58 protein-coding genes and 2 tRNA genes (2 of these 60 only partly in view) are annotated in these 54839 nt (G+C 66.9%); 28 read left to right on the top strand and 32 right to left on the bottom strand.

What is annotated here, in order from left to right; all coding sequences use genetic code 11:
* The 3 genes in view from glp to R9B84_RS05540 are tightly spaced (at most 38 nt apart) and all read left to right on the top strand, a layout consistent with a single transcriptional unit that may run on beyond the window.
* On the top strand, positions 1-590 hold the 3' end of the coding sequence (glp, locus tag R9B84_RS05550; protein ID WP_423759507.1) for a gephyrin-like molybdotransferase Glp. It extends 709 nt beyond the left edge of the window; the window shows 590 of its 1299 coding nt (coding positions 710-1299); its start codon lies beyond the left edge, outside the window; it ends in the stop codon at positions 588-590.
* A 38-nt stretch (positions 591-628) separates the two neighbouring features.
* Positions 629-904, top strand: coding sequence for a hypothetical protein (locus R9B84_RS05545; protein WP_006476519.1), 276 nt, complete (start codon positions 629-631; stop codon positions 902-904).
* Positions 901-1386, top strand: a complete 486-nt coding sequence (locus R9B84_RS05540) for a GNAT family N-acetyltransferase (RefSeq protein ID WP_423759506.1) — start codon at positions 901-903, stop codon at positions 1384-1386. Before R9B84_RS05545 ends, R9B84_RS05540 begins: the two co-directional genes overlap by 4 nt.
* Before the next feature lie 78 nt (positions 1387-1464).
* On the opposite strand, the gene rmuC is transcribed toward R9B84_RS05540, so the two are convergent.
* From rmuC to pncB, 5 genes are all read right to left on the bottom strand, one after another.
* The gene (gene rmuC / locus R9B84_RS05535; RefSeq protein ID WP_423759505.1) at positions 1465-2943 is read right to left on the bottom strand and encodes a DNA recombination protein RmuC; all 1479 of its coding nucleotides are present in this window, start codon (positions 2941-2943) and stop codon (positions 1465-1467) included.
* Positions 2940-3929: a 2-hydroxyacid dehydrogenase gene (locus R9B84_RS05530; protein ID WP_423759504.1), complete on the bottom strand. Its 990-nt coding sequence runs from the start codon at positions 3927-3929 to the stop codon at positions 2940-2942. Before R9B84_RS05530 ends, rmuC begins: the two co-directional genes overlap by 4 nt.
* A gap of 81 nt (positions 3930-4010) precedes the next feature.
* Positions 4011-5441 carry a sodium:proton antiporter gene (locus tag R9B84_RS05525; protein WP_423759503.1) on the bottom strand — a complete coding sequence of 477 codons (1431 nt, stop codon included), beginning with the start codon at positions 5439-5441 and terminating at the stop codon, positions 4011-4013.
* A 43-nt stretch (positions 5442-5484) separates the two neighbouring features.
* On the bottom strand, positions 5485-6147 hold the full coding sequence (locus R9B84_RS05520; RefSeq protein ID WP_423759502.1) for a LutC/YkgG family protein: 663 nt from the start codon (positions 6145-6147) through the stop codon (positions 5485-5487).
* 88 nt (positions 6148-6235) lie between these two features.
* Positions 6236-7435, bottom strand: coding sequence for a nicotinate phosphoribosyltransferase (pncB, locus tag R9B84_RS05515; protein ID WP_423759501.1), 1200 nt, complete (start codon positions 7433-7435; stop codon positions 6236-6238).
* Positions 7436-7748: 313 nt separating this feature from the next.
* On the opposite strand from pncB, the gene fdxA reads away from it, so the two are divergent.
* From fdxA to R9B84_RS05475, 8 genes are all read left to right on the top strand, one after another.
* Positions 7749-8072: a ferredoxin FdxA gene (gene fdxA / locus R9B84_RS05510; protein WP_034183076.1), complete on the top strand. Its 324-nt coding sequence runs from the start codon at positions 7749-7751 to the stop codon at positions 8070-8072.
* A gap of 95 nt (positions 8073-8167) precedes the next feature.
* Positions 8168-8243 (top strand) — tRNA-Asn (locus tag R9B84_RS05505).
* Between the two features lie 71 nt (positions 8244-8314).
* Positions 8315-8390: transfer RNA gene (locus R9B84_RS05500), tRNA-Asn, on the top strand.
* Positions 8391-8510: 120 nt separating this feature from the next.
* Positions 8511-8996 carry a CreA family protein gene (locus R9B84_RS05495; RefSeq protein WP_423759500.1) on the top strand — a complete coding sequence of 162 codons (486 nt, stop codon included), beginning with the start codon at positions 8511-8513 and terminating at the stop codon, positions 8994-8996.
* Positions 8997-9058: 62 nt separating this feature from the next.
* Entirely contained in the window at positions 9059-9958 is a 900-nt protein-coding gene (locus R9B84_RS05490) for an AraC family transcriptional regulator (RefSeq protein WP_423759499.1), read from the top strand.
* A 131-nt stretch (positions 9959-10089) separates the two neighbouring features.
* The gene (locus R9B84_RS05485; protein WP_262541754.1) at positions 10090-10857 is read left to right on the top strand and encodes an AzlC family ABC transporter permease; all 768 of its coding nucleotides are present in this window, start codon (positions 10090-10092) and stop codon (positions 10855-10857) included.
* The gene (locus tag R9B84_RS05480; RefSeq protein WP_423759498.1) at positions 10854-11192 is read left to right on the top strand and encodes an AzlD domain-containing protein; all 339 of its coding nucleotides are present in this window, start codon (positions 10854-10856) and stop codon (positions 11190-11192) included. The genes R9B84_RS05485 and R9B84_RS05480 overlap by 4 nt, the downstream gene beginning before the upstream one ends.
* Positions 11193-11353: 161 nt before the next feature.
* Positions 11354-12136, top strand: a complete 783-nt coding sequence (locus tag R9B84_RS05475; RefSeq protein WP_423759497.1) for a DUF4088 family protein — start codon at positions 11354-11356, stop codon at positions 12134-12136.
* Between the two features lie 131 nt (positions 12137-12267).
* Here R9B84_RS05475 and R9B84_RS05470 read toward each other — a convergent pair whose 3' ends face one another.
* Positions 12268-12669 (bottom strand): hypothetical protein, encoded by a 402-nt coding sequence (locus R9B84_RS05470; protein WP_423759496.1) that lies wholly within the window; start codon positions 12667-12669, stop codon positions 12268-12270.
* Between the two features lie 270 nt (positions 12670-12939).
* On the opposite strand from R9B84_RS05470, the gene R9B84_RS05465 reads away from it, so the two are divergent.
* The 3 genes from R9B84_RS05465 (at position 12940) to fumC (ending at position 16250) form a co-directional block, all read left to right on the top strand.
* Positions 12940-13158, top strand: a complete 219-nt coding sequence (locus R9B84_RS05465) for an RNA-binding S4 domain-containing protein (RefSeq protein ID WP_006486208.1) — start codon at positions 12940-12942, stop codon at positions 13156-13158.
* A 158-nt stretch (positions 13159-13316) separates the two neighbouring features.
* The gene (gene norM, locus R9B84_RS05460; protein WP_423759495.1) at positions 13317-14705 is read left to right on the top strand and encodes a multidrug efflux MATE transporter NorM; all 1389 of its coding nucleotides are present in this window, start codon (positions 13317-13319) and stop codon (positions 14703-14705) included.
* 150 nt (positions 14706-14855) lie between these two features.
* Positions 14856-16250, top strand: coding sequence for a class II fumarate hydratase (fumC, locus tag R9B84_RS05455; RefSeq protein WP_423759494.1), 1395 nt, complete (start codon positions 14856-14858; stop codon positions 16248-16250).
* 44 nt (positions 16251-16294) lie between these two features.
* Here the strand turns inward: fumC and R9B84_RS05450 are convergent, their stop codons facing one another.
* Positions 16295-16807 (bottom strand): acyl-CoA thioesterase, encoded by a 513-nt coding sequence (locus R9B84_RS05450; RefSeq protein ID WP_423759493.1) that lies wholly within the window; start codon positions 16805-16807, stop codon positions 16295-16297.
* Positions 16808-16937: 130 nt separating this feature from the next.
* Complete coding sequence (locus R9B84_RS05445) at positions 16938-17078, bottom strand: hypothetical protein (protein WP_208457657.1); 141 nt, start codon at positions 17076-17078, stop codon at positions 16938-16940.
* Positions 17079-17279: 201 nt separating this feature from the next.
* Between R9B84_RS05445 and R9B84_RS05440 the strand changes: the two genes are divergently transcribed.
* Both R9B84_RS05440 and R9B84_RS05435 read left to right on the top strand, forming a co-directional pair.
* Positions 17280-17987 carry an ArsR/SmtB family transcription factor gene (locus R9B84_RS05440; RefSeq protein WP_423759492.1) on the top strand — a complete coding sequence of 236 codons (708 nt, stop codon included), beginning with the start codon at positions 17280-17282 and terminating at the stop codon, positions 17985-17987.
* Between the two features lie 162 nt (positions 17988-18149).
* Positions 18150-20711: a DUF6600 domain-containing protein gene (locus R9B84_RS05435; protein WP_423759491.1), complete on the top strand. Its 2562-nt coding sequence runs from the start codon at positions 18150-18152 to the stop codon at positions 20709-20711.
* A 104-nt stretch (positions 20712-20815) separates the two neighbouring features.
* On the opposite strand, the gene R9B84_RS05430 is transcribed toward R9B84_RS05435, so the two are convergent.
* Positions 20816-21787 (bottom strand): thymidylate synthase, encoded by a 972-nt coding sequence (locus R9B84_RS05430; protein WP_423759490.1) that lies wholly within the window; start codon positions 21785-21787, stop codon positions 20816-20818.
* Between the two features lie 41 nt (positions 21788-21828).
* The gene (locus R9B84_RS05425; protein WP_423759489.1) at positions 21829-23226 is read right to left on the bottom strand and encodes a sigma 54-interacting transcriptional regulator; all 1398 of its coding nucleotides are present in this window, start codon (positions 23224-23226) and stop codon (positions 21829-21831) included.
* A 533-nt stretch (positions 23227-23759) separates the two neighbouring features.
* Between R9B84_RS05425 and R9B84_RS05420 the strand changes: the two genes are divergently transcribed.
* Complete coding sequence (locus R9B84_RS05420; protein WP_423759488.1) at positions 23760-24062, top strand: hypothetical protein; 303 nt, start codon at positions 23760-23762, stop codon at positions 24060-24062.
* Positions 24063-24290: 228 nt separating this feature from the next.
* Entirely contained in the window at positions 24291-24791 is a 501-nt protein-coding gene (locus R9B84_RS05415; protein ID WP_423759487.1) for a dihydrofolate reductase, read from the top strand.
* A gap of 83 nt (positions 24792-24874) precedes the next feature.
* On the opposite strand, the gene pmbA is transcribed toward R9B84_RS05415, so the two are convergent.
* The gene (pmbA, locus tag R9B84_RS05410) at positions 24875-26245 is read right to left on the bottom strand and encodes a metalloprotease PmbA (RefSeq protein ID WP_096472775.1); all 1371 of its coding nucleotides are present in this window, start codon (positions 26243-26245) and stop codon (positions 24875-24877) included.
* A 127-nt stretch (positions 26246-26372) separates the two neighbouring features.
* Between pmbA and yjgA the strand changes: the two genes are divergently transcribed.
* Entirely contained in the window at positions 26373-26978 is a 606-nt protein-coding gene (yjgA, locus tag R9B84_RS05405) for a ribosome biogenesis factor YjgA (RefSeq protein WP_423759486.1), read from the top strand.
* A complete protein-coding gene (gene mog / locus R9B84_RS05400) occupies positions 26959-27570 on the top strand; it encodes a molybdopterin adenylyltransferase (protein ID WP_423759485.1) in 612 nt (203 codons plus the stop codon). Before yjgA ends, mog begins: the two co-directional genes overlap by 20 nt.
* A gap of 34 nt (positions 27571-27604) precedes the next feature.
* Here mog and orn read toward each other — a convergent pair whose 3' ends face one another.
* Positions 27605-28225, bottom strand: coding sequence for an oligoribonuclease (gene orn, locus R9B84_RS05395; RefSeq protein WP_423759484.1), 621 nt, complete (start codon positions 28223-28225; stop codon positions 27605-27607).
* A 117-nt stretch (positions 28226-28342) separates the two neighbouring features.
* Here orn and R9B84_RS05390 point away from each other — a divergent pair, with 117 nt between their 5' ends.
* The 3 genes from R9B84_RS05390 (at position 28343) to R9B84_RS05380 (ending at position 30920) form a co-directional block, all read left to right on the top strand.
* Complete coding sequence (locus R9B84_RS05390; RefSeq protein WP_423759483.1) at positions 28343-29602, top strand: M48 family metallopeptidase; 1260 nt, start codon at positions 28343-28345, stop codon at positions 29600-29602.
* Positions 29599-30540: a ribosome small subunit-dependent GTPase A gene (gene rsgA / locus R9B84_RS05385; RefSeq protein ID WP_423759482.1), complete on the top strand. Its 942-nt coding sequence runs from the start codon at positions 29599-29601 to the stop codon at positions 30538-30540. The genes R9B84_RS05390 and rsgA overlap by 4 nt, the downstream gene beginning before the upstream one ends.
* Before the next feature lie 62 nt (positions 30541-30602).
* On the top strand, positions 30603-30920 hold the full coding sequence (locus tag R9B84_RS05380; RefSeq protein ID WP_047900141.1) for a putative signal transducing protein: 318 nt from the start codon (positions 30603-30605) through the stop codon (positions 30918-30920).
* A 63-nt stretch (positions 30921-30983) separates the two neighbouring features.
* On the opposite strand, the gene R9B84_RS05375 is transcribed toward R9B84_RS05380, so the two are convergent.
* From R9B84_RS05375 to rpsP, 6 genes are all read right to left on the bottom strand, one after another.
* Entirely contained in the window at positions 30984-31922 is a 939-nt protein-coding gene (locus tag R9B84_RS05375; protein WP_096472769.1) for a CobD/CbiB family protein, read from the bottom strand.
* Positions 31923-32042: 120 nt separating this feature from the next.
* Positions 32043-32729 carry a CoA pyrophosphatase gene (locus R9B84_RS05370; RefSeq protein WP_423759481.1) on the bottom strand — a complete coding sequence of 229 codons (687 nt, stop codon included), beginning with the start codon at positions 32727-32729 and terminating at the stop codon, positions 32043-32045.
* An 87-nt stretch (positions 32730-32816) separates the two neighbouring features.
* Entirely contained in the window at positions 32817-33209 is a 393-nt protein-coding gene (gene rplS / locus R9B84_RS05365; protein WP_048249607.1) for a 50S ribosomal protein L19, read from the bottom strand.
* A 132-nt stretch (positions 33210-33341) separates the two neighbouring features.
* Positions 33342-34136, bottom strand: a complete 795-nt coding sequence (trmD, locus tag R9B84_RS05360) for a tRNA (guanosine(37)-N1)-methyltransferase TrmD (RefSeq protein WP_034183054.1) — start codon at positions 34134-34136, stop codon at positions 33342-33344.
* 1 nt (position 34137) lies between these two features.
* Entirely contained in the window at positions 34138-34815 is a 678-nt protein-coding gene (rimM, locus tag R9B84_RS05355; RefSeq protein ID WP_423759480.1) for a ribosome maturation factor RimM, read from the bottom strand.
* A 42-nt stretch (positions 34816-34857) separates the two neighbouring features.
* The gene (gene rpsP, locus R9B84_RS05350) at positions 34858-35112 is read right to left on the bottom strand and encodes a 30S ribosomal protein S16 (protein ID WP_006476550.1); all 255 of its coding nucleotides are present in this window, start codon (positions 35110-35112) and stop codon (positions 34858-34860) included.
* 152 nt (positions 35113-35264) lie between these two features.
* Here rpsP and R9B84_RS05345 point away from each other — a divergent pair, with 152 nt between their 5' ends.
* Together R9B84_RS05345 and R9B84_RS05340 are read left to right on the top strand one after the other, a co-directional pair.
* Entirely contained in the window at positions 35265-36404 is a 1140-nt protein-coding gene (locus R9B84_RS05345; protein WP_423759479.1) for a PQQ-dependent sugar dehydrogenase, read from the top strand.
* Positions 36405-36513: 109 nt separating this feature from the next.
* On the top strand, positions 36514-36981 hold the full coding sequence (locus tag R9B84_RS05340; RefSeq protein ID WP_034183440.1) for an NINE protein: 468 nt from the start codon (positions 36514-36516) through the stop codon (positions 36979-36981).
* A 43-nt stretch (positions 36982-37024) separates the two neighbouring features.
* Here R9B84_RS05340 and R9B84_RS05335 read toward each other — a convergent pair whose 3' ends face one another.
* Together R9B84_RS05335 and R9B84_RS05330 are read right to left on the bottom strand one after the other, a co-directional pair.
* Positions 37025-38203: a PA0069 family radical SAM protein gene (locus R9B84_RS05335; RefSeq protein ID WP_423759478.1), complete on the bottom strand. Its 1179-nt coding sequence runs from the start codon at positions 38201-38203 to the stop codon at positions 37025-37027.
* Between the two features lie 90 nt (positions 38204-38293).
* Positions 38294-38782, bottom strand: a complete 489-nt coding sequence (locus R9B84_RS05330; RefSeq protein WP_012492860.1) for an Lrp/AsnC ligand binding domain-containing protein — start codon at positions 38780-38782, stop codon at positions 38294-38296.
* Between the two features lie 145 nt (positions 38783-38927).
* Between R9B84_RS05330 and R9B84_RS05325 the strand changes: the two genes are divergently transcribed.
* Positions 38928-40214: a D-amino acid dehydrogenase gene (locus R9B84_RS05325; protein ID WP_423759477.1), complete on the top strand. Its 1287-nt coding sequence runs from the start codon at positions 38928-38930 to the stop codon at positions 40212-40214.
* Between the two features lie 94 nt (positions 40215-40308).
* On the opposite strand, the gene R9B84_RS05320 is transcribed toward R9B84_RS05325, so the two are convergent.
* The 6 genes from R9B84_RS05320 to R9B84_RS05295 all read right to left on the bottom strand — a co-directional run bounded on the left by R9B84_RS05320 (position 40309) and on the right by R9B84_RS05295 (position 46628).
* Positions 40309-42099, bottom strand: coding sequence for an acyl-CoA dehydrogenase (locus tag R9B84_RS05320; RefSeq protein ID WP_423759476.1), 1791 nt, complete (start codon positions 42097-42099; stop codon positions 40309-40311).
* 96 nt (positions 42100-42195) lie between these two features.
* Positions 42196-43131 (bottom strand): electron transfer flavoprotein subunit alpha/FixB family protein, encoded by a 936-nt coding sequence (locus tag R9B84_RS05315; RefSeq protein ID WP_423759475.1) that lies wholly within the window; start codon positions 43129-43131, stop codon positions 42196-42198.
* 16 nt (positions 43132-43147) lie between these two features.
* The gene (locus tag R9B84_RS05310) at positions 43148-43897 is read right to left on the bottom strand and encodes an electron transfer flavoprotein subunit beta/FixA family protein (protein WP_423759474.1); all 750 of its coding nucleotides are present in this window, start codon (positions 43895-43897) and stop codon (positions 43148-43150) included.
* Between the two features lie 228 nt (positions 43898-44125).
* Complete coding sequence (locus R9B84_RS05305; RefSeq protein ID WP_423759473.1) at positions 44126-44920, bottom strand: MetQ/NlpA family ABC transporter substrate-binding protein; 795 nt, start codon at positions 44918-44920, stop codon at positions 44126-44128.
* 30 nt (positions 44921-44950) lie between these two features.
* Positions 44951-45604: a methionine ABC transporter permease gene (locus R9B84_RS05300; protein ID WP_006486982.1), complete on the bottom strand. Its 654-nt coding sequence runs from the start codon at positions 45602-45604 to the stop codon at positions 44951-44953.
* Positions 45594-46628, bottom strand: coding sequence for a methionine ABC transporter ATP-binding protein (locus tag R9B84_RS05295; protein WP_423759472.1), 1035 nt, complete (start codon positions 46626-46628; stop codon positions 45594-45596). The genes R9B84_RS05300 and R9B84_RS05295 overlap by 11 nt, the downstream gene beginning before the upstream one ends.
* 218 nt (positions 46629-46846) lie before the next feature.
* Here R9B84_RS05295 and R9B84_RS05290 point away from each other — a divergent pair, with 218 nt between their 5' ends.
* Complete coding sequence (locus R9B84_RS05290; protein ID WP_423759471.1) at positions 46847-47767, top strand: lysophospholipase; 921 nt, start codon at positions 46847-46849, stop codon at positions 47765-47767.
* A 31-nt stretch (positions 47768-47798) separates the two neighbouring features.
* Here R9B84_RS05290 and R9B84_RS05285 read toward each other — a convergent pair whose 3' ends face one another.
* Entirely contained in the window at positions 47799-48722 is a 924-nt protein-coding gene (locus R9B84_RS05285) for a histone deacetylase family protein (RefSeq protein WP_423759470.1), read from the bottom strand.
* Positions 48723-48765: 43 nt separating this feature from the next.
* Here R9B84_RS05285 and mltB point away from each other — a divergent pair, with 43 nt between their 5' ends.
* Positions 48766-50109: a lytic murein transglycosylase B gene (gene mltB / locus R9B84_RS05280; RefSeq protein ID WP_423759469.1), complete on the top strand. Its 1344-nt coding sequence runs from the start codon at positions 48766-48768 to the stop codon at positions 50107-50109.
* Between the two features lie 67 nt (positions 50110-50176).
* Here mltB and cysM read toward each other — a convergent pair whose 3' ends face one another.
* The 5 genes from cysM to R9B84_RS05255 form a co-directional block, all read right to left on the bottom strand.
* Positions 50177-51079, bottom strand: coding sequence for a cysteine synthase CysM (gene cysM, locus R9B84_RS05275; RefSeq protein WP_423759468.1), 903 nt, complete (start codon positions 51077-51079; stop codon positions 50177-50179).
* A 214-nt stretch (positions 51080-51293) separates the two neighbouring features.
* Complete coding sequence (locus tag R9B84_RS05270) at positions 51294-51671, bottom strand: ComEA family DNA-binding protein (protein WP_423759467.1); 378 nt, start codon at positions 51669-51671, stop codon at positions 51294-51296.
* Between the two features lie 73 nt (positions 51672-51744).
* Positions 51745-52737, bottom strand: coding sequence for an ADP-glyceromanno-heptose 6-epimerase (gene rfaD, locus R9B84_RS05265; RefSeq protein ID WP_034183439.1), 993 nt, complete (start codon positions 52735-52737; stop codon positions 51745-51747).
* Positions 52738-52800: 63 nt separating this feature from the next.
* Positions 52801-53751 carry a D-glycero-beta-D-manno-heptose-7-phosphate kinase gene (gene rfaE1, locus R9B84_RS05260; RefSeq protein WP_053059933.1) on the bottom strand — a complete coding sequence of 317 codons (951 nt, stop codon included), beginning with the start codon at positions 53749-53751 and terminating at the stop codon, positions 52801-52803.
* Positions 53752-53758: 7 nt separating this feature from the next.
* Positions 53759-54839 carry the 3' portion of a UDP-glucose dehydrogenase family protein gene (locus R9B84_RS05255; RefSeq protein WP_423759466.1) on the bottom strand. The gene runs 320 nt beyond the window's last position, so 1081 of the gene's 1401 nt are visible here — the last part of the coding sequence; its start codon lies off the right edge, out of view — the gene reads right to left on this strand; the stop codon is at positions 53759-53761.

Here is a 54839-nt window from a genome sequence, read left to right as displayed (position 1 = left end):
CGATCGATCTCGGGATCGTCCGAGACGACCCGGCCGCACTCGAAGCTGCGCTGCGCGACGCCGTCGCCGCGCAGGCCGACGCGGTAATCACGTCCGGCGGCGTATCGGTCGGCGAAGCCGACTTCACGCGCGGCGTGATGGCGCGGCTCGGCGACGTCACGTTCGCGAGCCTCGCGCTGCGGCCCGGCCGGCCGCTCGCGTGCGGTACGCTTGCGCGCTCGACCGGCGGCGCTGGTCACGCGCTGTTCTTCGGGCTGCCCGGCAATCCGGTCGCGTCCGCCGTCACGTTCTACGCGATCGTGCGCCCCGCGCTGCTGACGCTGGCCGGTGCGCAGACGCCGCCGCCGGCGATGTACACGGCGCTCAGCACGCATGCGCTGAAAACGCGTCCCGGCCGCACCGAGTACCTGCGCGGCATCGCGACGCGCGCCGCCGACGGTCGCTGGCACGTCGCGCCGGCCGGTTCGCAGAGTTCCGCGTCGCTGAGCGGCCTCGCCGCCGCCAACTGTTTCATCGTTCTGGGCCACGATACCGCGGCAGTCGACGCGGGCAGCCCGGTCGACATCCTGCCGCTCGACGGCCTGATCTGAATTCCACTATCGGTATATCTCTACGGGGCAATCCGCACATGAAGAAACAAATTTCGTCGATCGCCGCGGGGCAGACCGCAAAGGCGCTGATCCTCGTCTACCTGACGTTCAGCGTGCCGATCGTGCTGCTCGGCATTCTCGTTGCGTACATCCGCTACGGGATGGTCGAACTGAGCACGATCCTGAGCGCGCTGCTGCTGAACGCCATCCTCGGCTTCGTGCTGCTGTGGATCGCATGCCACGCATACAACTGGGTCGCGTCGCGCTTCGGCGGCATCGAGATCGTGTTGTCCGATCCGCCGGAGGAAGCGTGAGCGACACGCCGCTGATCCGCGCGGCCGAAACGCGCGACGTCGGCGCGATCCTCGCGCTGATGCGCGAGCTGGCCGAGTTCGAGAAGCTCACGCACCTGTTCGTCGCGACCGAAGCCGATCTCGCCGATGCACTGTTCGGCGAACGGCCTGCAGCCGAGGCGCTCGTCGCCGAGCGCAACGGCGCGATCGTCGCGTATGCGCTGTTCTTCCACAACTATTCGACGTTCCTCGGCCGTCGCGGCCTCTATCTCGAGGATCTGTACGTGCAGCCGTCGCAGCGCGGCACCGGCCTCGGCACCGCGATGCTGCGTCACCTCGCGGCGCTGGCTGTCGAGCGTCGTTGCGGGCGTTTCGAATGGTCGGTCCTCGACTGGAACCAGCCCGCGATCGATTTCTACGAAAAGATGGGCGCAACCGTGCTGCCCGAATGGCGCATCGTCCGCGTGACGGGCGACGCGCTGGACATGCTCGCCGGACAGTGAGCGCGAGCCGGCGATCGCTTCATAAAAAACGGGCGCCGCGGCGCCCGTTTTCGTTCCGGCCGGAATCGGCAACGCGGGTCACGCGTCGTCCGCATCTGCGCCATCGGACCCTTCCGCGCCGAGCAGCCCGGCCGCCGTGTCGCCCGGCAGCGCCTCGACCTGCTTCAGCTTGCGACTCATCACGCGCGTACGCTGCTCGGCGGACTCGATCGAGCGCGTGACCGTTTCGAGCTGCGCCTTCGTGCGCGCGAGCACGTCGCCGAACTTGCCGAACTCCGTCTTCACTGCGCCGAGCACCTGCCACACCTCGCTCGACCGCTGCTCGATCGCAAGCGTACGGAACCCCATCTGCAGACTGTTCAACAATGCGGTGAGCGTCGTCGGCCCCGCCACCGTCACGCGATAGTCGCGCTGCAGCAGGTCGGTCAGCCCCGGGCGGCGCAGGATCTCTGCATAAAGCCCCTCGGTCGGCAGGAACAGCAGCGCGAAATCGGTCGTATGCGGCGGTGCGACGTACTTCTCGGCAATCGTGCGCGCCTCCAGCCGCACGCGCGCTTCGAGCGCGCGGGCCGCTTCCTCGACCGCCGCCGCATCGGCGCGCTCCTGCGCGTCGATCAGCCGCTCGTAGTCTTCGCGCGGGAATTTCGCGTCGATCGGCAACCACACCGGCGGTGCGTCGCGCGTGCCCGCATCGCGGCCCGGCAGCCGGATCGCAAATTCGACGCGCTCGGTGCTCTTCGGCACCGTCGCGACGTTCTTCGCGTACTGGTCGGGCGTCAGCATCTGTTCGAGCAGCGCCTCGAGCTGCACTTCGCCCCAGGTGCCGCGCGTCTTCACGTTGGTCAGCACCTTTTTCAGATCGCCGACGCCCGCCGCGAGCGTCTGCATCTCGCCGAGCCCGCGATGGACCTGTTCGAGCCGGTCCGACACGAGCTTGAACGATTCGCCGAGCCGCTGCTCGAGCGTTGCATGCAGTTTCTCGTCCACGGTGCGGCGCATCTCCTCGAGCTTCGCCGCATTGTTCGTCTCGATTTCCTTCAGCCGCTGTTCGAGCGTCGCGCGCACCTCGCCGATCCGGCGATCGTTCGCCTCGGTCAGTTGCGTGAGCTGCCGGTTCAACGTGTCGCCGAACAGCCTGAGCGCGGCCGTCTGCTCCTCGCGCGCCTGCTGCGCCTGGCGCTGCACGCTCTCGCGCATCGCGTCGAACTGCTGCGCATTGCCGGCGACGAGCTTGCCGAGCTGCTGTGCGAAACCCTCGATCTGGTTGTTCTGCACGGTCGCCACGCTCGTCAGTTGCGCGGCGAGCGTCTGCTGAAGCCGCGAGAAGCTGCCGGCCAGCTCGGTGCGCGAACCGCGCGCGTTCTCGACGATCTCGCCGCGCAATTCGCGCTCGAGCCGCTCGACCGCGCGCGCCTGCGCATGCGCGGCATCCTCGATCTGGTCGCCGAGCACCGCCGCATCGTCGTGACGGCCGCCGCCGCGCACGATCGCGACGATCGCAACCGCGAGCGCAACGGCCAGTACGACGACCGCCGCAAGCAACAACGTCGTCGTCATGCGCGCGGCTTCCCGATCACGTCAGGGTTGATCGGATTCGGCGGCTGCCCGGCGCGCGGGCCCTCGCCGAGCGCGGCGATCAGGTTGTCGGCGGCGAGGTTCGCCATCGCGCGGCGCGTCTTTTCGGTCGCGCTCGCGATATGCGGCGTCAGCACGACGTTCGGGACCTCAAGCAACGCCGGATGCACGGTTGGCTCGCCCTCGTACACGTCGAGGCCGGCCGCGGCGATCGCTCCGTCGCGCAGCGCGGCGGCCAGCGCCGCGTCGTCGACGATCCCGCCACGCGCGATGTTGGTCAGCGTCGCGGTGGGTTTCATCTTCGCGAGTTCGGCCGCGCCGATCGTGTGATGGTTCTCCTTCGTGTACGGCAGCACGAGTACGACATGATCGGCACGCGCGAGCAGCGCATCCTTCGACACGTATTCGGCGTTCAGCTCGGCCTCGATCTCGGGCGCGACCCGCGACCGGTTGTGATAGATCACCTGCATCCCGAAGCCGCGCGCGCGGCGCGCGAGCGCCTGGCCGATGCGGCCCATCCCGATGATGCCGAGCGTCGAGCCGTAAATGTCGGTGCCGAGGAAACCGTCGTATGCCCACTTCTGCCAGTGGCCGGCGCGCAGCCAGTGCTCCGATTCGGCAATCCGGCGCGCGGCGGCCATCATCAGCGCCCAGCCGAAATCGGCGGTCGACTCGTTCAGCACGTCGGGCGTGTTGGTGCCGAGCACGTTCGCCGCGTTGAACGCGGCCATGTCGAAGTTGTTGTAGCCGACCGCCATGTTCGACACGACGCGCAGGCGCGGCGCCGCCGCGAGCGCCGCCGCACCGACCGGGTCGCCGGCCGTCAGCGCGCCGTCCTTGTCGGCCAGTCGCGCGGCGAGCGCATCGGGAGCGAGCGCGTCGCCGTTGTTCCAGTCGACTTCGAAATACTGCTTGAGCCGTTCGATCACGTCCGGAAAGATCGGACGCGCGACCAGGACTTTCTGCATCGCCATCTCCGTATGTTGCAGGCCGATCGCGGCGCGCATCGCGCCGCCGGGATCGCCCGCGCTTGGTTGAAAGTTGTCAGGTTACGCCGGGAAGAAGATCAGCGACGTCAGCAGGAACACCGGCACCAGGATGACAAGCGCCCAGCCGAGGTACGCGAAGAAGCTCGGCATCTTCACGCCGCGCGACTCCGCGATCGCCTTCACCATGAAGTTCGGCGCGTTGCCGATATAGCTGTTCGCGCCCATGAACACCGCACCCGCGGAAATCGCGGCGAGCGTCGACGCGCCCGTCGTCATCAGCGTCTGCGCATCGCCGCCCGCGAGGTTGAAGAACACCAGGTAGGTCGGCGCATTGTCGAGGAACGACGACAGCAGGCCCGTCGCCCAGAAGTACATCGCATCGATCGGCTTGCCATCCGGCCCCGTGACGAGATGGACGATCTGCGCGAACGCACCGTCCGCGCCTGCACGCAGGATCACGATCACCGGCGCGATCGTCACGAAGATCCCGGCGAACAGCTTCGCGACTTCCTCGATCGGCGCCCAGTTGAACGCGTTGCCTTCGCGCGCCGAACGCGGTGTCAGCGCGAGCGACGCGAGCGTCACGACCACGAGCGCGACGTCGCGCGCGAGATTCTGCAGCGCGACGTGCGTGCCCCACACGTCGAACGCGATGCCCGGCTTCCAGATGCCGCTCATCAGCACGAGCGCGACCACGGCCGCGAGCAGCACGAAGTTGATCTTGCCGTCGATCGACAGCGCCGCACCGTCGGGCGTCGGATCGAGCGCGGCCGGCCGCTCCTCGCCCCCCTTCCGGTAGAAATACGTGTCGAGCACGAAGAACAGCGCCAGCAGCACGACGCAGATGAACAGCATCGGCAGCGCGAGATGGGTCGTCGTCCAGAAGAAGCTCACGCCGTTCAGGAAACCGAGGAACAGCGGCGGATCGCCGAGCGGCGACAGCGAGCCACCCGCGTTCGCGACGAGGAAGATGAAGAAAATCACGACGTGCACGACATGCTTGCGGTTGTCGTTCGCGCGCAGCAGCGGCCGGATCAGCAGCATCGCGGCGCCCGTCGTGCCCATCACGCTCGCGAGCAGCGTGCCGAGCGCGAGGATCGCGGTATTCAGCTTCGGCGATCCGTGCAGGTTGCCGTTCACGCAGATGCCGCCTGCCACCGTATAGAGCGCGGTGAGCAGCACGATGAACGGAATGTATTCCTCGAGCAGCGCATGCACGAGCGTGCCGAACGCGGTGCCCGCGCCGAATGCGAACGCGAACGGAATCAGGAACACGACTGCCCACCCGGCTGCAATCTTGCCGAAGTGGTGATGCCAGAACACGGGGGCGACGAGCGGAAACAGTGCGATGGACAGCAGGATCCCGGCAAACGGGATGCCCCAGAGGGCAGACAGCGTGGCACCGTCGAGCGTGGCGGCCGATGCAAGCGCGGGAACGGCGCCAAGCGCGACTCCCGACGCCATGCCCGCCCAGGCGGCATGTCGTTTCATGCAGAACTTCCTTGTTCGAGTGAGTGTGGATGCGGCGGGCGCGTCATGCGCCGCGTACGACGATCGCGTGCACGCGGTACGGGCCGTGCGCGCCCAGTACGATGGTCTGCTCGATGTCGCCCGTGCGCGACGGGCCCGACACGAAATTGACCGCGCGCGGCAATTCGCCGCGCTCCGCACGGATCAGCGCGAACGCGTCTTCATGACCGGCGACGATCCGCGACGCGGGCACGATCGCGATGTGCGTCTCCGGCAGCAGGCCGGCCGACGCGTAGGTATCGGGCCCGGACAGCAGCACCAGCGAACCCGTTTCGGCGGTCGCGCAAAAGCAGCCCGTGACGCCGACGAGATCGCCGTCGCGCGGCTTGCGGCACTCGACCGACAGGCCAGCGCCGGCCCAGTCGAGATCGGCCAGCGTGCGCCATGCGACGGCCTGCGTCGGCAGGCCGTGGGCGGAAAGATAGCGGGCAGCGGCGGCCGGTGCATCGGCGAGCGTCGCGACTTCGTCGACCGTGGTCGACAGGCGTGCCGCCTCGTCGGCGAATGCGGCGACGAGATCGGCCGGCGCCGGCGGGCGCGGGCCCTGCGGATGACGGGCGAGATAATCGGTGACGCCGTCGCGCTCCGCTGCATCGGGCTCGGCCGCGCGCCCTTGCGCTGCGCGAATGCGCGCGAGGATCTGGCGACGGGCAGCAGAAGTGTCCATGAACGGTCCTCGTGACGTTGGCGTGCAATACCGTCGGATTATACCGGCCGCCCCTGCTGCCACGCACCTTCGACCGAACAGCCGACGCTCACTTCGACGCGTCTTCCTCGACCGGCTGCGCGATGCCGAACACCTGGCGCAGGTAGGCGAGATACGCCTTGTCGTCGCACATGCTCTTGCCCGGCGAATCCGACAGCTTCGCGACCGGCTGGCCGTTGCAGCGCACCATCTTGATCACGATCTGCAGCGGCACGTAACCGAGATCGTTGGTGAGATTCGTGCCGACGCCGAACGCGAGCTTGCAGCGGCCGCGGAACCGTTCGTACAACTGCATGACCTTCGGGATGTCGAGCGCGTCCGAGAACACGAGCACCTTCGTGCGCGGATCGCACCGGTTCGCCTCGTAGTGGCGCAGCATGCGCTCGCCCCAGTCGAACGGATCGCCCGAATCGTGGCGCGCGCCGTCGAACAGCTTGCAGAAGTACATATCGAAGTCGTTCAGGAACGCATCCATCCCGTAGACGTCCGACAGCGCGATCCCGAGGTCGCCGCGGTATTCCTTCGCCCACATCTCGAAGCCGTAGATCTGCGAGTCGCGCAGCCGCGGGCCGAGCGCCTGGCACGCCTGCAGGTATTCGTGAGCCATCGTGCCGAGCGGCGTGATGTCGTGCTTCATCGCGTACAGCACGTTGCTCGTGCCCGCGAACTGCGGGCCGAGGCCGTCGCGCAGCGTGAGCGCGACTTCCTCGTGCCAGACCTTCGAGAAGCGCCGGCGCGTGCCGTAGTCGGCGATCTTGCAGTCGGCGAACTCGGGCTTCGCGCCGAGCAGCTTGATCTTGTCGCGCAGCCGCTCGCGGCCTTCGCGATAGTCGGGCTCGCGCTGCGTGTTGCGGAAATAGACTTCGTTGACGATCGCGAGCACCGGGATCTCGAACAGGATCGTATGCAGCCACGGCCCCTCGATCACGATGTCGATCTCGCCGCTGCCCTTCGGCGAAGGCGTGATCGAGATGTACTTCTCGTTCAGGTGGAACAGCGCGAGGAAGTCGACGAAATCGCTCTTGATGAAGCGCATCCGCCGCAGGTAGTCGAGTTCGACGTCGGAAAAACGCAGCGAGCACAGGCCGCGCACCTCGTCGCGGATCTCGTCGATGTACGGCACGAGATCGACGCCTTGTGTACGACACTTGAAACGGTATTCGACGTTTGCGGCCGGGAAGTGATGCAGGACGACCTGCATCATCGTGAACTTGTAGAGATCCGTGTCGAGCAGCGAAGTGATGATCATGATTGCGGCACCGCCAATATCGTGACAGGGCCCCGACGCACAGCGCGCCGCCCGGTCTGTCGGCCATGTTACCCGAATGCGGGCCCGACCATCGTGAAACCGCCTGCCGCCCTGCCCCGTCGCGCCGGCGCCCCGTATACAGGTGCCCCTTTGCGTGCCCCTCGGCGGGCCCCCTGGGCAGGTGCCCATAAACTAATCACGAAACGATATAAGCCGGAAAGCCGACCACGCCATACGGGTTTTGCGCTTCAGTTACAATGCCGCTTTTGGCGCAAACGCCACCCCATATATACCGCCAAGCAGGAGCGTTTTAATGACTCACGTTGTGACCGAAGGCTGCATCAAGTGCAAATACACGGACTGCGTGGATGTGTGCCCGGTGGATTGCTTCCGTGAAGGTCCCAACTTTCTCGCCATCGATCCGGACGAGTGCATCGACTGCGCCGTGTGCGTCGCCGAGTGCCCGACCAATGCGATCTATGCCGAAGAAGACGTTCCGGGCGACCAGCAGCAGTTCACCGAACTGAACGCCGAGCTGGCAAAGGGCTGGCCGTCGATCACGAAGACCAAGCCGGCACCGGCCGACGCGGACGAATGGAAGGACGTGCAGGACAAGCTGCACCTGCTCGAGCGCTGATCGCGCGGCGGCCGCAGAATTTTTTGTGCGCCGCGCCCCAAAGGGGTTGACGGGTTAGCCGACACTCCATATAATCTCGTTTCTCTGCTGTTTGTTCCCCGATAGCTCAGTCGGTAGAGCGCCGGACTGTTAATCCGTAGGTCCCTGGTTCGAGCCCAGGTCGGGGAGCCAAAAACGCAAAGGCCCGTTGAAAGTGGACGGGCTTTTTGCTGGTAGCCAAACACGCAGATGTACCGATTTATTCCCCGATAGCTCAGTCGGTAGAGCGCCGGACTGTTAATCCGTAGGTCCCTGGTTCGAGCCCAGGTCGGGGAGCCAGACAGCGAAAGGCCCGTCATTCGACGGGCCTTTTGTTTTTCCGGCCACCCTTTCGCGTTTTCATCGCCCGGCCCCGCGCATGCTAGAGTCTCTGTCCCGCATTCGCATCCGGTTCCGTCGATGAAGCACCGCCTCCTCCGCGCCACACCCGTCGCCCTCCTGCTCTCCGTTTTCGCCGCCGCGCCGCTCGCGCACGCGGAGGAAGTCGGCAGCGTCAACACCCATTTCCGCGTAACGGGCTCCGACCGCGTCGTCGTCGAGGCGTACGACGATCCGGTCGTGAACGGCGTGACCTGCTACGTGTCCCGCGCACGCACGGGCGGCATCAAGGGCTCGCTCGGCGTCGCCGAGGATCCGAGCGAAGCGTCGATCGCATGCCGGCAGGTCGGCACGATCAGTTTCAAGGAACCGCTCAAGCAGCAGACCGACGTGTTCAGCGAGCGCATGTCGTTCATCTTCAAGACGCTGCACGTCGTGCGCGTAGTCGACAAGAAGCGCAATACGCTGGTCTACCTGACCTACAGCGACCGCATCGTCAGCGGCAGCCCGAAGAACGCCGTCACCGCGGTGCCGATGCCGGCCGGCACGACGATTCCGGTCAAGTAAAGCCCGCACCCGCCGGGCGCGCGAGCGATACACTGTCGGTTCGACCGATCCCTCGCCCGATCATGTCCGCCACCCGCCTCCCAGACGCCGCACGCTACTGGCGCACACCGCTGCTGCCGGACGCGGATCTCGTCACGGCCACCTATCGCGACCACACGTTCGCGCCCCACTGGCACGACGCGTACACGATTCCCGTGATTCTCGAAGGCGCGGAACGCTTCACCTATCGCGGCAGCGGCTACGTCGCCGAAACGGGCACCGTGCCCGTGATCAATCCCGGCGAAGTGCATACGGGCTCGCGCGCGGCCGACGAAGGCTGGTGCTATCGCGTCAGCTACCTGCCGGTCGAATTCATCCGCGAACTCACCAGTGCGATCGCCGGCCGCCCGCAGGACGCACCGTGGTTTGCCCCCGACGTGATTCGCGACGCCGACCTCGCGGCCCGGCTCGCACTGGCACACCGGATGATGGAAGCCGGCAGCGAGCGCGCACTGTCCTCGCATGCGCGCGGGCAGCCGACCGGCGATCCGGCGGCCGGCGCACCGCGCATCTACGATCCGCTCGCCGCCGAAACGGCGATGCTCGACGCGCTGTCGACGCTGATCGTGCGTCATGCCGACGCGCTGCCGCGACCGGCGCCGCTCGCGGCGGACGAACCGCGTGTCGACGCGATGCGCGAGCGGCTCGCCGCCGATCTCACGTGCACGGTGACGCTCGACGAAGTCGCGCAAGCAGCCGGCCTGTCGTCATTCCACGCGGCGCGCCTGTTCACCCGTACGACCGGCATGCCGCCGCATGCATGGCGCAACCAGTTGCGATTGCAGCGCGCGCTGGCGCCGCTGCGCGCGGGCGTGCCCGTCGCCGACGTCGCCGCGGCCAGCGGCTTCGTCGACCAGAGCCACTTCACGCGGCATTTCAAACGAATGTTCGGCGTGCCGCCCGGGCGCTGGCAGGCGAGCTGACACGCGGTTTCCCGGTCACGGTTCCGGCCATCGCTTGCCGCCCTGCGGGCAAGCGCCCATGCATTCGCCCCGCCCCGGCGACCGCAAGAACATACAAGCCCGCAAACCACCGGCCCGCTATCCTCCAGATCATGGAGGAGCACGCTTTGAACCCGACACCCGCATCGCCCCCTCGCCGCCCGCTCAACGAATGGCTCGACGGCGCGCGCGACACGATCCCGATGATGATCGGCGCGGCGCCGTTCGGCGTGATTTTCGGCACGCTCGTCGGCGGCGGCCCGCTCGCCGCGTGGCACGGCGCGCTGATGTCGCTCGCCGTGTTCGCGGGCTCGGCACAGTTCATCGCGCTCGGCCTGATCGCGGGCAGCGCGAGCTTTGTGGTCGTACTCGCGACGACGCTGATCGTGAACCTGCGCCACCTGCTGTACAGCGCGACGCTCGCGCCCTATGTCGCGCACCTGCCGCTGCGCTGGCGCGCCACGCTCGGCGCGCTGATGACCGACGAGGTGTTCGCGGTCGCCTATGCGCACTACCGGCACTTCCCGCCCGGTGCAATCGGCCCCCACTACTTCTTCGGCTCCGGGCTCGCGATGTACCTGAACTGGCAAGTCTGGACGCTCGCGGGCATCGGCTTCGGCGCGGCGTTCCCGGGCCTGCAGTCGCTCGGCCTCGATTTCGCGATGGCGGCGACCTTCATCGCGATCGTCGTCCCGCAGCTCGGCACGCTGCGCTATTTCGCGGCGGCCGCGACGGCCGGCACGCTCGCGTACTTCTGGCAGGGCTGGCCGTACAAGCTCGGGCTGCTCGGCGCGGTCGCCGCCGGCGTCGCGATCGGCGTCGCGCTCACGCTGCTGCACGAGCGCGCGCGCGCCGGCTCGCGTACGGAGGCCGCATCGTGAGCTACGCACTGCTGATCCTCGGGATGGCCGTCATCACGTACGCGATCCGCACGACGCTGTTCCTGTTCGGCGAACGGCTGACCTTCCCGCCCCTGGTGCGAACCGCGCTCGGCTTCGTGCCAGTCACTGTGCTGACCGCGATCATCGTGCCGATGACCGTGTCGCCGCATGGCGGCACGGCCGAGCTGACCTGGCACAATCCGCAGCTCGTCGGCGCGCTCGCCGCCGTGCTCGTGTCGGCGGCGACCCGCCGCCCGCTCGTGACGATCGCGGCAGGGCTCGCGGTGTTCTTTTTCTGGCAAGGGATCGTGCTGCCACACTGGCTGCCCGCCTGAGCGGACGCTCCGCCACGCGCGCTCAAGTTTCCGCCCGGCGCGCCGATATAGAGGATGAAGACCCGCCACCGGCCTCGGCGCGCACCGGTCAGTCGACGCTGCGCCCGCACCGGTGCGCCGTGCCGGCCGTCGGCTTGCGCGGGCCGCCATCGAGACGATTCATGGGCCAGATCACCCTTTCCCTCAAAGACGACACGCTCGAGTCCCTGCGCAAGGACTACGACGCGTTCGTCCGCGTGTCGCTGAAACTCGACCCGCAGTTCGCAACGCCGTCGTTCGAGGATTTCCTGCGCGCGAAGCTGCTCGACAACATGATGCCGCTGACCGAGCACGCGGTGCAGCGGATGCTGCAGGGCGGCCAGTACGCGTGGGCAAAGCGCACGCTCGACAAGGAATTTCCGGACGTCGTCGCGATCCTGATGCGGCAGGCCGGCGAATTCGGCTTCGGCTTTGCATCGCGCTCCGAATGGACGCCCGACGAACTCGCGAAGGCGTGCCGCGACTGGGCGAAGGCGATCGTTGCCGAAGCGCAGGCCGACCCGTCGCTGATCGACCCGCTCGCGTCGCAGATCAAGGGTGCGGCCCAGGACATCCAGGCGCTCGAGGAACTGATGCAGACGCCCGCGTGGCGGCTCGCGGAATCGCTGCGGCAACGAATCTACGAGGCCAAGCTCGCATGCGAGATGAGCGTCGGCAGCACCGCGCGCGACAAGCTCGGCGAACTGCGCGGGCTGCTGCGGCTCGGGCTCGCACACGGCTCGTTCCAGAAGCAGGAAGCGCAGCAGATCATGGAATACCTGCGGCTGCTGAAACCGGAGATCTTCGTCGAAGAGCCGTACGACGTCTTCGCGCGGCTCGCCGTGTGGCTGCGCGGCGTGTTCACGCCGGCCGCGGCGCGCCCCGCACAGGGCCAGGGACAAGGCCAGGGACAGCGCCGGCCGTGACCGCGCGCCTGACCTGCTGACAGCATGAACCCATGAAAACGGCCCGGTTCGCACGAAGCGAACCGGGCCGCCGGACGGCCACCGTCACGACACGCCGTCCGGGGCGAGCGTCGCGCGGCGCCGGGCACCGCTTACTGCGTGGTGCCCTGGGCCGATGCACCGCCCTCCACGCCGACCGATGCGCCGCCTTCGGTCGCTTCGCCGGCCTTCGCCTTGGCCGAGCCGACATGGCTCTTGGCCGACTTCGCGGCGTGCTTCGTGTGCTTCTTGGCCGAGTGGACGGCCGACGACGCCGTATCCTTCGCGCCGTCGGCTGCCGCGCCGACCGCATCGGTTGCTCCGCCGACCGCATTGCCGGACGCATTCGCGCCGGCGCTGCCCTGCACGCCCGCGCCGACACCCGCCGCCGGGGTCTGCGCCTGCACGCCGGTACCTGCCGCGCCCTGCACCGCCGTGCCCGTCTGGGCAAACGCGGCCGAAGTGGCGAACGCCGTCAGCGCGGCACCGATCAGCATCGTACGAATCTTGGACATGACCATCCTCCTCAAGAAGTTGTGGGCGCGGACCGCAGCGATGCGGTCCGTCGCGTCCCCCGCCGCAACACGCAGCAGGTACGACAAAAGACCCGCGGCCCGCACGTCCGGTTCTCGAATCTCTCAGACTGTTACCCACCGTTTCATTTGCTGACGAATCGCTCACAGTCCTTAACAACTGCATGCCGCGACCGCCCGCGCTCGCGCGCCGGCCCGCGGTGCCGTATGATGCGGGGCGATTCCTCCCGCGCATTGCGCACCTTCTTCGTCATGCCCAATCTGGATTTCACGCTGACCGGCGAATACGTCGAGCTGCACAACCTTCTCAAGATCACCGGCCTCGCGGACAGCGGCGGCACCGCGAAGCTGATCGTCGCGTCCGGCGCAGTGAAAGTCGACGGCGCGGTCGAGCTTCGCAAGACCTGCAAGATCCGCGCGGGCCAAGTCGTGCTGCTCGGCGACACGCGCATCGCGGTGCGCGAGGCCTAGCGCCTGTTCGCGCTAATAACGGGCCCTGGACCGTTCCCCTGTCCGCGACATGGCCATCGGCGCTCGCGTTCGACACCGTACGAATAAAGCCGTAAGCTAGCTGTCTCTCAAAATAAATACAGACAGCGCGGGCCCGAACCCGCGCGAGCGCCCATTCCATGTCGCATTCCGGTCTCACGCGGACGGCCGCCGCACCGCCGTCCCTGTCCAGTCACGCCGCCGATACTGCACGCCTCGCCGCACCGCTCGCGATCGCGCAACTTTCACAGATGGCGATGAGCGTCACCGACACGGTGCTGCTCGGCTCGCTCGGCCCCGATTCGCTCGCGGCCGGCGGTCTCGGCGCGAACTTCTTCTTCGTCATCGTCACGATTCTGCAAGGCGTGCTGTCGTCGGTCAGCGTGAGCGTCGCGCATGCGCGCGGCGCCCAGGCCGAGGACCGCGTGCCGCACATCTACTGGACGGGCTTCGCGCTGTCCGTGCTGCTCGCGATTCCGGCGATCGTCGCGCTGTCGCTGGCCGAACCGATCCTGCTGATGTTCCACGAGCCGCCGCTGCTCGCGCATCACGTCGGCGAATACACGGGCATCCTGCGCTTCGCGGCGCTCGGCAGCCTGATCGGCGTCGGGCTGATGCGCGCGTTCCTGCCAGCGATCGGCGCCGCACGGCGGCTGCTGTGGGTGTCGATCGGCGGTGTCGGCGTCAACGGCGTGCTGAACTACGGGCTGATCCACGGCGCATTCGGGCTGCCGCGCCTCGGCTTTCTCGGTTCGGCGGTCGCGACGACGATCACGATCTGGCTCACCGCGCTCGCGCTGATCTGGCTGCTGCACGGCCGGCAGCGCTTCCGCCATTTCGTGACCGCGGCACGCCCGATGCTGCCCGTGATGGGCGAACTGATCGGCATCGGCTGGCCGGTCGCGATCACGTACGGGGTCGAATCGACGCTGTTCCTCGGCACCGGCCTCACGGTCGGCGTGCTCGGCGCGACGTCGCTCGCCGCACACCAGATCGCGCTGAACGTCGCGTCGGTGTCGTTCATGGTGCCGCTCGCGATCGGCCAGGCCGCCAACGTCCGGGTCGGCTACTGGGTCGGCGCGGGCTCGCCCGTCGCCGCGCGGCATGCGGGCTTCGTCGCGCTCGCGCTCGGCGTCGCGTTCATGTCGCTGTCGGGCGTCGTGATGATCGTCGCGCCGCACACGATCGTCGGCCTGTACCTTCACCTCGACGATCCGGCCAACGCGGCCACAGTGTCTCTCGCCGCGTCGCTGCTCGGCATCGCAGCGGTATTCCAGATCGTCGACGGGATGCAGACCGTCGCGTCGGGCGCGCTGCGCGGCCTGAAGGACACGCGCATCCCGATGCTTGCCGCGACCTTCGGCTACTGGGGCATCGGCTTCCCGACCGGCTACTGGTTCGCGTTCCATGCGGGCCTCGGCGCGCGCGGCCTGTGGTGGGGGCTCGCGGCCGGCCTCGCGAGCGTCGCCGCGCTGATGGCGTGGCGCTTTCATCTGAAGACCGCGTCGCTCATCGCGGCGCGGCACTGAGCGCGACACGACACGAAATCGCGGCGGGCGCTATGCTTGTCGGTTGAAGACCCGAAGTCCCGAAGACGCCGCGCGAGCGGCGCGACTGCCTCACGATACGCCCGACGCCGCGCATTGCGCGGCCTTCCCCCTTTCCAAGAGGAGTGCATCATGAACGAAGCAGTTCGGATGGAACGCGACACGTTCGGCGAGATCGCCGTGCCGGCTGACCGGCTCTGGGGCGCACAGACCGAGCGCTCGCTGCAGAATTTCCGGATCTCGACGGAGAAGCAGTCGCCCGAGCTGATCCACGCGCTGGCGATCGTCAAGCGCGCCGCGGCAGCCGTGAACCAGTCGCTCGGCGTGCTGGCCGACGACAAGGCGCGCGCGATCATCGACGCGGCCGACGAGATCATCGCCGGCAAGCATCCGCGCGAATTCCCGCTCGCCGTCTGGCAGACGGGCTCCGGCACGCAGACCAACATGAACCTCAACGAGGTGATCGCGAACCGCGCGAGCGAGCTGATGGGCGGCGAACGCGGCGAAGCGCGCAAGGTTCATCCGAACGACGACGTGAACCGCGGCCAGTCGTCGAACGACGTGTTCCCGACCGCGATGCACGTCGCGGCCGCATACGCGATCGTCAACCACCTGCTGCCGGCGCTGCGCACGCTGCGCGCGACGCTCGACGCGAAATCGAAGGCGTTCGCCGACATCGTGAAGATCGGCCGCACGCACCTGCAGGACGCGACACCGCTCACGCTCGGCCAGGAGTTTTCCGGCTACGTCGCGCAACTCGACCAGAGTGTCCGTCACGTCGAATCGGCACTGCCGCACCTGTACGAACTCGCGCTCGGCGGCACTGCGGTCGGCACGGGGCTGAATGCGCATCCGGAGTTCGCGGTGCGCGTCGCCGACGAAATCGGCCGGCTGGCGAAGCTGCCGTTCGTGACGGCACCGAGCAAGTTCGAGGTGATGGCGGCGGCCGACGCGCTGGTGTTCGCGCACGGCGCGCTGAAGACCGTCGCGGCCGGCCTGATGAAGATCGCGAACGATGTCCGCTGGCTCGCGAGCGGGCCGCGCTGCGGGCTCGGCGAGCTGTCGATTCCGGAGAACGAGCCGGGCAGCTCGATCATGCCGGGCAAGGTGAACCCGACGCAGTCGGAGGCCGTGACGATGCTGTGCTGCCAGGTGTTCGGCAACGACGTCGCGGTCAACGTCGGCGGCGCGAGCGGCAATTTCGAGCTGAACGTGTTCCGGCCGATGATCGCGCACAACGTGCTGCAATCGGTGCGGCTGCTCGCCGACGGCGCGCAGAGCTTCAACGACCACTGCGCGGTGGGCATCGAGCCGAACCGTGCGCGCATCGACCTGCTGCTGAACGAATCGCTGATGCTCGTGACGGCGCTCAATCCGCATATCGGCTACGACAAGTCCGCGCAGATCGCGAAAAAGGCGCACAAGGAAGGCACGACGCTGAAGGCCGCCGCGCTCGCGCTCGGCTACCTGACCGACGCGGAATTCGATGCGTGGGTGCGTCCCGAGCAGATGATCGGGTCGCGGTAACGGCGGAACGACGGGCGCGGCGCGACGGGCGGCGCCCGCGACGGTCAGACCGCGCCCTTCGCGACCTCTTCCGGCTTCATCTCGACGATCTTGTCGAGCGCGGCCCGCACGTCGGCCGCATATTTCGCGAGCACCTTCTGCTCGTCGGTCTCGGGCACGAACGGCGGCACCGGCACCGGGTTGCCGTTCTCGTCGACCGCGACGAACACGACGAGGCAGTCGGTCGTCTGGCGCAGCACGCCGCCCTTCGGGTCACCGGCGTGCACGGACACATGGATGTGCATGCTGGTGCGCCCCGTCGCGACGACGCGCGCCTTCAACTCGACGAGATTGCCGACCAGGATCGGACGCTGGAAACGGATGTTGCCGACGCTGACCGTCACGCAATAGCGGCTCGACCAGACGGCCGCGCACGCATACGCGACCTCGTCGATCCACTTCATCAGCGCGCCGCCATGCACCTTGCCGCCGAAGTTCACGGACGACGGCTCGGCGAGGAAGCGGAAGACGGTTTCGGTGCGGTCGAGGGCGGCCGGGATGGGGGACGGTTGTGGCATCTTGTTGGCTCCAGGCGGCAGGGGCGCTGTAATCGGGCCATTATACGTTGCACTGCGGCAACGCGTCGCGGTGCGCCCCGTGTGGCGCGGCGGTGCTGGCGCACCTGAAACGCACCGGGATCGGCGCCCGTCAGCGGCGTATCGTGATGCCCTGGTCGATCGTCCCGTACATCTCGAGGCTGCCGCCCCGCTCGCCGGCGGCGCCCGCGCCGCCCTGCGCACAGGCCGCGCAGACGAGCGCGGCCGCCAACAGGCAGAAAATCGTCTTCATCATTGCTTCGTGTCACGTGCGGCGACCCGCTGCCGCCGCGTCCGGCCATTCTACGCGCGCCCCGCGCGGGGCCGCAGTCCGGTCCGCCGCATGGCCTGTGCCCGTGCCGGCACCGCTGCATCCGACATTTCAGCCGGATCGGAAACATCGAATGCCGGCACCCACTACACTGCAGTTCATCCCGCCAGACGAGACACGACGATGACCGATCAAGACGACCACCACTTTCCGGGCCTGAGCCGCATCGGCGCATTGATCTCCGACCCGGGGCGCGCCGCGATGCTGTGGGTGCTGATGGACGGCAGCGCACGACCGGCCGGCGAACTGACGATGATCGCGGGGCTGTCGCCGTCCGCGGCGAGCGCACACCTTGCGCGGCTGACCGATGGCGGCCTGCTCGCGCTCGACGTGCGCGGCCGGCACCGCTACTACCGGATCGCATCGTCCGACATCGCGGCATCGCTCGAAGCGCTCGCGAACGTCGCCCGCGCGGCCGCGCCGCACCGCCCGGTTCCGCCGCCGTCGCGCACGGTGCCGGCCGAACTGCGCTACGCGCGCACCTGCTACGACCACATGGCCGGCGAACTCGCGGTGCGCATCTTCGACGGGCTCACCTCGCGCGGCTGGCTGCTCGCCAACGGCGATGCGATCGAGACCACCGAACTCGGCACCCGGGCGCTCGCGCAATGGGGCATCGACGTCGCCCAGCAGCGCGCGCGCCGGCGCCGCTTTGCGTGCGGCTGTCTCGACTGGAGCGAGCGGCGCTCGCATCTCGGCGGCGCGCTCGGCGCCGCGCTGCTCGACAGCTTCTGTGCGCACGGCTGGATCGAGCGTTCCGCACGGCCGCGCGTGCTGCGCGTCACCGTGCCCGGACAGCAGGTTTTCGACGGGTGGCTTACGTCCGCTTGACGCCAGTATTGCGGCTGCACGACAACGGCGCGAGATGGACAGGTTTTGTTACATCGCGTGCCATCCGGCTTACAAAACACCGAGCATTGAAACAGGCCAAGCGGATATTGTGAACTCAACGGCACGAATCGACGCGCCGCGACAACGACGAAGACGTTCACCATGGCCACCCTGTTCACGCTCAAGCGAACCGCCCGCTGCACGCTGCTCGCGTTCGCCGCGCTTGCGGCACAGCCCGCCGCATTCGCGCAATCGGCCGATGCCCCGCCATATGCGGCCGCGGCACGGCAACCGGGCGGCGATCCGCCCGGCCGCGTTGCACGGCTCAATTACCTGTCCGGCGCCGTGACGACAGAACCGGCCGGCACCGATACATGGTCGTATGCCGCCGTGAACCGGCCGCTGACGACCGGCGACCAGCTCTGGAACGACGCCGGCGCGCGCTCGGAACTGCACATCGGCTCGACCGCGGTGCGGCTCGGCAATTCGACGAGCCTGTCGGTGCTGAACCTCGACGACTCGACAACACAACTGAAGGTCGGCCTCGGCACCGTATCGACGCACGTGCGCGCGCTGCCGGCTGGCAGGTCGTACGAAATCGACACGCCGAACCTCGCGCTCGGCATCACCAGCCCCGGCGACTATCGCGTCGATGTCGCACCGGACGGCGCAAGCACGACGGTTACGGTGCGCAGCGGCAGCGCGACCGTCTACGGCAGCAACGGGCAGTACCCGCTATCGCCCGGACAGCAGGTCGTATTCACGGGCACCGACCTGCAGGTTGCGCAGCAATCGCAGGCGCCGGGCCCCGATACGCTCGACCAGTGGGCGGCCAGCCGCGATGCGGCCGAGGAGCGCTCGGTGTCGGCCCGCTACGTGTCTCGCGACGTTCCCGGCTACCAGGATCTCGACGCGAACGGCACGTGGCGCGAAACCCCGAATTACGGCTCGGTATGGGTGCCGAACGACACGCCGGCCGACTGGGCGCCGTATCACGACGGCCACTGGATCTGGCAGGCGCCGTGGGGCTGGACGTGGGTCGACGACGCACCGTGGGGCTTCGCGCCGTATCACTACGGTCGCTGGGCGTACGTGGACGATAGCTGGGCATGGGTGCCCGGCCCAATGGTCGTCAGCGAGCCGCCCGTCTATGCGCCGGCGCTCGTCGCGTTCGTCGGTGGCGGCGGCGGTCCCGACTGGAGCGTCGCGCTGACCGTCGGCGGCGTCGCCGCAGCCGGCTGCGCGTGGTTCGCGCTCGGACCGGGCGAGCCGTGGCACCCGGGCTGGGGCGGCTGGAGCCCGCACTACTACGACCGCGTGAACCGCAACATCGTGGTGAACAACGTCAACGTGAACGTGAACAAGACCGTGAACGTGACGAACATCACCAATATCACCAACATCAACAAGACGTACGTGAACTTCCACGCGCCGCACGCGATCACGGCCGTGCCGGCCTCCGCGTTCGTGCACGGTCAGCCTGTTGCGCACTTCTCGCAGCACGTCGATCCGCAGCAATGGCGCAACGCGCACGTGACGCCGGGTACGCCCGGCATTGCGCCGGTGCGCCAGAGCTTTACCGGCGGGCTGCGCAATGCCGCCTACCGTCCGCCGGAGGCGATCGCGCAGCACCCGTACGTCGCGACGCGCAATCCCGCGGTGCCGGCCGCATACCGCGACCAGGCCGCCGCCCACCTCGCGCAACAAGGCGGTCGCGTACCGGGCGCCGGCGCCCCCGTCGTGAAGACGAACGTGCCGGCCGACTACACGGCTCGCCCGGTTCGCGTTCCGGGCAACCCGAACGGCGGCACATGGGCAATGCACAACGTGCAGCTCGTGAATCCGCACGGCCCCGTCGTGCAGCCGTCACGCGCGCCGCGCGAAGGCCAGCCGCCTGCCGTGCAGGCCGGACGGCCGGGCGCACCGGTGCCGGTGCCGGGCGCGCCGAATGCCGCACGGCCGGCGAACGGCGAGAACCCCAATGCGCCACGCTTCGCCAACGGCGGCATGCCGCAGGCACCCGGCAACCCGGCGCCGCATCAGGCATTCGGGCCCGGAAACGGTGTCCCGCATCCGCCGATGGCCGGCAATTTCCCGTCAGGCATCGGCAACGCACACGCAGCCGACACGCCGTCGCCTGCGTGGATGCAACCGCACGCGCCAATGGAGCGCCAGCGCCCCACGCCGCCGACCGCGCTTCACGCGGCAGGACAAAATGCGCTGCCGCCCGTGCGCAGCGCGGTGCCGGTACCGCATCCTGACGGCGCGCCGGCGCCGCAGGGCGCGCAGCCTGGCGGCCGGAACGAAGCGCCGCGCGCACTGCCGCAACCACGGTTCGACAATACGGCGCAGATCCCGCAGCCACGTCCGCGCCCCGATATCCCGACGCCGGCCCAGCATGCGCAGGCGCAACCGGAACGGGCCGCCCCCGCGCCGCAGCCGCGCCCCGAATTCGCGCAACCGGCACCGCACCGCGAAGTCGCGCCGCCGCGCGTGAACGAGTACCGCCCGCCTGCTCCCGCCGTGCATGAAATGCCGCGCCCGCAGCCGCAGGCGCCGCGCGTGGAGCCACGGCCGTCGATGCCCGCGCCGCACATGGAACCGCGACCGTCGATGCCCGCGCCCCGGATGGAGCCGCGGCCGCAACCGGCGCCGCACGTCGAGGCGCCGCGCCCGAGCAACCCGCCGCCGCAAGGCGGTCACGATGAGCGGCACCGCCAGTAAGTGCCGCAAACGTGAAACAAAAAAGCCCGACCGGCACCAGCCGGTCGGGCTTTCTTTCCGTGGGGCCCGCGGGTCGGTAAACCCGCGCGGCCCGCTCCGCGCGATCAGACCGCCATCGGCACCGTCAGCGGCTCGTGGTGGCGGTAGCCGACGAGCGAGAAATCGGACGGCTCGATCTGCTCCAGCCACTCGGGCGCATAGACGCCCGTCTGCGCGTAGTCGGGCACGCGCTCGGCAATCTCGAGCCGCGGGCTTTCGTACGGCTCGCGCGTGAGCTGCTGCTGCAGCATGTCGAGCTGGTTCTCGTAGATGTGCGCATCGCCGATGAAATACGTGAACCAGCGCGGCGTGTAGCCCGTCAGCCGGCCGACGAGCGACAGCAGCGCGGCCCCTTCCGTCAGGTTGAACGGCGTGCCGAGCCCGACGTCGTTGCTGCGGATATACAGGCACAGCGAAATCTCGCGTTTCGTCGCATTCGGCAGGAACTGGTACAGCAGATGGCACGCAGGCAGCGCGATCTGGTCGAGCACCGCCGGGTTCCATGCGTGAAACAGGATGCGACGGTCGGCCGGATTCTCCATGATCGTGTCCAGGCACTGACGCAACTGGTCGATCGCCTTGTACAGCAGCACCTTCGGCGCGCCGTCTTCGTCGAACCGCGTGACGATCCGGAAACCGCGGCGCGTCGCGTCGGCGATCTGCGCGTCGGCGCCCGCGTCGAGCACCTTGTAACCCGGCCACTGGCGCCATTGCACGCCGTACACGTCGCCGAGATCGTCGACGCCCTGGCGATACGGGTTCGCGAGCCACTGCGCATTCTCGTTCGCGTTCGCATCCCACACCTTGCAGCCAAGCGCGCGGAAATCGGCCGCGCTGCGCGACGCGCGCAGGAAGCCGACCAGTTCACCGATCGCGGACTTGAACGCGAGCTTCTTGGTCGTGACGGCCGGGAAGCCTTGCTGCAGGTCGAAGCGCAGCATCGCGCCCGGCATGCTGATGGTGCGGATCCCCGTGCGGTTCTCCTGCCAGGTGCCGGTATCGAGAATGGTACGAACGAGGTCGAGATACTGTTTCATGCGGGTTCCTTCGGCCGCGAGGGCGGCCGTACCCGCCAATTTTAGCAAGCGTGATGCGGAAGCTCCGGCAACGGCGCCGAAAACCCTGCCAGCGTGTCGCCGCGATCGCGCATTCCATGCGCGCACATCAGCCGGTAGAGCGTGACACGCGACACGCCGAGTTCGCGCGCGGCATCCGCGAAACGGCCGCGATGGCGCAGCAGCGCCTGCTCGATCGCCTGTCGTTCGGCCGCCTCGCGCGCCTCCAGCAGCGACACGGGCGCGAGCGTCGCATAGTCGATCAGTTCGAGATCGGCCGCGGTGATCATGCGGCCCTCCGACATCACGATCGCGCGGCGCACGCGATTGATCAGCTCACGCACGTTGCCCGGCCACGAATAGCCGTACAGCGAGGCCACCGCATCAGGGGAAAAGCCGCGCAGGCGGCGATGCGCGTCGCCCTTGAAACGCTCGAGCATATGGCGCGCGAGCACCTCGATGTCCTTGCCGCGCGCGCGCAGCGGCGGCTCCTCGATCTTGAGCACGCACAGGCGATGGAACAGGTCTTCGCGGAACCGCCCTTCGCGCAACGCCGTTTCCATGTCCACGTGCGTCGCGCAGATCACGCGCACATCGACCGGTACCGACACGTGCGCACCGAGCCGCTCGATCTTGCCTTCCTGCAGGAAGCGCAACAGGCTCGCCTGGCTTTCGAGCGGCAGGTCGCCGATCTCGTCGAGAAACAGCGTGCCGCTGTTGGCCGCCTCGACGCGGCCGATCTTGCGCTGGTTCGCGCCGGTGAATGCACCGCGCTCATAGCCAAACAACTCGGCCTGCAGCAGGGTCGACGGGATCGCCCCGCAATTGATCGCGATGAACGGCGCCTGCGCACGCGTCGAGCGCTCGTGAATCGCGACCGCCGTCAGTTCCTTGCCCGTGCCCGATTCGCCGGAGATGAACACCGGCGCATCGGTCGCCGCGACGCGACGGATTGTTCTGAAGAGTCCGAGCATCGCATCGCAGGTGCCGACCATCTCGCCTTCGCTGCGCCCTGCACCGGCGGGCGGCGCAACGGGCTCGGTCAGCGCGACCATGCCATGCGCATGACCGACGGTCTCGACGATCCGCGACATCTCGTACGGCATCGTCACGTAGTCGAAGCAATAGTCGCGAATGAGATGGCGCAGCGTGGCGTCCTGCAACTGGCCGCGCCGCGTCGCTGCAATCCAGCCGATGTGCTGGATGCTCAGGCAGGATTCGAGTTCGCGCAGGTCAGAGGGTTTGAAGCCCGGCGAGAAATCGAGCAGGCCGGCCGTTGCAACGCCGTGCTGCACGACGCGCCGTACGTCGCGTACGGTCTCCGCAAGATCGACGCGCCAACCGCATTCGTCGAAATGGCCGCGCAACGCGTCGTTCGGTTCGCGCGAATAGTAGATCACGTGCCGCTGATCGGCTCCCATATGCCCACCCCGTTCATCAACCATCTAACGATTGCCACGCACGTCAAGTCACGTGCGAAAGGATCGAATCGGGTCAGCCCAAGGTGGCTCGATTCGCCATGCCGATGCGCGGCAACGACAATGCCTCGCATGATGGCGCTTATCTCGCGTCCGTTTTTTTGATCAAGACAGCTTAGTTATAGGCACTGAATACGACAAACCGATTTCAGTGCCCCAGGCGATCCGGCCGAATCGCTCAGGAAGTCGACGCATGTCAATCATCTGCACATAGCACTTGCGCAGCGAAGTTTTCTTTCATCGACACATGCGTCGATTTTCATCCTTGAAGCGTATCGATTGAATCCGCAGTATTCCCAAGCCCCCTCGTTTCAGGCCTGAAACATTTTCAGGCGTTTTTAGCCACAATTCTCAACGCTTGCGCACGAATCGCAGTTGCGACAACGGTGCCGGCGCGATGGCATGTATTTCGCTGGATACGGAATACATCGGAGACAGCGACCATGCGACAACACCCTTTGCTTTCTTTCGTGCCGATGGCGATTGCGCTCGCGGCCGCCGGCCCGCCCGTGCCGGCGCACGCGGATGAAAACGTGAAGCTGGATCACGCGATGTTGCTTGCCGAAAACGCGCCCAGCGTGCAACCCGGCAACGAGTTCGCCATCATGAACGTGTCGGCACCGCAACCGCTGCCGGCCGGCAAGACTTCGGTGACGCTGTGGGACGAGATCCCGCCTCCGCCCCTGTTGCCGACGCCGCTCCCGGCACCGCAGCCAGGCGAGGTGCAGCACGCGATGGAAAGAAACGCGCAAGGCACCACGCACCAATCCATTCGCTGAGGATTCCATATTTATTCGCATCGGCCGTACGGCATCGATCGCGACCGCCCTCACCGCCCCCGCAACGCGAAACGGTTTTGTGCTCCGTCCCCCGGCGGGCACTCTTTTTATTCAATCCGTCGGCGCGACGAGCAGCACCGGAATGCCGACGCACGCGCGCGGAATCCGGCATGCACCGCCGTTCCGGTAGAATCGGCGCCATTCCGGTTTTCCTCTTTCCCGACCTTCATGACGACGTTGACCCTGATCGTCGCGCGTGCCCGCAACGGCATCATCGGCCGCGACAACCAGTTGCCCTGGAAACTTCCCGAGGATCTCGCGTTCTTCAAGCGCACGACGATGGGTGCGCCGATCGTGATGGGCCGCAAGACCCACGAGTCGATCGGCCGGCCGCTGCCGGGCCGCCGCAACATCGTCGTCACGCGCGACGCAGCGCGTCGCTTCGATGGCTGCGACACGGTCACGTCGCTCGCCGACGCGCTGGCGCTCGCTGCGCGCGACGGAGTGCCCGAGGCCTTCCTGATCGGCGGTGCGCAACTCTACGCGGAAGGCCTCATGCTCGCCAATAAACTGGTCGTCACCGAGATCGATGCCGACTTCGACGGCGATGCGTCGTTCCCGGCGCCCGACGCCACGCACTGGCAGGAAGTCTCGCGCGATGCACGCCAGGCTGCCGCACCGAATACATTCGGTTATGCGTTCGTCGTCTACGAGCGCAAGCGCGGCTGACGCGTCACGCACAATGAGAAAAGCCCGACCGGCTCGCGCCGGTCGGGCTTTTTCGTTTCGTCGCGGCCTGCGCCGCGCGCGGCTTACTGCCCTGCGATCGTCATCTGCTCGATCAGCACGGAGCCCGTTTCCTTCGTACCGCGCACGATCGAATCCGCACCGATCGCGACGATATGCCGGAACATCTCCTGCAGCGTGCTCGCGACGGTGATTTCCTCGACCGGATACTGGATCACGCCGTTCTCAACCCAGAAACCCGCCGCGCCGCGCGAATAGTCGCCCGTCACATAGTTCACGCCCTGCCCCATCAGCTCGGTCAACAGCAGGCCGGTACCGAGCTTCTTCAGCATCGCGTCGAAGTCGTCGCCCGGCTGCGTGTCCGAGCTGCGCAGCGCGAGGTTGTGCGAGCCACCCGCGTTGCCGGTGGTCTGCGTGCCGAGCTTGCGTGCCGAATAGGTCGACAGGAAGTAGCCTTCGACGACGCCGTCCTTGACGACGCTGCGCGCGCGCGTACGCACGCCTTCCTCGTCGAACGGCGCGCTGCCCATCGCGCGCGGCACGTGCGGATCCTCGACGACCTGGATGTGCGGCGCAAACACCGGCTTGCCGAGGCTGTCCACGAGGAACGACGTCTTGCGGTACAGCGCGCCGCCGCTCACGGCCTGCACGAATGCGCCGAGCAGGCCGGCCGCGAGCGGCGCCTCGAACAGCACGGGTACCTTGCGGGTGTCGAGACGACGCGCCCCCATCCGCGCGAGCGCACGCTCGGCCGCGTAACGGCCCACCGCTTCAGGTGCCGCGAGATCGATCGCGCTGCGCTTCGACGAATACCAGTCGTCGCGCTGCATGTGACGGCCGCTGCCCGCGATCGGCGCGCATGCGATGTAGTGGCGCGAGTACGGATAGCCGGACAGGAAGCCGCGCGACGTCGCGAGCACGAATTGCGAATGCTGCGCCGACACGCTCGCGCCTTCCGAATTGCGGATCTGCGGGCTGACCGCGAATGCGGCATCTTCCGCGCGGCGGGCGAGCTCGACGGCCTCGTCGGCCGTCAGCGCCCACGGGTGATAGAGATCGAGGTCGCGCGGGTCGGTTTCGAGCAGCTCGGCCTCGGCGAGGCCGGCCGCTTCGTCCTCGGCCGTGAAGCGCGCGATGTTGTACGCAGCGGCGACGGTATCCTTGATCGCGGCCGGCGAAAAATCGGACGTGCTCGCGTTGCCGCGCTTCTTGCCGATGAATACGGTCACGCCGACCATCTTGTCGCGGTTGTGCTCGATCGTTTCGACTTCGCCGCGGCGCACCGACACCGACAGGCCGTCGCCCTCGGAGATTTCGGTTGCGGCGTCCGTCGCGCCGAGTGCCTTCGCATGGCGAAGGATGTCCGACGCGATTTCTTTGAGCTGGTCCTGCGTGTGCGGGAAATAGCGCGCTTGTACGTCGAGATTGGCTGCCATCGTCTTGGTATCCGGTGGCGGGCGGGCGCCCGCATGTTCAAAATGTTGCGTATCCCGCGATCATAGCAAGGTCCGGGGTCGGGCACAGACAAGCTTGGGGTGTCCGCGCCGCGATACAATGCCGCCCATGACACGCAAAACCCGAATCCAGCCGATCGAGCATGCCGTCGAAGACGACGACAACGGCTACGATCGCCCCAGCAAATCCCAACTCAAGCGCGAGATGCACGAGCTGCAGGTGCTCGGCCAGGCGCTCGTCGATCTGCCGAAGGATGCGCTGAAGCGCATGCCGATGCCTGAAAGCCTCTCGGACGCCGTTCGCGAGGCGCGCCGGATCACCGATCACGAAGGCAAGCGCCGCCAGCTCCAGTACGTCGGCCGCGTGATGCGCTCGCTGACCGACGACGAGACGGCCGCGCTGCGCACCGCGCTCGACGCGCAGCGCGGCGTGAACAAGGCCGCGACGGCCCGCCTGCACTGGATCGAGCGCACGCGCGAACGGTTGCTCGCCAACGACGACGCGCTGACCGAATTCCTGCGCCAGCACCCCGAAGCCGACATCCAGGAAGGCCGCACGCTGATCCGCAACGCGCGCAAGGAAGCGCAGCAAGGCAAGCCGCCGCGCTATTTCCGCGAACTGTTCCAGTGGATCAAGACCGCCAGCGGCGCGCCCGACGGGGATGACGAAGCGGCCGACGACGCCGGAGACGACCATGACGACGACGAAGCCTAACCACCCGGACGAGCTCGTCGTCGGTCTCGTATCGATCAGCGACCGTGCCAGCACGGGTGTCTACGAAGATAAAGGTATTCCGGCGCTGCAGGAGTGGCTCGCCGCCGCGCTGGTCTCGCCGTGGCGCGCCGAAACGCGGCTGATCCAGGACGACGCACCGACGATCTCCGCCACGCTCGCCGAGCTCGTCGACGTCACCGGCTGCGACCTCGTGCTGACGACCGGCGGCACGGGCCCCGCGCGCCGCGACGTGACGCCCGAGGCCACGCTGGCCGTGGCGACGAAGGAAATGCCCGGATTCGGCGAACAGATGCGGCAGATCAGCCTGAATTTCGTGCCGACCGCGATCCTGTCGCGGCAGGTCGCGGTGATCCGCGAGACGGCCGACCATGCGGCGCTGATCGTCAACCTGCCCGGCCAGCCGAAGTCGATCCGTGAAACGCTCGAAGGGCTGCGCGATGCCGACGGCAAGTCGACCGTGCCCGGCATCTTCGCCGCGGTGCCCTACTGCATCGACCTGATCGGCGGCCCGTACATCGAGACCGACGCCGCGGTGGTCGCGGCGTTCCGGCCGAAAAGCGCGCAGCGCTGAGCCTGTACCCAGCGCTGAGCGCGTGCCGGCCCGCTCAGGCGGCCGGCGCGGACTCGCCTGCCGACACCGACGCGGCCGGGATCAGGAAATGCTCGCGGTAGTACTTCAGCTCGTCGATCGACTCGTGGATGTCCGCGAGTGCCGTGTGCATCGCGCGCTTCTGGAAGCCCTTGTAGATCGCCGGCTGCCAGCGGCGGCACAGCTCCTTCAGCGTGCTGACGTCGAGATTGCGGTAGTGGAAGAATTTCTCGAATTCCGGCATCCAGCGCGCCATGAAACGGCGATCCTGGCAGATCGAGTTGCCACACATCGGCGACTTGCCGGGCGACACGTACTGCGCGAGGAACGCCTGCAGTTGCGCGGCGGCTTCCGCCTCGGTCACGGTCGACGCGCGCACGCGGTCGATCAGGCCCGAGCGGCCGTGCGTCGACTTGTTCCAGTCGTCCATTTTCGCGAGCGTTTCGTCGCTCTGGTGGATCGCGAACACGGGGCCTTCGACGGCAACGTCGAGCGTGGAATTGGTCACGACGACCGCGATCTCGATGATGCGGTCGTTATCCGGGTCGAGGCCCGTCATCTCCATGTCGAGCCAGACGAGGTTCAACTCGTTGCGCACGAGCGCGGGCTGGCTGGCGGAAGCGGCGGTATCGGTCATGAGTCATCCTGGAAAATGGCGGACGGCGCGCGGCGCCGCCCGGGCGGCCGGCATCGCAGCAGCGGGCCCGGTCCGCAAGAACATATAATTCTCGCATAGAACCCTTTGGCGCCTTCGATGTCACCCTTTTCGTTCACCCTGCTGTTCGCGCTCGCCGTGCTCGCGATGGTCGTCACCAAGCTATGGCTCGCGTCGCGGCAAATCCGCTTCGTCGCCGCGCACCGCAACGGCGTGCCCGCGCAATTCAGCGCGACCATCCCGCTGACCGCCCACCAGCGCGCGGCCGACTATACGGTCGAGCGTACCCGGCTGACGATGCTCGAGATCGTCGTCAGCGCGGCCGTGCTGGTCGGCCTCACGCTGCTCGGCGGCGTCGGCGCGCTCGACACGCTGCTGACCGGCTGGCTCGGCCGCGGCTACGGGCAGCAGGTCGCGCTCGTCGCCGCGGTGCTTGTGATCACGAGCGTCATCGACGTCCCGTTCGAGTATTACCGCCAGTTCGGGATCGAGCAGCGTTTCGGCTTCAACCGGATGACGAAGCGGCTGTTCTTCACCGACATGCTGAAAAACTCGCTGCTCGGCGCCGCGCTCGGCCTGCCGCTGCTGTTCGTCGTGCTGTGGCTGATGAACCAGGCCGGCAGCCTGTGGTGGCTGTGGACCTGGATCGTCTGGGTCGCGTTCCAGATGCTCGTGCTGCTGATCTACCCGACCTTCATCGCACCGCTCTTCAACAAGTTCGAACCGCTGAAAGACGACGCGCTGCGCTTGCGCATCGAGTCGCTGATGAAGCGCTGCGGCTTCGCGGCGAAGGGGCTGTTCGTGATGGACGGCAGCCGCCGCTCCGCGCACGGCAACGCGTACTTCACGGGCTTTGGCGCATCGAAGCGAATCGTGTTCTTCGACACGCTGCTCGCGCGCCTGTCCGGCCAGGAAATCGAAGCCGTGCTCGCGCACGAACTCGGTCATTTCAAGCGCCGCCACGTGATGAAACGGATGCTCGTGTCATTCGTGCTGAGCCTGGTGCTGCTCGCGCTGCTCGGCTGGCTGGCGCAACGCACCTGGTTCTATACGGGGCTCGGCGTCATGCCGTCGCTCGACACGAGCAACGCGGGCGCCGCACTCGTACTGTTCTTCCTCGCGATTCCCGTGTTCCTGTTCTTCGCGACGCCGTTCAGCAGCCTCACGTCGCGCAAGCACGAATTCGAGGCCGACGCGTTCGCGGCCAGCCAGACCGACGCGCAGGATCTGGTCAGCGCGCTCGTGAAGCTCTATGAAGACAACGCGTCGACGCTGACACCCGACCCCGTCTACACGGCCTTCTACTACTCGCATCCGCCCGCATCGCAGCGGATCGACCGCCTGATGCAGCACGCATGAGCCGGCCGACCTCCCGCAAGCCGGCCCCGCGCGCGTCGGGCGCGCAACGTGTCGAAGGCCGCGTGATCGCGGCGCACGGCCGCCACTACATCGTGGCGCCCGAAGACGGCAGCCCGATGCTGCAATGCTTCCCGCGCGGCAAGAAGAGCGACATCGCGGTCGGCGACCGCGTCGTCTACGAACACGCGTCGGCCGACCAGGGCGTGATCGTCGAGATCGGCGAACGGCGCAACCTGCTGTACCGTTCCGACCAGTTCAAGTCGAAGCTCTTCGCGGCCAACCTCGACCAGTTGCTGATCGTGCTCGCGACCGAGCCCTATTTCAGCGAGGACCTGCTCGGCCGCGCGCTGATCGCCGCCGAGGCGAACGAGCTGAAGCCGCTCGTCGTGCTGAACAAGATCGACGTCGAGGCCGCGCTGCCGGTCGCGCGCGAGCGCCTCGCACCGTACCGCGCGCTCGGCTACGACGTGCTCGAGCTGTCGGTGAAGGGCTCGCCCGACGACGCGCGCGCGCAACTGATGCCGCACCTCGCCGGGCATTCGACGATCCTGCTCGGCCAGTCCGGAATGGGCAAGTCGACGCTCGTGAACCTGCTCGTTCCCGATGCCGAAGCCGCGACGCGCGAGATCTCGGCCGCGCTCAACAGCGGCCGCCACACGACGACGTTCACGCGCCTCTACCCGCTGGAGGGCGGCGGCGCACTGATCGATTCGCCGGGCTTCCAGGAATTCGGCCTCTACCATCTGACGGAAGGCCGTCTCGAACGCGCGTTTCCGGAGTTCCGGCCACTGCTCGCGGACTGCCGTTTCTATAATTGCCATCATCTGCACGAGCCCGGCTGCGCGATTCTCGAAGCGGTCGACGACGGCCGCATCGCGCCGTCCAGGCATGCGCTGTATGCGCAGCTCGTGCACGAGGCGAGCCAGATCGTCCGCTGATTCCGCGACAGGCGCGCGGCGGCCGGCACCGTTGGGGCCGGCCTTCACCGACAGGAGCCGCCATGCGTTTCAAGGCACCCAATCTTGCGACGGCGCAGCATTGGGCCAACGTGCTTCAGGCGGCCGGCATCGGCTGCGAGTTGCATAACTGCTACGCCACCGGCGCGCTCGGCGGCCTGCCCGCCGATGCGTGCACGCCCGAGCTGTGGCTCGACGACGAACGCGACGACGCGCTCGCGCGCCGGCTCCTCGATGCCGCATCGAACGGCCCGTCGGCCGGCGCTGCACCGTGGCGCTGCCGGCAGTGCGGCGAGGCGCTCGAGGCCCAGTTCACGGCCTGCTGGCAATGCGGCGCCGTGCGCGATCCGCTCGACGACTGACCCACAGCAAAAAGGCCGGCGTCACGCCGGCCTTTGTCTTTCATCGGGCGCTGCGCAGTCCTGTCACGATACCCAGACGGCAAGCGTCAGCATCAGCAGCAGGATCATCCACAGGATCACCGCACGCCAGACGAGGCCAACCGCCGACTGCAGCGTCCGCGGCGTGCAATCGTCACCGACCGTCAGCGGACCGCTGTCGCCGACCGCCAGCGCGTCGAGGCTCGACGGCTCCGCGAGCGGCCCTGCGAGACGTGCGCCGAGGGCCCCGCTGCCGGCTGCCAGCAACACGCCGTCGTTCGGGTCGGGCCACTGGCGCGTGTGGTTGCGCCACGCGTAGATCGCATCCTCGAAATTGCCGACGATCGCGAAGCCGAGTGCGGTCAGCCGCGCGGGAATCCAGTCGATCACGAAGAACGCGCGTTGCGCGAACGTCGAGAAGGCGGCCGTGCGGTCGTCGCCCGGCGTCGACCAGCTACGTGCGAGGTATTCGGAAATCCGATACAGCACGGCACCGGCCGGGCCGATCGGCAGCACATACCAGAAGAACACGCCGAACACGTGGCGATGCGATGCGACAACCGCGTGAATCAGCGTGTGGCGGACGATTTCACCGACCGGCATGTCGACCGTGTCGATGCCCGTCCACTCGCGCAGGATTTCGCGCGCGCGCGGCACGTCGTCGTTGTTTAGCGCGAGGTGGATGTCGGTGAAATAGTGGCTGAACTGGCGGAAGCCGAGCGTGAAATACACAACGACCACGTTCCACAGGAATGCGAGCACGAAGCTCACCTTGTACAGCAGGAAATAGATCAGCGCGACGATCAGCACCCACGGCAGCACGACCGCGAGCCACGCGAGGATACCGTGCTTCTGCTTGCCGGCGTCGAGACCATGCGCGACGGTTTCCGCATGAAACTGGAACAGCGCGAACACCGGATTGTTCGGCGACAACGCGCGGACTTGTTCGATGATGAGGGCGAGGAGAACCGAAAAGAAAGTCATGCGTGGCGCCGTCTTCGGAGTTATGTCATTTTTTGCATAACGATAGCACAGCGTAAGCCTCGCATGGCTGCCGGCGCGGTCGCCCAGCGGCCGGCCGCGTGCGCCGGCCGGTGTGTGCGCCTATGCGGCGACCAAGAAGCGGTACAGATTGCGAAACATGCCGGCAGTTGCGCCCCAGATGAAGTAATGCCCGCCTGGTTCGCCGTTCGGATAAGGCATCGCAAAAAAACGACGCTCGCCGCCTTCCCAGCGAAACACGCGGACCTGATGGTTCGCGGGATTCATCAGGAACGCGAGCGGCACCTCGAAGATCTCGGCGACTTCGAACGTGTCGGCCTGCGTCGTGAACGGCGGATGCACGAGGCCGACCACCGGCGCCACGCGGAAGCCGGTGCCGGTCAGGTAGTCGGGCAGCGCGCCGAGGATCTCGACGCGTTCGGCAGCCAGCCCGATCTCTTCCTTCGCCTCGCGCAACGCGGTGGCGGTCGCATCGCGGTCGAACGGTTCGCGACGGCCGCCGGGAAAGCTGATTTGCCCCGCATGGTCGTTCAGGTGATCGGCGCGCTGGGTCAACAGCACGGTGAGGCCCGACTCGCGGGCGACGAGCGGCACGAGGACGGCCGCACTACGCGGATCGACGCCTTCCTGCAGCCTCGCCTCTCCGGGCTCGACGCTCCAGTCGAGCGTGCGCGCGAAACGGTCGCGCAAGCCGGACGGCGTCATCAGGCCGGGATCGATGGTCGGCAGGCCGGCGCCGGTGCCTTCGACCGGCAAGACTTCGGGATCGATGATGGGGCGGCGATTCAATGGGGCTCTCGGGATCGTGTCGTATCGAGCATATTGTCGCGCCAGAATGAAAAAAGCACCCGGGTGGGTGCTTTTTCCTTACAGCTCTTACTCTTGGGAAGCTGCTGCGGCGCGATCCTTCGACACCAGCTTTTCCTTGATACGAGCCGACTTGCCCGAACGCTCGCGCAGGTAGTACAGCTTCGCGCGACGCACATCACCGCGGCGCTTCACGACGATGCTCGCCAGCAGCGGCGAGTACGTCTGGAACGTACGCTCGACGCCTTCGCCCGACGAGATCTTGCGGACGATGAAATTCGAGTTCAGACCACGGCTGCGAATCGCGATCACGACGCCTTCGTAGGCCTGAACGCGCTTGCGGGTACCTTCAACCACGTTCACGTTCACGATCACCGTATCGCCCGGGGCGAATTCGGGAATCGTCTTGCCGGCGAGCGCGCGCTCGATTTCTTCCTGCTCAAGTTTTGCGATGAGGTTCATCACTGACTCCGATTGCCATCGTGTCGGCGTTTGCGCCTGCCTGCTCCCAGGCCGGCCCCGATAGAGGATGGGTTCACATCAGGCGCCGCGCACGCATGCACGGCACCGCCAATTCCCGCCCGCGACGCCGCCTCAGGAGGCGTCCTTCGCTTCGCGTGCGAGGTTCGCGAGCCATGCCTCGTCGGCACGGCTCAACAACTTTTCGCGACGCGCCCGGACGATCAGGTCCGGCCGCTTCCGCAACGTATTCCGCAATGCTTCCTGCCGCCGCCACCGCTCGATCTCGGCATGATGCCCGCCGAGCAGCACGTCCGGCACGCGCACGCCATCGTATTCCTCGGGGCGCGTGTAGTGCGGACAATCGAGCAGGCCGTCGACGAAACTGTCCTGCACGGCCGACTGCGAATCGTTCAGCACACCGGGCAGCAACCGCACGACCGCATCCATCATCGCCATCGCAGGCAGCTCCCCGCCCGACAGCACGAAATCGCCGAGGCTGATTTCCTCGTCGACGCAACGGTCGAGCAGGCGCTGGTCGATCGCTTCGTAACGGCCGCACAGCACGACGACACCCGGCTCCTGCGCCATCCGCACCGCTCGCTCGTGCGTGAGCGGCGCGCCCTGCGGCGACATCATCACGACACGCGTGCTCGCGATGCCCTGCTCCGCCTGCGCCGCCTTCGCGGCGCCGATCGCGGCTTCGAGCGGCCTGGCCAGCATCACCATGCCCGGACCGCCGCCGTACGGGCGATCGTCGACCGTGCGGTAGTTGTCCGTCGTGAAATCACGCGGGTTCCAGGTGCGCAGCCCGAAGCGCCCCTGCTTGACGGCCCGGCTGGTGATTCCCCAGTCGGTCAGTGCGCGGAACATCTCGGGGAAGAGCGTGACGACGTCGAACTGCACCGCGCTCTCGGTAACCTGGTTCATTTCAGTAATCGGCTTCCCAGTCGACGACGATGCGACGCGCCGCCTGATCCACCGTTTTGACGTATACGCCGACAAACGGAATCAACCGTTCGTCGGTAGTCGGCTGACCGTCTTTGCCGGTCGCCGGATACTCGACACGCATGATCGAATGCACGCCGTTGTCGATCATCCCGCCCACCTTCCCGAGCGCCACCGATTGTTCGTTGACGACATCGAGACCGATCAGGTCGACCCAATAGAATTCGTCCGCGGCCAATGCCGGAAAATCTTCCCGGCGCACGAACACGCGAAAGCCGCGCATAGCCAGCGCAGCATCGCGGTCGCCAACGCCCGCGGGTTGCGCAACGACCGTGTCGCTGTGCGTCTTCGACTGCATGATGCGGGCGGAAAGCCGCTCCGCACCTCGTTCCAGCCACCAGCGGCGCGCGTTAAGCAGCGCGTCGCCGCCGCGACCGGCGTCGGCATGCGTCGCCACCTTGATCCAGCCCTTCAGGCCGTAGGCGTCGACCACCGCCCCGACCTCGACAGCATCGTCGGGCCAGGCTTGCGTCGCGTCGAGGCTACCTTGTTCGGCAGCCTGTCCGGCGTTCGCGACAACGTCGCGCTCGACCGGCTTGCGGACGAATGCGCCGAATGACGCACGCCCGCGCCTTGCATTACCGGAATCGTGACCCGCCATCAATGCACCTCACAGCCGGCACGACCGGCACACCGTGCCATGTTAGGCAGCCGGTTGCGCCTTTTGCGCTTCCTTCACGAGACGCTGGACGGTCGGCGACAGTTGCGCGCCAACGCCTTGCCAGTACGTCAGGCGGTCCTGAGCGATACGCAGCGATTCGCCCTTCGTGGCGACCGGGTTGTAGAAGCCGACGCGCTCGATGAAGCGGCCGTCACGACGGTTACGCGAATCGGTAGCAACGATGTTGTAGAACGGGCGCTTCTTCGAGCCGCCACGAGCCAGACGGATGATAACCATATGATGTCCTTCGGAAAACCGGGTTCGAAACTACTGAAACACGCGATTATAGCCGGAAACCAGAGGTACAACAAACACTTACGCGGAAAAAATCCGCGGACGGCCTGTCGGCCGGGCATACAATCGTCGTGTCCAGGACGTTCCCGACCGTCATGCCGCTCCTTCGCGCCGCCCCGACGCGCCGCGCGCAGCACCGTTTCATGGCGCTGCTTGCCGACCTTGCCTGCCTCGCGTCCGCAACGGCGTTTGCCGCGCCGTTGCCGGTCGATGAACTTGTCGTGCCGCCCGGCTTCCACGTGGAAGTGCTGACCGACGCGGTACCGACCGCACGCGAAATGGCGTGGTCGCCGCGCGGCATCCTGTATGTCGGCACACGGGAAGGCCGCGTGCATGCGTTCGAGATGCACGAGGGCCGGATCAGCGCGCGCCACGTGATCGCGTCCGGGCTCGACATGCCCGTCGGCGTCGCCTACCGCGACGGTGCGCTCTATATATCCGCCGTGTCGCGCATCCTGCGCCTCGATCACATCGATGACCGGCTCGCCAAGCCACCGCCGCCTGTCGTCGTGACAGACGCACTGCCGACCGAACACCACCACGGCTGGAAATTCATTGCGTTCGGCCCCGACGGCAAGCTTTACGTGCCGACCGGCGCACCGTGCAATGTCTGTCTCGCCGATCGTGGCCGCTACGCGATCATCGCACGCATGAAGGCCGACGGCAGCGGAAGCGAGGTCGTCGCCCGCGGCGTGCGCAACACGGTCGGCTTCGCATGGCACCCCGATTCGGGCGAGCTCTGGTTTACCGACAACGGGCGCGACATGATGGGCGACGACGTGCCCGACGACAAGCTGAACCGCGCGCCTCGCGCCGGCCTCGACTTCGGCTTTCCATACTGCCATGGCGGCGACACGCCCGACCCCGAATTCGGCAGCGCCGACGTATGCCGTCGTTATGTACCGCCCGTATTGAAACTCGGCGCGCACGTCGCGGCGCTCGGCATGCGCTTCTATACCGGGCCCATGTTTCCGGCCTCGTATCGCAATAATGTGTTCATCGCCGAACACGGTTCATGGAACCGCAGCACGAAGGTCGGCTACCGCGTGATGCGCGTCGTCGTGTCGGCGGACGGCAGCCACGCGCGCCAGACTCCGTTCGTCACGGGCTGGCTGCGGCCCGACGGCACGGTATGGGGGCGCCCGGCCGACGTGCTGCCGCTACCGGACGGTTCGCTGCTCATCAGCGACGACTACGCAGGTGCAATCTACCGCGTGACCTATGCGGCGCCTTGACGCAGGCCGGGGGTGACCGGGCCCGACCGGGCATCGTAGAATGCGTGCCGGGCCGCGCGCCCGCGCCGGCCCGCCGGCCGCCCATGCCAACGACAATACGCCGCCATCCATGTCCAGCAGCACCGCACCGTCCCGCCGCTTCCGTTCCAAGACGCTCACCGCCGCCCTCGCATTCCTGTTCGGGTCGCTCGGCGCGCACCGCTTCTATCTGTACGGCTTTCGCGACGTGTACGGCTGGGCACACCTGCTCGCGACGATCGTCGGCATCCCGGGCTTCCTCCTGCTCGCCGCGACCCAGCGCAGTGCTGGCCTCGGCTGGTGGCTCGCGGTACCCGGCGCAATCTCGCTGCTGGCGGCGTTTCTCGCCGCGCTCGTCTACGGGCTGCGCCCCGACGAAAAGTGGGACGCGCAATTCAACGCGGAAACGGGCAAGCACAGCCGGTCGGGCTGGACCGTGATCTTTGTCGTGATCTTCTCGCTGCTGATCGGTGCGTTCCTGCTGATGACCGCGCTCGCGCTGTCGTTCCAGACGTATTTCGAGTCGCAGGTCGAAGCAGCAAAGCAGATTTCGCAGTAAGCGCGACGCACCGGCGCCGACGGGCACCGGTATTGCGCGCCAGTCAGAACAGGTTCAACTGCATGTCGTCACGCGACTTCGCGCCGGCTGCGCGAACCGCAGCACGCGGCGCCGACACAGCGACGGCAGGCGCGCCACGAAACTGCGACAGATCGAGGATGCCGTTCGTGCGCTCGTTCAGCCCGAGCCGCTTGACCGCCTGGCGGAAGCGCTGCCGCAACAGGTCGGCCCAGATCCCCTCGCCCTTCATCCGTTTCGAGAAATCCGAGTCGTAGTCTTTCCCGCCGCGCATGTCGCGCACCCGGTTCATCACGCGTTCCGCGCGATCGGGGAAATGCGCGGCAAGCCAGTGCTTGAACAGCGGCGCGACCTCCCACGGCAACCGCAGGATGATGTAGCTCGCATGTGTCGCACCGGCTTCCGCGCACGCTTCGAGCACGCGCTCCATGTCGGGCTCGGTGACGAATGGAATCACCGGTGCAATGCTCACGCCGACCGGCACGCCCGCATCGCGCAGCGCACGGATCGTGCGCAACCGGCGCGCCGGTGTCGCCGCACGCGGCTCGAGCGTACGCGCGAGATCGGCGTCGAGCGTCGTGATCGTGACCGCCGCCATCACCTGTCCGCGCTCGGCCATTGGCGCAAGCAGATCGAGATCGCGCTCGATCAGCGACGATTTCGTGATCGCGGCAAACGGCAACCCGTGATCGTGCATCACCTGGATCACGCTGCGCGTGATGCGCAGGTCGCGCTCGACCGGCTGGTAGGCGTCGGTGTTGACACCGAGCGCGATCGGCTCGGGTACATAGCGCTTCCTCGAAATCTCGCGCTCGAGCAGTTCGGCCGCATTGACCTTCGCGTAGATGCGGCTTTCGAAATCGAGCCCCGGCGACAGGCCAAGATAGCTGTGCGTCGGCCGCGCAAAGCAGTAGATGCAGCCGTGCTCGCAACCGCGATACGGATTGAGCGATACGCTGAACGGAATATCGGGCGACTGGTTGTGCGTCAGGATGCTCTTCGCACGCTCCTCGAATACCTGCGTGCGCAGCGGCGCGGGGAAGTCGGCATCGTCCGACTCGTGCGTCCAGCCGTCGTCAATCGCTTCGCGCTGCGCGATCTCGTACCGCCCCTGCAGGTTGTCGACCGCACCGCGCCCCTTGCGGGGCACGGGCGGCGCTATCGGAAATTCGTTGTCGGACCGATCGTCCATGTGCCCACCCATTCGCCTGCACCTAATACTGTACATTTATACAGTATTAGGTGCAGCATGCCAAGGGCGGGATAAGGGGCTCGACAACAGGCCGCCGGCACGTCACTCGCCGACCGCGATCGTCAACGTCTCCTTGATTTCTTCCATCACGACATAGCTCTTCGACTGCACGGCGCCGGGCAACTGCAGCAGGATATCGCCGAGCAGCTTCCGGTAGTCGGCCATCTCGCCGATCCGCGCCTTGATCAGGTAGTCGAAATCGCCGGACACGAGGTGGCATTCGAGCACCTCGTCGATCTTCATCACTTCCCGACGGAATTGCTCGAACATGTTGCCGCCCTTGTGGCCGAGCGTGATCTCGACGAACACCAGCAGCGCGGCACCCAGCTGGCCAGGGTCGACCCGCGCGTGATAGCCGGTGATCACGCCGTCCCGCTCCATGCGCCGGACGCGCTCGATGCACGGCGTGACGGTCAATCCGACCTGTTCCGCGAGGTCTTTCATCGCCATCCGGCCGTCGTCCTGGAGCAGTTTGAGGATGCGCCGGTCGAGCTTGTCGAGCGAGCGTACGGGCTGACGTTGCGTTCTCATTTGTTTATGCTGAAAACCTGAAAAATACGATAACAAAACCTGGACATTCGACAATACCATAGCGCAAAAAACTAGATCAGCTAGAGGTTACACGGAGCCGCGGGTGCGCCCGGCCTCGATCTGGTCCCTTCCATCTGGAGCAGCTATGCGAGTCGTCATTCTGGGCAGCGGTGTGGTGGGCGTGGCAAGCGCGTATTACCTCGCGCGCGCCGGTCATGAAGTCACTGTGATCGACCGGGAAGCCGGCCCTGCGCTCGAGACGAGCTTCGCGAACGCGGGCCAGATTTCCCCCGGCTATGCCGCGCCGTGGGCCGCGCCCGGCGTGCCGCTGAAGGCCGTCAAGTGGATGTTCGAAAAGCACGCGCCGCTTGCAATCCGTCTCGACGGCACGCGCTTCCAGCTCCAGTGGATGTGGCAGATGCTGCGCAACTGCACGACCGAGCGCTATGCGGTCAACAAGGGCCGCATGGTCCGCCTCGCCGAATACAGCCGCGACTGCCTGCAGGCGCTGCGTGCCGACACCGGCATCCAGTACGAAGGCCGCACGGGCGGCACGCTGCAACTGTTCCGCACGCAACAGCAACTCGACGGCGCGGCGAAGGACATCGCCGTGCTGCAGGAAGCGAACGTGCCGTTCGAACTGCTGTCGCCGGCCGACCTGAAGAATGCCGAACCGGCGCTCGCCGCCGTGTCGCACAAGCTGACGGGCGGCCTGCGCCTGCCGGGCGACGAAACGGGCGATTGCCAGTTGTTCACGACGCGCCTCGCGGCGCTCGCCGAATCGCTCGGCGTCAAGTTCCGCTACAACACGCCGATCGATGCGCTCGCGATCGCGGGCGGCAAGATCGCCGGCGTGCAGTGCGGCAGCGAGACGGTGCGCGCGGACGCGTACGTCGTCGCACTCGGCTCGTACTCGACCAGCTTCATCTCGAACCTGATGAAGATTCCGGTCTATCCGCTGAAGGGCTATTCGATCACCGCGCCGATCGTCAACGAAGCGGCCGCGCCCGTGTCGACCGTGCTCGACGAAACCTACAAGATCGCGATCACGCGTTTCGACCAGCGCATCCGCGTCGGCGGCATGGCGGAAATCGTCGGCTTCGACAAGAAGCTGCGCGCGGCGCGCCGCGAAACGCTCGAAATGTGCGTGAACGACCTGTTCCCGGGCGGCGGCGACACGTCGAAGGCGACGTTCTGGACGGGCCTGCGCCCGATGACGCCGGACGGCACGCCGATCGTCGGCCGCACGCCGGTGTCGAACCTGTTCCTGAACACCGGCCACGGCACGCTCGGCTGGACGATGTCGTGCGGTTCGGGCCAACTGCTCGCGGACCTGATCTCGGGCAAGAAGCCGGCGATCCAGGCCGACGACCTGTCGGTGCACCGTTACCTGAAGGAAGTGGCCGGCCAGACGCGCCCGGCATACGCATAAGCCGCGACTGCCCGCAGCAATGCGGGCCGGCCGGCATCAGAAAGAAAGGCGCCCGTCGGGGCGCCTTTTTCATTTCATCGGATACGTTGCTGAATCAGAACTGGTCTTCCGTCAACGCGAGCACGCTCTCGTTGCCCTTCGCGCCGACGATCGACGCTTCGAGCGCGCCGGCCTGCACGAGAATGTGCTCCGCATAGCATTGCGCGATCGCGATCTTTGCGTCGAAGAACGCCGGGTCGCTCGCGCGGTTCGCCTGCGCCGCCACCAGCGCGCGCGCCATCTGCCACCCGCACAGCACCACGCCCGCCAGCTTCAGGTACGGCACGCTGCCCGCGAACACCGCGTTCGGGTCCTGCTTCACGTTCGCCACCACGTAGTCCACCACCGATGACAGCGCGCGCGCACCTTTCTCCAACTGTGCCTTCATCGACGCGGCCGCCGCGCCGTCCAGCCTGCCCAGCGCCGCCACCGTCTCACCGATCTCCGCGATCAGCGCCTTCGCCACCGCGCCGCCGTCGCGCATCGTCTTGCGGCCGACCAGGTCGTTCGCCTGGATCGCCGTCGTGCCTTCGTAGATCGCCAGGATCCGCGCATCGCGGTAGTACTGCGCCGCGCCCGTCTCCTCGATGAAGCCCATCCCGCCGTGCACCTGTACGCCCAGGCTCGCCACGTCGTTCACCATCTCCGTGCTCCAGCCCTTCACGACCGGCACCAGATATTCGTAGATTGCCTGATGACGGCCACGCGTCGCCTCGTCCGAATGGCGGTGGGCAATGTCGCTGTGCGCGGCTGCCACGTACGCCAGCGCCCGCGCGCCTTCGGTCAGCGCGCGCATCGTGCCGAGCATGCGGCGCACGTCCGGGTGATGGATGATCGTCACCGACTGCTTCGCCGAGCCGTCCACCGGGCGGCTCTGCACGCGTTCCTTCGCGAATTCCGCCGCCTTCTGGTACGCACGGTCGGCCACGCCGATCCCCTGCATCCCGACGCCGAAGCGCGCCGCGTTCATCATGATGAACATGTATTCGAGGCCGCGGTTCTCTTCGCCGATCAGGTAGCCGATCGCGCCGCCGTGGTCGCCGTATTGCAGCACCGCCGTCGGGCTCGCCTTGATCCCGAGCTTGTGCTCGATCGACACGCAGTGCACGTCGTTGCGCGCGCCGAGCGAACCGTCCTCGTTGACCATGAACTTCGGCACGATGAACAGCGAGATGCCCTTCACGCCTTCCGGCGCGTTCGGCGTGCGCGCCAGCACCAGGTGGACGATGTTGTCCGCCATGTCGTGCTCGCCCCACGTGATGAAGATCTTCGTGCCGAACACCTTGTAGGTGCCGTCGCCCTGCGGCTCCGCGCGCGAGCGCACCAGCGCCAGATCGGAGCCCGCCTGCGGCTCGGTCAGGTTCATCGTGCCGGTCCATTCGCCCGAGATCAGCTTCGGCACGTAGCGCTGCTTCTGCTCGTCGGTGCCGGCCGTCAGCAGCGCCTCGATCGCGCCGTCGGTCAGCAGCGGGCACAGCGCGAACGACAGGTTCGACGCGTTCAGCATCTCGATGCACGGCGTCGCGATCAGCTTCGGCAGCCCCTGGCCGTCGTACTCGGCCGGATGCTGCAGCCCCTGCCAGCCGCCTTCGACGAACTGGCGGAACGCTTGCGCGAAGCCCGGCGTCGCGGTCACGACGCCGTCCTTCCAGCTGCTCGGGTTGCGGTCGCCTTCGACGTTCAGCGGCGCCAGCACCTCGCCGCAGAATTTCGCGGACTCATCGAGCACAGCCTGCGCCGTGTCGTAACCGGCATCCTCGAAACCCGGCAACTGCGCAACGGCGTCGATGCCCGCGAGTTCCTTCAGCACGAACAGCATGTCCTTGACCGGTGCGACATAACTCATGGCGTGTCTCCCCTGCTCTCTTCTGTCGATGGCGAAAAAAAGGGCGCTCGTCGCGCCCCTTTTCCCTTGTGCTTACCGCTGAAGCGTCACACCGCGTCAGCCGAGCTCGGCGACGAGCTCCGGCACGAGCGTGAACAGATCGCCGACGAGGCCATAGTCGGCCACGCTGAAGATCGGCGCTTCCGGATCCTTGTTGATCGCGACGATCACCTTCGAATCCTTCATGCCGGCCAGGTGCTGGATCGCACCCGAGATGCCCACGGCAATGTACAGCTGCGGTGCAACGATCTTGCCGGTCTGGCCGACCTGATAGTCGTTCGGCACGTAGCCTGCGTCGACTGCCGCGCGCGAGGCGCCGAGCGCAGCCGACAGCTTGTCGGCCAGCGGCTCCAGCACCTTCGTGTAGTTCTCGCCGCTGCCCAGACCGCGGCCGCCCGACACGATGATGCTCGCGCTCGTGAGTTCCGGACGGTCCAGCTTCGTCACTTCACGGCTCACGAACTGCGACTTGCCTGCGTCGGCTGCCGCTTCGATCTTCTCGACCGCTGCACTGCCGCCTTCTGCTGCAACCGGATCGAAACCCGTCGCACGCACCGTGATGACCTTGATCGGGTCGCTCGACTGCACCGTCGCGATCGCGTTGCCCGCGTAGATCGGGCGCTCGAACGTGTCGGCCGAATCGACCGCCGTGATGTCCGAGATCTGCGCGACGTCCAGCTTCGCGGCGATGCGCGGCGCGATGTTCTTGCCGTAGGCCGTCGCCGGCGCGAGGATGTGCGAGTAGTCCTTCGCGATGTTCAGCGCGGTCGCTTCGACGTTTTCCGCGAGGCCCGCTTCGAGCTGCGGCGCGTCGGCCAGCAGCACCTTCGCAACACCGGCGATCTTCGCTGCTGCGTCTGCAGCCGCTTGCGCGTTGTGGCCCGCGACCAGCACGTGAACGTCGCCGCCGATCTTCGCAGCCGCCGCCACCGTGTTCAGCGTCGCGGCCTTGATCGACGCGTTGTCGTGTTCTGCAATCACCAGAATCGTCATTTCTTTCCGCTCCCTCTTACAGCACCTTGGCTTCGGTCTTCAGCTTCTCGACCAGCGTCTTCACGTCCGGCACCTTCACGCCGGCTGCGCGCTTCGGCGGCTCGACCACCTTCAGCGTCTTCAGACGCGGCGCGACGTCCACGCCCAGGTCTTCCGGCTTCACGGTTTCCAGCGGCTTCTTCTTCGCCTTCATGATGTTCGGCAGCGTCACGTAGCGCGGCTCGTTCAGGCGCAGGTCGGTCGTGATCACCGCCGGCAGCGTCAGCGACAGCGTTTCCGCGCCACCGTCGACTTCACGTGCGACCGTCGCCTTGCCGTCGGCGACCGTCACCTTCGACGCGAACGTCGCCTGCGGCAGGCCGGCCAGCGCGGCCAGCATCTGGCCCGTCTGGTTCGAATCGTCGTCGATCGCCTGCTTGCCGAGGATCACCAGCTGCGGCTGCTCCTTGTCGACCAGCGCCTTCAGGATCTTCGCGACGGCCAGCGGCTCGACGCTGTCGGTCGACTCGACGAGGATCGCGCGATCCGCGCCGATCGCCAGCGCCGTGCGCAGCGTTTCCTGCGCCTGCGTGACGCCTACCGACACCGCAATCACTTCGGTCGCGACGCCAGCTTCCCTCAGGCGCACGGCTTCTTCAACGGCGATTTCGTCGAACGGGTTCATCGACATCTTCACGTTTGCGATGTCGACGCCCGTGTTGTCCGACTTCACGCGGACCTTCACGTTGTAATCGACCACTCTTTTCACTGGCACCAGGATTTTCATGCACACGCTCCAAAGTTACGAATACGACCAGAGGCCATTCTATAGCGAGGCCTCATGACTGCGCGGCCAAGCGGACCCATCCATCGTGGCTGTCGAGGATACCGCTTCTTGGCGACGCGCCAATGATAGCGAACGATCGTTCTATTTTAAAAGAGAAAAAACCCGGACGCAAAGCCCGGGTTTTCGATCATCGACTCTAATCCCGCCGGGCGTCCCGTGCTCTGCCCGTTACCAGGCAGCAATGACCGCGCCGCCGAACTTGCCTTCGATGAACTGCTTCACGTCGGCCGAATGATAGGCCGCGATCAGTTTCGCGACCCACGGCTTGTTCCGGTCCGCTTCGCGAATCGCAAGGATGTTCGCGTACGGGCCGTTCGGACCCTCGATCGCGATCGCGTCCTGTTTCGGTTTCAACCCCGCTTCCATCGCGTAGTTGGTATTGATCGCAGCGGCGTCGACGTCGCCGAGCGAACGCGGAATCTGCGCCGCATCGAGCTCGACGATCTTCAGCTTGCGCGGATTGTCGACGATATCGAGCGGCGTCGCCTTCAACCCCGCATCCGCACGCAGCTTCAGGAGGCCCTGCTTTTGCAGCAACAGCAGCGCACGGCCGCCGTTGGTCGGATCGTTCGGGACCGCGACACGCGAGCCGGGCTTCAATTCGGTCAGCGACTTCACGCGCTTAGAATAAATGCCCATCGGGAACGTGACGGTATCCGCGACCTTGATCAGCTTGTAGCCGCGATCCTTCACCTGCGCCTGCAGATACGGATCGTGCTGGTAGCTGTTCGCATCGAGGTCGCCCGACGCGAGCGCCGCGTTCGGCTGCACGTAGTCGGAGAATTCGACGATGCGGATCTCGAGGCCGCTCTTCGCCGCGACCTTCTTCACCGCTTCCATGATCTGCGCGTGCGGCCCGCCCGTCACGCCTACCTTGATGGTTTCGGCCTGTGCGTGCGCGCCCGCGAACAGCGCGGCTGCGCCGAGTGCCGCCGCGAACTTCAGCATGAAGCGTCGTTGCATCGTCTTTCCCCCTAACGGATCAATTTCGTCTTATTTGTGGCTCAGCCGGCGGACGAGCCAGTCGCCGAACGACTGCACGATCTGCACGAACACGATCAGGATCGCGACGACCGTCCACATCACTTCCGGCAGATAGCGCTGGTAGCCGTAGCGGATCCCGAGATCGCCGAGCCCGCCGCCGCCGATCGCACCCGCCATCGCCGAATAGCCGACCAGCGACACGAACGTGATCGTCAGGCCCGCCACGACGCCCGGCAGCGATTCGGGCAACAGCACCTTGAATACGATCTGCGACGTGGTCGCGCCCATCGATTGCGCGGCCTCGATCAGCCCGCGGTCGACTTCGCGCAGCGCCGTCTCGACGAGACGCGCGATGAACGGCGCAGCAGCGAGCGTCAGCGGCACGACCGCCGCTGCCGTGCCGATCGACGAACCCGTGACGAGCCGCGTAAACGGAATCACCGCGACCAGCAGGATGATGAACGGCGTCGAGCGGACGGCGTTTACGATGCCGCCGAGCACGCGATTCACGGCGAGGTTCTGCAGCACGCCCTGACGATCGGTCAGGTAGAGCAGCACGCCGAGCGGCAGCCCGACGAGCGCGCCGACCGCCCCGGAGATGCCGACCATGATCAGCGTCTCCCAGAACGACTGCACGAACATATCGAACATCTCACTCAACATACGAAAGCTCCTCTACCACCACACCTTGCTCGCGCAGGAACGCGAGCGCCTGCCCGACCTTGCCCGGCTCGCCGCCCGCGAGCACCGCGAGCGAACCGAATGCCTGCCCCTGGATCTCGTCGATCTGGCCGTGCAGGATGTTGAAATCGAGTTCGTAACGGCGGATCGTCTCCGACAGGATCGGCTGGTCGACCCCCGAGCCCGTGAACGCGAGCCGCAGCAGATGCCCGCTGCCCGTCTTCAGCCGCTCGGCCACGCGTATCTTCAGCGCGGGCGGCAGTTCCTGCGCGATCACGTCGCCGATCAGCGCGCGCGTCACTTCGTGATGCGGCTGCAGGAACACGTCGATCACGCGGCCTTCCTCGACTACGCGCCCCGCATCGAGCACCGCGACGCGATCGCACACCTGCTTGATCACTTCCATCTGGTGCGTGATCAGCACGATCGTCAGGCCGAGCTCGCGGTTGATGCGCTTCAGCAGGTCGAGGATCGACCGTGTGGTCTCGGGATCCAGCGCGGACGTCGCTTCGTCCGACAACAGCACTTTCGGCTGGCTCGCGAGCGCGCGTGCGATGCCGACGCGCTGCTTCTGTCCGCCGCTGATCTGCGACGGGTAACGATCCTTCTGCGCGGACAGCCCGACGAGGTCGAGCAGCGGCAGCACGGCGGCCTCGATCTCGGCACGGCTTGCGCCGGCCAGCTCCAGCGGCAGCGCAACGTTGTCGAACACCGTGCGCGACGACAGCAGGTTGAAATGCTGGAAGATCATGCCGATCTCGCGGCGCGCCTCGCGCAGCGCGCCCGCCGGCAGCAGCGTGAGATCGCGCCCACCGACGACGACATTGCCTTCGGTCGGCCGCGTGAGCAGGTTGATGGTGCGCACGAGCGTGCTCTTGCCGGCGCCGCTTCGGCCGATGATGCCGAACACCTCGCCCTGCGGGATCGTCAGGTTGACGTTGTGCAGCGCCTCGACCCAGCCGCTCGGCCCGGGGAAACGCTGCGAAAGATTGCGTAATTCGATCATGTAAACAAAACGGCGGCCGGCTGGCGAGCAGGCCCGCCAGTCGGCCACCGATGCATCTGGAATAGCCGGCGATTTTACCGCAAACCCCTCATTCCCCTTAATAATCGATTTCGATCTTTTCATAACCTCACGGAATTAGAGGGGCGCCGCTGGCCCGCCTCGACAATGCCGCGACTATGATCCGGAACACATATGCCAACGAACAGGGGACACGCCAGATGACCGCCACCACCACGCCGGCCGCCGCGCCTGCCACCGCCGGATCGGCGCCTTCGTCGCCGCCCGTGCCGAAAATGGGCCGGCTGCGAACCGCGGACGGGCTCGAACTGGCGTCGTACCGCTGGCCGGCCGGCGACGGCACCGCGCCGCCGCGCGCGACGATCGCGCTCGTTCACGGTCTCGCCGAACACGCGGGTCGTTATGCCGCGCTCGCCGGCCGGCTGAACGCGGCCGGCATCGACGTGCTCGCGATCGATCTGCGCGGGCACGGCCAGTCGCCCGGCAAGCGAGCCTGGGTCGAGCGTTTCGACGGTTACCTGAACGATGCGGATGCGCTGGTCGCGGAAGCCGCGCGCGGTAATGCGCCGCTATTCCTGATGGGACACAGCATGGGCGGCGCCGTCGCTGCGCTGTACGCGATCGAACGCGCGCCGGCCAACGGCCATGCGCTGACGGGCCTCGTGCTGTCGAGCCCGGCGCTCGCACCGGGGCGCGACGTGCCGCGCTGGATGCTCGCGGTAAGCCGCGTCATCAGCCGCGCGTGGCCGACCTTCCCCGCGATCCGGATCGATGCGGCGCTGCTGTCGCGCGACCCGGCCATCGTCGCGGCCAATCGCGCCGATCCGCTCGTGCATCACGGCGCGGTGCCCGCACGCACCGGCGCGGAGATTCTCGATGCGATGGCGCGTATCGAACGCGGCCGCGATGCGCTGCGCGTCCCGGTGCTCGTTTATCACGGCACCGAGGACAAGCTGACCGAACCCGACGGCAGCCGCGCGTTCGGCGCGCGTGTCGGCTCGCCCGATCGCACGCTGACGCTATACGAAGGCGGCTTCCACGAAACGATGAACGATCTCGAACGCGATCGCGTGATCGACGCGCTGATCGCGTGGATTCACGCGCGCGTGCCGGTGCGCTGATCAAGCGCACATGCCGGTGGCAGCCGGCCGGTCAGATACCGGCCAGCACGCGCAGGTGCGCGACGACGCTGCGCCCGAGCGCGGACAGGTTGTAGCCGCCTTCGAGACAGCTCACGATGCGGCCCTGCGCATGACGACGCGCGACGTCGACGATCTGCGCGGTCAGCCATTCGAAGTCGGCCTCGACGAGGCCGAGATTGCCGATGTCGTCCTCGCGATGCGCGTCGAAGCCGGCCGACACGAACAGCATCTGCGGCTTGAACGCGTCGAGACGCGGCAGCCAGAACATGTCGACGGCTTCGCGGATCGCCATCCCGTTGCTGCGCGCGGGCATCGGCAGGTTGACCATGTTCGGCGCCTGGTGATCGACGCCCGAGAACGGGTACAGCGGATGCTGGAAGAAACTGCACATCAGCACGCGCTCGTCGTTGGCGAACGCAGCCTCGGTGCCGTTGCCGTGGTGCACGTCGAAATCGATGATCGCGACACGCTCAAGACCGTGTACGTCGAGCGCATGCCGCGCGGCGATCGCGACGTTGTTGAAGAAGCAGAAACCCATCGCGCGCGCGGGCTCCGCGTGGTGGCCGGGCGGCCGGACGCCGCAAAACGCATTCGCGTAGCGGCCTTCGATCACCGCGTCGGTCGCCGCGATCGCGGCACCGGCCGCGCGCAGCGCCGCGCGCCATGTATCGCGGTTCATCAGCGTATCGGGATCGATCTCGACGTAGCCGTCGACCGGCGTCATGCCCCGGATGTAGTCGATGTGCGCCTGCGTATGCACACGGCCCAACGCCACCTCGCTCGCGAACGGCGCGGTTTCGTGCACGATCAGGTCGTCGATGCGGCTCGCGATCAGTTGATCCTGGATCGCCGACAATCGGGCCGGGCATTCCGGATGCCATTCCCCCATCTCGTGCAGCATGCAGTCAGGGTGCGTATAGAAAGCGGTTGCCATAAGCTGTCATCCGCAGCGCGCGGTGCGCCACAGGTCTCCATCAATGATGTCCATCGTCTGCCGCGAATTCGCCGCTAACTTACCACAATGGGGGCCCGCATCGCCCCGGCGCGTGGGATGCGTCGGGTATACTGCGCCGAACCCAATCGCCCTGTCCGCCCGCTTCGACATGAATTCCAGCAAGCCTGCCGCCCTTCTCTCCGCGCTGCTCCGTGTCCGCGCTCCGCTCGTCGTCACCGCCGTCGCCGCAGCCCTCGGCGCCGCGCCTGCCGGCGCGCAGACGCAGCCCGCGAAGCCTGCCGGCACGCGCGTCGCACAGGCCCAGCCCCAGCAGCCGGCGCCGCAAGGCCAGGCCTTCGAAGAGGAAATCGTTCCGCAACGTTACGCGAACAACGCAAAGGTCGACGCGTTCATCGACGAGATGGTGAGCCGCAACGGCTTCGACTCCGCGAGCCTGCATGCGCTGTTTTCACGCACCAGCTATTCGGCGACGGCGGTCAAGCTCGTGAAGCCCGCCGCGTCGCCGACGGTCAAGAACTGGCGCGTCTATCGCTCGCGCTTCATCGAGCCGATCCGCATCAACGCGGGCGTGAAGTTCTGGAAGGCCAACCAGGCGACACTGCAGCGCGCATCCGAGGAATTCGGCGTGCCGCCCGAGGTGATCGTCGGCATCATCGGCGTCGAGACGATCTATGGCCGCTACATGGGCAATTTCCGCGTGCTCGACGCGCTGACGACGCTCACGTTCGACTATCCGGAAACACCGAATCGCGACAGCCGCCAGGCAACGTTCCGCAAGAACCTCGAGGATTTCCTGGTCTGGACCCGCGACAACCAGCTCGACCCGACCACCGTGCTCGGCTCGTACACGGGCGCGATCGGGATTCCGCAGTTTCTGCCGAGCAGCATTCGCGACTATGCGGTCGACTTCGACGGCACGGGCCACGTCGATCTGCGCAGCAGTCCTGTCGATGCGATCGGCAGCGTCGCGAACTACCTGAAGCAGCACGGCTGGGAAACCGACCGCCCGGTGGTCTGGCAGATCACGCCCGACACGGGCAGCCTGGGAATCGCACAGGCCGCCGCCGACGGCCAGCCCGAACCGCACTGGGCGCTGTCGCAACTGATGCGCGCGGGCATGACGCTGAACGAACCGACGGTCAACATCACCACCGAAGCCGGCACGCCGGTGACCGTGGTCGACCTGCCGTCGCCGGGGCGCGCGACCGAATACATGCTCGGGCTCAAGAATTTCTACGTACTGACGCGTTACAACCGCAGCTTCTTCTACGCACTCACCGTGTATCAGCTCGGCGAGGCCGTGAAGGCGCAGATGGAAGCGAACGGCGCGCTGAAGCCGGCCAACGCGGACGAGCAAGCGCAGTAAGCAACGCACCCGCCCAAACAAAAAGCGCCGCAACTGCGGCGCTTTTTTTATCGCGTGCTGGCCGGGCTCAGGCCGGGAACACGCCCGTGGACAGATAGCGGTCGCCGCGATCGCAAACGATGAACACGATCGTCGCATTCTCGACCTGACGCGCGATGCGCATCGCGACTTCGCACGCACCGCCCGACGAAATGCCCGCGAAGATGCCTTCGACAGACGCCAGCCGGCGCGCCATCGTTTCGGAGGCGGCCTGGCTCACGTTCTCGACGCGGTCGACGCGGCTGCGATCGAAGATCGTCGGCAGATAGGCTTCCGGCCACTTGCGGATGCCCGGAATGCGCGAACCTTCTTCCGGCTGTGCACCGACGATCTCGATCGCGGAATTCCGCTCCTTCAGATACCGCGATACGCCCATGATCGTGCCGGTCGTGCCCATCGCCGACACGAAGTGCGTCACGCGCCCGTCGGTGTCGCGCCAGATCTCCGGGCCGGTCGCTTCGTAGTGCGCGACCGGGTTGTCGGGGTTGGCGAACTGATCGAGGATCACACCCTTGCCCTCGCGTTGCATCTGGTCCGCGAGGTCGCGCGCCAGTTCCATCCCGCCCTTCACCGGCGTGAGGATGATCTCGGCGCCATAGGCCGCCATGCTCTGGCGGCGCTCGACCGACAGGTCCTCCGGCATGATCAGCACCATCTTGTAGCCGCGGATCGCCGCTGCCATTGCGAGCGCGATGCCCGTGTTGCCGCTCGTCGCCTCGATCAGCGTGTCGCCCGGCTTGATGCGCCCGCGCGCCTCGGCCTTGCCGATCATCGACAGCGCCGGGCGATCCTTCACGGAACCGGCCGGATTATTGCCTTCGAGCTTCGCGAGCACCACGTTGTTGCGTGCGCGAATCTCGTCGTCCGGCAAGCGGACCAGTTGCACCAGCGGCGTATTGCCGATCGTGTCTTCGATAGTTTTGTAAGCCATGGAGATACCGTGAGTACGAGGCCGATCAATCGATCGATTGTAAACCAGCACCGCCGCTCGCGCCGGCAACCCCTTTGCGACGATGGAATACGCATGCCGCGCGATTCGCGATCGACGCGCACGCGGTGCGCACGCAAAAAACCCGCGGCATGCCGCGGGAAGCCGTCGCAATGACGGCGACTGAAGGAGCTCTTTGTCGGTCGCGCGCGACGCGTTACTTCTGCGCGGTGCGGGCAGGTGCAGCGGCAGGCTTTGCTGCCGCCGGCTTGCCCGCGACCGGTGCAGCCGCGGTGCCCGAGCCGGCCGTGCCTGAGCCGGCCGCGCCTGAGCCGGCCGCGCCTATCGTCAGCCCTTCCTGCTGAAGTCGCTCGACGGTATGGCCGCCCATGCCTTTCACGCGTGACGCGAGATCGTCCGCACTCCTGAACGGGCCACGTGCGCCGCGTTCGTCGAGAATCGCCTTCGCACGCGCCGGGCCGATGCCCTTGATGCCGACGAGTGCATCCTCGTTCGCGGTGTTGACGTCGACGGCCGCCCAGGCCGACGCGACTGCGCCGAGCATGACCGCTGCGGCAAACCATTTTCTGATCATGTGCTGGATCTCCGATGAAAACGGCCGGCGGCTGCCGACCGTGAGACCCAGTCTATCGATGCAACGCTTCCGTTTAAACCTGGCCGGACAGCCAACGCACGTAGCGGTCGACGCCTTCCTGCACGGTCAGGAACGGCGCGTCGTAGCCGGCCGCGCGCAGTTTCGTCTGGTCGGCCTGCGTGAAGCACTGGTACTTGCCGCGCAACGCATCGGGAAACGGCACGTATTCGATCAGCCCCTGCTCGACCTGTTGCGCGAGCGTCAGCGGCGGCAGGTTGTCGAGCGCGCGCAGCGTGTTCACGACCGTCGACGCGATGTCGTTGAACGGCTGCGCACGGCCCGTGCCGAGGTTGAAGATGCCCGACTTCTCCGGATGGTCGAAGAAGAACAGGTTCACCTTCGCGACGTCCTCGACCGACACGAAGTCACGCGTCTGCTCGCCCGGCGCATAGCCGTTGTACTCGCCGAACAGCTTCACCTTGCCTTCCGCGCGGAACTGGTTGAAGTTGTGGAATGCAACCGACGCCATGCGCCCCTTGTGCGTCTCGCGCGCGCCGTACACGTTGAAATAGCGGAAGCCGGCGATCTGGCTCTTCGCGGTCGGCAACACACGACGGATCACCTGGTCGAACAGGAACTTCGAATAGCCGTACACGTTCAGTGGCGCCTCGACGTCGCGCTCCTCGACGAAACGCGTCGAGCCGCCGTAGATCGCGGCCGACGATGCGTACAGGAACTGCGCGCCCTGTGCGAGGCAGGCGTCGAGCACCGCGCGGCTGTAGCGGAAGTTGTTGTCCATCATGTAGCGGCCGTCGGTTTCCATCGTGTCCGAACAGGCGCCTTCGTGGAATACCGCGCGCACCTTGCCGAAATCGCCGCGCGCGAAGCGTTCGACGAATTCCGTCTTGTCGAGATAGTCGTCGATCTCGCAATCGACGAGATTGCGGAACTTGTCCGCGCGCGTCAGGTTGTCGACCGCGATGATGCGCGTCTCGCCACGCTCGTTGAGCGCCTTGACGATGTTCGCGCCGATAAAACCGGCTGCGCCGGTGACGATGAGGGTCATGATCGTCCTGCCTGAAAAGTGCGAGCCACTCGTGCGACGCGCTCGTCGCGCCGCCGAATGCGCTCAGTGAAACAGTTCGTCGTAGTCCACCGTGGCCGTGCCGAGCTTGCCGACCACGATGCCTGCCGCGCGATTCGCGAGCACGACCGCGTCGACGAGCGGCACGCCTGCGCCGAGCATCGTCGCGACCGTCGCGATCACGGTATCGCCCGCGCCCGACACGTCGAACACCTCGCGCGCGAGTGCCGGTGCGTGCAGTTCGCCGGTAGAGGAAAAGAGCGTCATGCCCTCTTCCGAGCGCGTGAGCAGCAGCGCGTCGATGTCGAGCTCCGCACGCAGCTTCGCAACACGCGCACGCAGATCGTCTTCCGATTTCCACTGCCCGACCACTTCGCGCAACTCCGCGCGATTCGGCGTGATCAGCGATGCGCCGCGGTAGCGCGCCCAGTCGTCGCCCTTCGGGTCGACGAGGACGGACTTGCCGGCCGCACGCGCCTTCTCGATCATCGTCGTGACGTGCGTCAGGCCGCCTTTCGCGTAATCCGACATCAGCACGACGTCGTGCTGCGGCAGCAGCGCGTCGAAGCGCGCGAGCCCCGCGAGCAGCACCTCGTGCGTCGGCATTGCCTCGAAATCGACGCGCAGCAGTTGCTGCTGGCGCGCGAGCACACGCAGCTTGATCGTGGTCGGCAACGCCGGGTCGCGCTCGAGATGCGGCGTCACGCCGCTGCTGCCGAGCAGCTCGACGATCCGCTCGCCGGGTTCGTCGCAGCCGACGACGCACAGCAGCCCGGCCTGGCCACCCAGCGTCACGGCATTGCGCGCGACGTTGGCCGCGCCGCCGAGCCGCTCTTCCTGACGCTGCACGTGGACGACCGGCACCGGTGCTTCCGGCGAAATGCGATCGACGTTGCCGAACCAGTAACGGTCGAGCATCACGTCGCCGACGACAAGCACGCGTGAACGTGCGAGCTGCTCGCGCGGCACCTGAACGACTTCGCGGGGCGTATTCATCGTGCGGTCAGCCACGGGAGGACGACTGGGGATCGACATACGGCCGGCCGATCGCGTAGTAGTCGATGCCCAGTTCGGCCATCGCGTCCGGCTCGTACAGGTTGCGCCCGTCGAAGATCACCGGCGCCTTCAGTTCGGCCTTCAGGCGCGTGAAATCGGGGCTCCGGAATTCCTTCCATTCGGTCACGATCACGAGTGCGTCCGCGCCCGTCACGGCGACGTCCTGCGTATCGACGAGATGCAGCCGCGCGAGCGCCGCCGCATCGTCGCCGAAATCCAGCGCGAACACGCGCCGCGCCTCGTCGATCGCGACCGGATCGTATGCGCGCACGGTCGCGCCGCGCTCGAGCAGCGCGGCGATCAGGCGGCGGCTCGGCGCCTCGCGCATGTCGTCGGTGTTCGGCTTGAACGCAAGGCCCCAGACCGCGAACTCGCGGCCGGTCAGGTCGGCGCCGAAGCGCTGCTCGATCTTGCCGATCAGCACGTCCTTCTGCGCATGGTTGGCCGCCTCGACGGCTTCCAGGATGCGCAGCGGCTGGCCGTTCTCGCCCGCGGTGCGAATCAGCGCCTGGACGTCCTTCGGGAAGCACGAGCCGCCGTAGCCGACGCCCGCGTACAGAAAGTGGTAGCCGATGCGCGGATCGGAGCCGATCCCGCGGCGCACGGCCTCGATGTCGGCGCCGACCTTGTCGGCGAGATTCGACATCTCGTTCATGAACGAGATACGCGTCGCGAGCATCGCATTCGCCGCATATTTCGCGAATTCGGCCGAACGCACGTCCATGTAGATCGTCCGTTCGTGGTTGCGGTTGAACGGCGCGTAAAGCTTCTTCATCTTCTCGCGCGCGATCGTGCCCGTCTCGTCGTCGTCGACGCCGATGATGATCCGGTCCGGACGCATGAAGTCCTCGACCGCGGCGCCTTCCTTCAGGAACTCCGGGTTCGACACGACCGAGAAGCGATGCGCGACGCTGCCCGCGAGCCCGCGTGCGGCAAGCGCCTCGTCGACCACGCCGCGCACGCGCTGCGCGGTGCCGACCGGTACCGTCGACTTGTCGACGATCACCTTGAAGCCCGTCATGTGGCGG

Source organism: Burkholderia sp. NLJ2 (assembly GCF_049487195.1).
Lineage (GTDB): Bacteria > Pseudomonadota > Gammaproteobacteria > Burkholderiales > Burkholderiaceae > Burkholderia > Burkholderia pyrrocinia.
The sequence above is the reverse complement of the archived record's forward strand: the minus strand, read 5'-3'. Positions and strand labels throughout refer to the sequence as shown.

Bases quoted from the DNA above. Each gene is read 5' to 3' on its own strand.
- R9B84_RS05545 (WP_006476519.1), top strand. From the start codon at position 629: ATGAAGAAACAAATTTCGTCGATCGCCGCGGGGCAGACCGCAAAGGCG.
- rmuC (WP_423759505.1), bottom strand. From the start codon at position 2,943: ATGACGACGACGTTGTTGCTTGCGGCGGTCGTCGTACTGGCCGTTGCG.
- R9B84_RS05530 (WP_423759504.1), bottom strand. From the start codon at position 3,929: ATGCAGAAAGTCCTGGTCGCGCGTCCGATCTTTCCGGACGTGATCGAA.
- R9B84_RS05525 (WP_423759503.1), bottom strand. From the start codon at position 5,441: ATGAAACGACATGCCGCCTGGGCGGGCATGGCGTCGGGAGTCGCGCTT.
- R9B84_RS05520 (WP_423759502.1), bottom strand. From the start codon at position 6,147: ATGGACACTTCTGCTGCCCGTCGCCAGATCCTCGCGCGCATTCGCGCA.
- pncB (WP_423759501.1), bottom strand. From the start codon at position 7,435: ATGATCATCACTTCGCTGCTCGACACGGATCTCTACAAGTTCACGATG.
- fdxA (WP_034183076.1), top strand. From the start codon at position 7,749: ATGACTCACGTTGTGACCGAAGGCTGCATCAAGTGCAAATACACGGAC.
- R9B84_RS05495 (WP_423759500.1), top strand. From the start codon at position 8,511: ATGAAGCACCGCCTCCTCCGCGCCACACCCGTCGCCCTCCTGCTCTCC.
- R9B84_RS05490 (WP_423759499.1), top strand. From the start codon at position 9,059: ATGTCCGCCACCCGCCTCCCAGACGCCGCACGCTACTGGCGCACACCG.
- R9B84_RS05485 (WP_262541754.1), top strand. From the start codon at position 10,090: ATGGAGGAGCACGCTTTGAACCCGACACCCGCATCGCCCCCTCGCCGC.
- R9B84_RS05475 (WP_423759497.1), top strand. From the start codon at position 11,354: ATGGGCCAGATCACCCTTTCCCTCAAAGACGACACGCTCGAGTCCCTG.
- R9B84_RS05470 (WP_423759496.1), bottom strand. From the start codon at position 12,669: ATGTCCAAGATTCGTACGATGCTGATCGGTGCCGCGCTGACGGCGTTC.
- R9B84_RS05465 (WP_006486208.1), top strand. From the start codon at position 12,940: ATGCCCAATCTGGATTTCACGCTGACCGGCGAATACGTCGAGCTGCAC.
- norM (WP_423759495.1), top strand. From the start codon at position 13,317: ATGTCGCATTCCGGTCTCACGCGGACGGCCGCCGCACCGCCGTCCCTG.
- fumC (WP_423759494.1), top strand. From the start codon at position 14,856: ATGAACGAAGCAGTTCGGATGGAACGCGACACGTTCGGCGAGATCGCC.
- R9B84_RS05450 (WP_423759493.1), bottom strand. From the start codon at position 16,807: ATGCCACAACCGTCCCCCATCCCGGCCGCCCTCGACCGCACCGAAACC.
- R9B84_RS05445 (WP_208457657.1), bottom strand. From the start codon at position 17,078: ATGAAGACGATTTTCTGCCTGTTGGCGGCCGCGCTCGTCTGCGCGGCC.
- R9B84_RS05440 (WP_423759492.1), top strand. From the start codon at position 17,280: ATGACCGATCAAGACGACCACCACTTTCCGGGCCTGAGCCGCATCGGC.
- R9B84_RS05435 (WP_423759491.1), top strand. From the start codon at position 18,150: ATGGCCACCCTGTTCACGCTCAAGCGAACCGCCCGCTGCACGCTGCTC.
- R9B84_RS05430 (WP_423759490.1), bottom strand. From the start codon at position 21,787: ATGAAACAGTATCTCGACCTCGTTCGTACCATTCTCGATACCGGCACC.
- R9B84_RS05425 (WP_423759489.1), bottom strand. From the start codon at position 23,226: ATGGGAGCCGATCAGCGGCACGTGATCTACTATTCGCGCGAACCGAAC.
- R9B84_RS05420 (WP_423759488.1), top strand. From the start codon at position 23,760: ATGGCGATTGCGCTCGCGGCCGCCGGCCCGCCCGTGCCGGCGCACGCG.
- R9B84_RS05415 (WP_423759487.1), top strand. From the start codon at position 24,291: ATGACGACGTTGACCCTGATCGTCGCGCGTGCCCGCAACGGCATCATC.
- pmbA (WP_096472775.1), bottom strand. From the start codon at position 26,245: ATGGCAGCCAATCTCGACGTACAAGCGCGCTATTTCCCGCACACGCAG.
- yjgA (WP_423759486.1), top strand. From the start codon at position 26,373: ATGACACGCAAAACCCGAATCCAGCCGATCGAGCATGCCGTCGAAGAC.
- mog (WP_423759485.1), top strand. From the start codon at position 26,959: ATGACGACGACGAAGCCTAACCACCCGGACGAGCTCGTCGTCGGTCTC.
- orn (WP_423759484.1), bottom strand. From the start codon at position 28,225: ATGACCGATACCGCCGCTTCCGCCAGCCAGCCCGCGCTCGTGCGCAAC.
- R9B84_RS05390 (WP_423759483.1), top strand. From the start codon at position 28,343: ATGTCACCCTTTTCGTTCACCCTGCTGTTCGCGCTCGCCGTGCTCGCG.
- rsgA (WP_423759482.1), top strand. From the start codon at position 29,599: ATGAGCCGGCCGACCTCCCGCAAGCCGGCCCCGCGCGCGTCGGGCGCG.
- R9B84_RS05380 (WP_047900141.1), top strand. From the start codon at position 30,603: ATGCGTTTCAAGGCACCCAATCTTGCGACGGCGCAGCATTGGGCCAAC.
- R9B84_RS05375 (WP_096472769.1), bottom strand. From the start codon at position 31,922: ATGACTTTCTTTTCGGTTCTCCTCGCCCTCATCATCGAACAAGTCCGC.
- rplS (WP_048249607.1), bottom strand. From the start codon at position 33,209: ATGAACCTCATCGCAAAACTTGAGCAGGAAGAAATCGAGCGCGCGCTC.
- trmD (WP_034183054.1), bottom strand. From the start codon at position 34,136: ATGAACCAGGTTACCGAGAGCGCGGTGCAGTTCGACGTCGTCACGCTC.
- rimM (WP_423759480.1), bottom strand. From the start codon at position 34,815: ATGGCGGGTCACGATTCCGGTAATGCAAGGCGCGGGCGTGCGTCATTC.
- rpsP (WP_006476550.1), bottom strand. From the start codon at position 35,112: ATGGTTATCATCCGTCTGGCTCGTGGCGGCTCGAAGAAGCGCCCGTTC.
- R9B84_RS05345 (WP_423759479.1), top strand. From the start codon at position 35,265: ATGCCGCTCCTTCGCGCCGCCCCGACGCGCCGCGCGCAGCACCGTTTC.
- R9B84_RS05340 (WP_034183440.1), top strand. From the start codon at position 36,514: ATGTCCAGCAGCACCGCACCGTCCCGCCGCTTCCGTTCCAAGACGCTC.
- R9B84_RS05335 (WP_423759478.1), bottom strand. From the start codon at position 38,203: ATGGGTGGGCACATGGACGATCGGTCCGACAACGAATTTCCGATAGCG.
- R9B84_RS05330 (WP_012492860.1), bottom strand. From the start codon at position 38,782: ATGAGAACGCAACGTCAGCCCGTACGCTCGCTCGACAAGCTCGACCGG.
- R9B84_RS05325 (WP_423759477.1), top strand. From the start codon at position 38,928: ATGCGAGTCGTCATTCTGGGCAGCGGTGTGGTGGGCGTGGCAAGCGCG.
- R9B84_RS05320 (WP_423759476.1), bottom strand. From the start codon at position 42,099: ATGAGTTATGTCGCACCGGTCAAGGACATGCTGTTCGTGCTGAAGGAA.
- R9B84_RS05315 (WP_423759475.1), bottom strand. From the start codon at position 43,131: ATGACGATTCTGGTGATTGCAGAACACGACAACGCGTCGATCAAGGCC.
- R9B84_RS05310 (WP_423759474.1), bottom strand. From the start codon at position 43,897: ATGAAAATCCTGGTGCCAGTGAAAAGAGTGGTCGATTACAACGTGAAG.
- R9B84_RS05305 (WP_423759473.1), bottom strand. From the start codon at position 44,920: ATGCAACGACGCTTCATGCTGAAGTTCGCGGCGGCACTCGGCGCAGCC.
- R9B84_RS05300 (WP_006486982.1), bottom strand. From the start codon at position 45,604: ATGTTGAGTGAGATGTTCGATATGTTCGTGCAGTCGTTCTGGGAGACG.
- R9B84_RS05295 (WP_423759472.1), bottom strand. From the start codon at position 46,628: ATGATCGAATTACGCAATCTTTCGCAGCGTTTCCCCGGGCCGAGCGGC.
- R9B84_RS05290 (WP_423759471.1), top strand. From the start codon at position 46,847: ATGACCGCCACCACCACGCCGGCCGCCGCGCCTGCCACCGCCGGATCG.
- R9B84_RS05285 (WP_423759470.1), bottom strand. From the start codon at position 48,722: ATGGCAACCGCTTTCTATACGCACCCTGACTGCATGCTGCACGAGATG.
- mltB (WP_423759469.1), top strand. From the start codon at position 48,766: ATGATGTCCATCGTCTGCCGCGAATTCGCCGCTAACTTACCACAATGG.
- cysM (WP_423759468.1), bottom strand. From the start codon at position 51,079: ATGGCTTACAAAACTATCGAAGACACGATCGGCAATACGCCGCTGGTG.
- R9B84_RS05270 (WP_423759467.1), bottom strand. From the start codon at position 51,671: ATGATCAGAAAATGGTTTGCCGCAGCGGTCATGCTCGGCGCAGTCGCG.
- rfaD (WP_034183439.1), bottom strand. From the start codon at position 52,737: ATGACCCTCATCGTCACCGGCGCAGCCGGTTTTATCGGCGCGAACATC.
- rfaE1 (WP_053059933.1), bottom strand. From the start codon at position 53,751: ATGAATACGCCCCGCGAAGTCGTTCAGGTGCCGCGCGAGCAGCTCGCA.